The following is a 55,372-nucleotide window of genomic DNA, read 5'->3' on the forward strand; positions in this document are numbered from 1 at the left end:
TGATCTTGCCCCCGAAAAACGTACTCCATAGCTGATGGTCAAATTCAGACATTGGAGATTACGAAATGAGCAAGAGAAAAGACGGACAAGCCCGGGGCAAATACACCCTGGAATTCAAACTGGAGGCGGTGCGCCTGGTCAAGGGTGGGCAGGCGGCGGCTGTAACCGCCAAGATATTGGGCGTGCCGGTGCAGACCCTGGGCAACTGGGTTCGACTCAGTAGCAAAAGCCAACTCAAGGGAGCTGGCGACAAGCCTGTGAGCCCAGAACAAATGGAGCTGGCCCGACTGCGTGCGGAGTGTGCACGACTGAGGATGGAGCGCGATATTTTAAAAAAGGCCACGGCGTACTTCGCGCGGGAAGCCCTGTGAAGTACGCCTGGATAGCCAGGCACAAGGCCCTGTGGCCCGTCACGCTGGCCTGCGAGGTGCTGGGCGTCAGCGCCAGTGGCTACTTTGAACACTGGAGGCGCAAAGACTGCACCAAGCCCAGCAGGCCAGGGGTGAACAAACGCATCAGTGACGAGGCCCTGCTGGTCCCCATCAAGGCCATTCATGCCGAGGGCAAGGAGGAATACGGCTGGCCCAAGATGTGGAAGGAACTGCTGGCTCGGGGCATTCGGGTGGGCAAGGAGCGTGTGCGAAAGCTGACGCAGCGCCACGGTATAAAGGCCAGGGGCAAGAGAAAGTTCGTCGTCACCACCGACAGTAAACACAGCCTGCCGATTGCGCCAAACCTGCTGGATCGCAACTTCACACCTGAGGCGCCCAACCAGGCGTGGGGCAGCGACATCACCTACATCGCCACGGATGAAGGCTGGCTGTATCTGACCGGCGTGATCGACCTGTTCAGCCGCCAGGTGGTGGGCTGGAGCATGAGGCCGCATATGCAAACCAACGCTGTGACGGATGCTTTGCGCATGGCGTGGTTTCGCCGCCGGCCCGCGCCGGGTTTGATCTTTCACTCGGATCGTGGCAGTCAATATTGCAGCCATGAGTTTCAGACGGCGCTCGCGGGCTACGAGATGAAATCGTCAATGAGCCGCAAGGGCGACTGCTGGGACAATGCACCCACCGAGAGCCTGTGGGGCCGCTTGAAGGTCGGCAGGCTGTACGGAAGGCGGTTTGCCACTCGGCGCGAGGCCAGGGACGAAGTGATGGACTGGCTCAATTTCTACAACCACAAGAGATTGCACTCGACGTTGGGCTATGTCAGTCCCATGACGTTTGAGCAACGCTGGATCGCGGCCCAGCAGCAAGACAGGAAGTCCGCATAATGGTGGCTTAAGGAGTACGGAAAACAGGGGCAAGATCAAGTCCAGCCCCAAGTCCTCTTCGCGGTAGAGCTTGCGGGCTCGTCGAATGAGCAAGGCCGCGAGGTCGGACCAAATGCGCCAATCCCGCGAGTCGTTGGCATCGGCCACAGTGGATCGATGAACGCTGTGGCGCAAACCCATCGAGTAGAGCTTGCCGGCGTTCGCTCCCAACGTCACCTCGATGTCGCGCAAAGACTCGCGCCAGGTCAACTGCGCAAACGCCATGACGCGGAACTGTTCGGCGCAGTTCATGCGGCGTACCCCGGCATCGCCGCCGTGGCGCTGCACGATACGCGAAAAACTCGTCCATGGAACAAACTCCATGACCTGCGCAAACAGCGTCTTGCCGACATTCATGGCCAATCTCCCAGGACATCAATCCCAGGAAATTACACAAAAATGAGAAATCGAGTTTCAAATCGGCACCAAATAAAATCGGCCGCTAGGCCGCGCCAGTACTGGCTTTCACATGAATTTCGACTGATTTAACCGGACACTACTGGACAGACATGGCGACGAATCCTCAATACAGCTACCAGCAGAACGGGTAACAAGGCTATCTTGAGGCCATTTGTGCGGCGCCGCAACAAAGCGCCCGGTCACTCCTTTGTGTCGTCTGGATTTATAGTAAAAAAAGCCTCTAGCCCATATCTGGCGGACGTGAACAGCTATCAATAACAGAGCATATTTCAAGCCGCAGCGTGGGTTGGACCCAGAAATCGGCGCTCCTGGGCAAACCACGTCAGCACCGGCAGCGTGCCCGGCAGCACTGGCTCAACCGCCACCGGCAGACGCTGCCAGGCAAACGACTGACCCTCGTGCATGTGCAGCTCACCAGTCCAGTCAAACACCTTGCAAAAATTGAGCCGCACCAGCGCGTGCGGGTAGTCCACCAGCTCCACCTTCCAGGGGTGGGCCGCGCCAATCATGATGCCGATTTCTTCGTGCAACTCGCGGCGCAGCGCCTGCTCCACCGTCTCGCCAGCCTCCAGCTTGCCGCCGGGAAACTCCCAATAACCTTCGTAGACCTTGCCGGGCGGCCGCGAGGTCAGCAGGAAGTCGCCGTCCGGCCGCAGCAACACACCCACCGCGACATCCACCACCTTGCGATCCACGCCGCCCTCGCGCGGGCGCTCGCCGTCGGCGACCAGCACGCTCATGTCGCGTGATCAGCCGCCTGGTCGCCGGGGTCGGACGCAGCACTCGGACGTTCATACGCGGCGATAGGCGCTGCGGTGACCGGCCGCTGGTCGCTGTCACGACCGGCGTAGTCGCGCGCGAACTGGTAGGCCACGCGACCACTGCGTGAGCCGCGCTCCAGCGCCCAGACCAGCGAGGCCGGTTTGGCGGCGGTTATGGCTTCAGGCGTCACGCCGAAAGACGACAGCCATTGGGCGACGATGGTCAGGTACTCGTCCTGGCTGAACGGGTAGAAGCTGACCCACAGGCCGAAGCGCTCGGACAGCGAAATCTTTTCTTCCACCACCTCGCCCGGATGCACCTCGCCGTCCTCGCTGCGGGAGTAGGTCAGGTTTTCGGTCATGTACTCCGGCAGCAGGTGGCGCCGGTTGCTGGTCGCGTAGATCAGCACATTGGGTGTGGCCGCCGCGACCGAGCCGTCAAGGATGGACTTGAGCGTCTTGTAGCCCGGTTCACCCTCCTCAAAACTGAGGTCATCGCAAAACACGATGAATTTTTCGCTCAGGCCGGAGACCACATCGACGATGTCGTGCAGGTCGGTCAGGTCAGCCTTGTCGACCTCGATCAGCCGCAGGCCGCGCGCTGAATATTCATTGAGGCAGGCCTTGATCAGCGAGGACTTGCCCGTGCCGCGCGCGCCAGTCAGCAACACATTGTTGGCGGGCTTGCCGCGCACGAACTGTTCGGTGTTGCGCCGGATTTTTTCCTTCTGGTCCTCGATTTCCTTGAGGTCGGTGAGGCTCATGTGGCCGATGTGACGCACCGGCTCCAGCGAGCCATGGCCGGAACTGCGCTTGCGGTAGCGGTAGGCGACCGAGGCGCTCCAGTCCGGCGCCGACAGCGGCTGCGGCAGCACCGATTCAATGCGCGCCAGCAGGGACTCTGCGCGGTCTATCAATCGCTCAAATTTCTCGTTCACAGGCGACTCCCTGCGCGGGCCACTGCGGACCCGGCTTTGCCGGGCCGCGCTCCTTGAGGGGCCGAGGAGCGCGGCTCCAAGCCTGCCTGCGCAGGCTTGGACGCTCCGAAGGGCCCCTGCCTCTGGCGGGGGTGCGGGGCGCCGTAGGCACTTCGGAGGTGGTTCATGATCTGTAGTCGGCGTTGATCTTGACGTAGTCGTAAGACAGGTCGCAGGTCCAGACGGTATCGACAGCCTCGCCGCGGCCCAGCCGCACGCGCACGGTGATTTCGCTTTGTTTCATCACGCGCTGTCCGTCGGCCTCGACATAGTCAATATGCCGCCCGCCGTTTTTGGCCACCAGCACATCGTCGAGGTAGAGGTCAATTTTTGTCTGATCGAGATCGCCGATGCCGGCATAACCGACCGCCGCCAGAATGCGGCCGAGGTTGGGGTCGCTGGCAAAAAAAGCCGTCTTGACCAGTGGCGAATGCGCAATCGCATAGGCCACCAGGCGGCATTCCGCAGTGGTCTTGCCGCCTTCAACCTGGACGGTGATGAACTTGGTGGCGCCTTCGCCGTCGCGCACGATGGCCTGGGCGAGCTGACGCGCAACACCAAGCATGGCAGCCTTCAGGGCCTGGCCATCGTGACTGTCCAAAGAGGTGATGGGCGCATGTTTCGCACGGTGGGTGGCCATCACGACGAAGGAATCATTGGTCGAGGTGTCACCGTCCACCGTGACGCGGTTGAAGGAAGCTTCGGCCAGTTCGGTGGCCAGTTGCGCCATCAGCCCCTGCGCCACGCAGGCATCGGTCGCCAGGAAACCCAGCATGGTCGCCATGTTGGGCCGGATCATGCCGGCGCCCTTGGCTATGCCGGTGATGGTGACGCTCGCGCCGCCCAGAGTGATGCGACTGGAGAAGGCCTTGGCCACGGTGTCCGTGGTCATGATGGCTTCGGCCGCCTTGCCCCAGTGGGCCGCGTGCGCATCCGCCACGGCCGCAGGCAGGCCGGCGGCAATGCGGTCATGCGGCAAGGGCTCCATGATCACGCCGGTTGAAAACGGCAGGATTTGCTCGGGCGCCAGGTTCAGTTCGCGCGCCAGCGCGATGCAACTGGCCCGCGCGCGGTTCAGGCCGTCGGCGCCGGTGCCGGCATTGGCGTTGCCGGTGTTGATCAACATGGCGCGTATGCCCAGGCTTTTGCCGCCGTTTTTGGCCAGATGTTCGCGGCAAAGCTGGACCGGCGCGGCGCAGAAGCGGTTTTGCGTGAAAACTGCGCCGACCGAAGCGCCTTCATCGAGCAGCAGCACTGACAGATCCTTGCGGCCGACCTTGCGTATGCCGGCTTCGGTGATGCCCCAGCGCACGCCGGGCACGGGATACAGGTCGGAAACGGGCGTGGCGAGCAGATTGACAGCCATGTTTTTTGACTCCAGATGACGGGCCGCAGACCGGATTCAGCTCAGCTTGCCATGGCAAAATTTGTATTTTTTTCCGGAGCCGCAGGGGCAGGGGTCGTTGCGGCCGACACGCGGCACCGCACCGGCCGGCAAGGCCTGCTTATAGCGCAGCGACTCCTCGTCCACCCTGGTTTCTACTTCGCCAGTTTCTGTCGGCGCCGTGTAGGTCACATTGGCAATGCGTTCTGCGCGGTCTTCCATTTCTTCGGCGGCCTGGCCAAGCTGCTCGCCCGACTGCACCTGGACCGTCATGAGGATTTTGGTGACTTCATTCTTGACGCTGTCGAGCAGTTGACCGAACAGCTCGAAGGCTTCGCGTTTGTACTCCTGCTTGGGTTGCTTCTGGGCGTAGCCGCGCAGATGAATACCCTGGCGCAGGTGGTCGAGCGCGCTCAGGTGGTCGCGCCAGTGCTTGTCTATGCTTTGCAGCAGCACAATCCGCTCGAACTGGGTAAAGCTTTCTTCGCCAATTTTCTCGACCTTGTCGGCAAAGGCGGCGTTTGCGGCCGCGATAATTTTTTCCAGCAAATCTTCATCGGTAATCGCGCTGGCCGCTTCCACATCCTGCTGCAGTGACAGCTCGAGCTGCCAATCATCGCGCAGCACTTTTTCCAGGCCCGGAATATCCCATTGCTCCTCGACACTTTCCACCGGAATGTATTGCCGGGTCAGGTCGGTGAAGCAGCCTGCGCGCAGCGAGGCAATCTGCTCGGCCAGGCTGGTCGCGTCCATGATGTCGTTGCGCTGTTGATAAATCACCTTGCGCTGGTCATTGGACACATCGTCGTATTCAAGCAACTGCTTGCGGATGTCGAAGTTGCGCGCCTCCACCTTGCGCTGCGCCGACTCAATACTGCGCGTCACGATGCCCGCCTCGATCGCTTCGCCATCCGGCATCTTGAGCCGCTCCATGATGGCGCGGACCCGGTCACCGGCAAAAATGCGCATCAGCGGGTCGTCCAGGCTCAGGTAAAACCGCGACGAGCCAGGGTCGCCCTGGCGGCCGGAGCGGCCACGCAACTGGTTGTCGATGCGGCGCGATTCATGGCGTTCCGTCGCAATAATGCGCAGACCACCGAGGCCTTTGACCTTTTCATGCTCCTGCGCCCAGTCGGCGCGCAGGCGCGTGATTTCGACGTCTTTGCCCTCTCTGGGCGTACCCTCCATCGCCTCGACCGCTTCGATGCGTTTTTCCACGTTGCCGCCCAGTACGATGTCGGTGCCGCGGCCGGCCATGTTGGTCGCAATCGTGATCATGCCGGGACGGCCGGCCTGGGCCACGATATCGGCCTCGCGCGCGTGCTGCTTGGCGTTGAGCACCTGGTGCGGCAGCTTCTCCGTCTCCAGCAGCTTGTCGATGATCTCGGAATTTTCAATCGAGGTCGTACCCACCAGTACCGGCTGGCCACGCTCGTGGCATTCGCGGATGTCCTTGATGGCAGCTTCGTATTTTTCGCGCGTGGTTTTGTAGACGCGGTCGAGCTGGTCGTCGCGCCGGCTCGGCCGGTTCGGCGGGATCACCGTGGTCTCCAGCCCGTAGATTTCCTGGAACTCGTAGGCCTCGGTATCGGCGGTGCCGGTCATGCCGGACAACTTGCCGTAGAGGCGAAAGTAGTTCTGGAAGGTGATCGACGCCATGGTCTGGTTTTCAGCCTGGATTTGCACGCCTTCCTTGGCCTCCACCGCCTGGTGCAGACCTTCGCTCCAGCGCCGGCCCGACATCAGTCGGCCGGTGAATTCGTCAACGATGACAATTTCACCTTCCTGCACCACATAGTGCTGGTCGCGGTGGTAGAGGTTGTTGGCCCGCAATGCGGCGTACAGATGATGCATCAGCGAAATGTTCGCCGGGTCGTACAGGGTGGAGTTCTCCGGAATCATGCCCATGCTGGACAAAATGCGTTCGGCATTCTCGTGGCCCTGCTCGGTCAGGAACACCTGCTGCGTCTTCTCATCAAGCGTGAAGTCGCCAGGCTTGATGACACCTTCACCGGTGCGCGGGTCGGCCTCACCTTCCTGGCGGGTCAGCAAGGGCACCACCTTGTTCATCGCCAGGTACATCTCGGTATGGTCTTCGGCCTGGCCACTGATGATCAGCGGTGTGCGGGCTTCATCAATCAGGATGGAGTCCACCTCATCGACGATGGCAAAGTTCAGGCCGCGCTGCACCCGGTCGGCCACTTCATAGACCATGTTGTCGCGCAGGTAGTCAAAGCCATATTCGTTGTTGGTGCCGTAGGTGATGTCGCAGCGGTAGGCTTCCTGCTTTTCCTCGCGCGGCATGTTGGGCAGGTTGATGCCGACGGTCAGGCCCAGGAAGTTGTAAAGCCGGCCCATCCAGCGCGCATCGCGGCTGGCCAGGTAATCGTTGACGGTCACCACATGCACACCCTTGCCGGTCAGCGCGTTCAGGTAAACCGGCAGGGTCGCGGTCAGGGTCTTGCCCTCGCCCGTGCCCATCTCCGAGATCTTGCCGTTGTGCAAGGCCATGCCGCCCAGCATCTGGACGTCGAAGTGGCGCATCTTCATCACCCGTTTGCTGCCTTCACGGACCACGGCAAACGCCTCGGGGAGGATCGCATCCAGGGTTTCGCCGGCGGCCACGCGGTCTATGAATTCACGGGTTTTGGCGCGCAGCTCGGTGTCGTCGAGCTTTTCAAGCGGGGCTTCCAGCGCATTGATGCGCTCTATGGATTTGCGATAGGTTTTGAGCAGCCTGTCGTTGCGGCTACCGAAGAGTTTGGTCAGGATATTGGAAGCCATAAATGCGAGGCCGCGCTGGCAGCCCCGATGAGCTGACAGTGCGGCCGAAATCCCTTATTGAGTATCGACGTAAATGTGGGCGTTCGCCGTTTGTTCAACTACGCGCCAAACGAAGATTTTACCTCTGCCGCGCTGCTACTTCGGACGAGGCATCGGGGCGGGCTGTGCGGCCGTCGGCTGGGCGATCGCCACTGTCGGGGCCTGAGGCAGTTTCTGGCCGGCGGTCAGAAACTTCTGCGGATCCTGGTACACGCCCTGCACCAGCACCTCAAAGTGCAGATGCGGCCCGGTCGAACGTCCGGTGGTGCCTACCTCGGCTATTTTCTGGCCACGCTTGATCAGGTCGCCCTTCTTGACCAGCACCCGAGAGGCATGGGCGTAGCGTGTGACAAGGTCGTTGCCGTGATCGACCTCGACCATGTTGCCGTAGGCGGAGTGGTATTCCTGAGCGACCACCACGCCGCCCGCAGCCGCCAGGATCGAGGTGCCGGGCTCGGCCGGAAAGTCCAGCCCGGTGTGCAGTGCCGAACGGCCGTTCAGAGGGTCAATTCGCCAGCCAAACGACGAGCCGAGAATGCCAGTCTGTACCGGCTGCTGGGTGGGCACCATCATTTTTTTGATCTTCTGGTCGAAAAGACGCGACTCCATCACCGTCATCAGGTCCACGCGCTGATCGGTCAACCTGTCCAGGTCGGCCAGCGTGGCCTGCAGCTCTTCCATCGTGAGGGAGCGGCCCGTCACGAGCACACCGCCGCGACCGGGTTGCGTCTTGATGTCATTGGGATTGACGCCCGCCAGGCCTGATACCCGTTCGCCCAGCGCCTCAAGCTGCATCATCTTGGCCTGCATTTCGCCCAGGCGTTTGGCCATGACGTCGATGTTTTCCCGCATGAAGCGGTCACGCTGCTCGACCTCGTCCTTGACCACGAGTTTGACCAGCGAGCCGATCACCGGCCAGCCTTCACGCGCGCCTTTGAGAAAAACCCAGTGGTACATGCCGGCGGCCACCAACATCAATGCCAATGCCGCGACAAAACCCACAACCACAAGCCGGGTACCACTTAGGTAAACGGCACGGCTTTTGGCAAGCCACGCATCCGTGATAATCAAATGCACGTATCCAACTCCTTGAACTGAGCCCACCTGCCGTGAATTCCACACCCCGCCCCCATGGGGCTGTCACTTTCAGCCAGGCTGTCGAGAACTCGCCCTCATTGGCGCGGCTGACCGGGCTTGTCCAGGAATCCAATGACCGGCTCAAGGCCATCGAGTCGCTGATCCCGGAAGCCCTGCGCCCTGCGGTTCAGGCCGGTCCGATTGATGAGGGCATCTGGTGCCTGCTGGTCAGCAGCAATGCCGCCGCCGCGAAAGTCCGCCAGTTGTTGCCGCTGATCCAGTCCCGCCTGATCGGCAAAGGTTGGAAGATTACCTCAATTCGGCTGAAGATACTAATAGCCAAAAAGTAGTATTTACCAGCAGCACCCCGCGCTGAAAGCTTGCGCTGTCTGAAGTAGTTGCAGTTGCTGTGAAGTGATGGTTCTGCGTGCTGGCAGCAAGGGCCGGGCCGAATGCAGGGAAATGGTGCCGCTTGTCGGATTCGAACTGACGACCTACCGCTTACAAGGCGGTTGCTCTACCAACTGAGCTAAAGCGGCACAAACTCTATTTTACGTGACCTGTTTATTTCACCCGTTTGAGCGAAGGTCGTTTGCCTTGCGGTGGTTTGGGTGGATCGGGCGGCGCCGGATCGTCTTCACGCGCCGACGCGGTGGGGTTTGCCGGAACCAATTGTACGATCTTCGCCTCTGGCCCTGACCCCACTGCGGGCTCTGCAGCCACTGGGTCGGGCGGCGGTAGCACCTGAGGCGAATGCCCGGCAGCCTCAAGCCTGGGCTGCGCAATGGGCGACGTCGGCGTGGCCAGTGGAAACGCCATGCCCTGGCCGTTTTCGCGCGCATAAATAGCGATCACGCGAGCGATAGGCACCATGATTTCGCGGGCACTGCCAGCGAACCGCGCCTTGAACTCAATGAAGTCATTGCCCAGCTTCAGCGAACTGGTGGCGTCAAAACTGATATTGAGCACGATCTCGTTGTTCTTGACGTATTCGCGCGGTACCTGAACGGTCTCGTCCACGGCCACCGCCACATACGGCGTCAGCCCGTTGTCGGTACACCAGTCGTACAGCGCCCGTATCAAGTAGGGGCGTGTCGATGTGGAGTCGAGCGCGTTCATCAAATCAGCCAACGCTTGCAATCATTACGCTATTGTCACGCGTAATTATTTACGCATCACTTTCTCGGACGGGGTCAGCGCCTCGATGTAGGCCGGGCGCGAGAAGATGCGCTCGGCGTATTTGAGCAGCGGCGCGGCATTTTTCGACAGGTCGATGTCGTAGTAGTCCAGGCGCCACAGCAGGGGCGCAATCGCCACGTCGAGCATGGAGAAATTGTCGCCCAGCATGAACTTGTTCTTCAGGAACACCGGGGCCAACTGCGTGAGGCGGTCGCGGATGTGCGAACGGGCTTTTTCCAGCGCCTTTTCATTGCCCTTGGAGGCGCGGGCTTCCAGGATGTTGACGTGGACGAACAGTTCTTTTTCGAAGTTCAGCAGAAACAGCCGCACGCGCGCCCGGTCCACCGGGTCGCCGGGCATCAGCTGTGGGTGCGGAAACCGCTCGTCGATGTACTCATTGATGATGTTCGACTCATACAGGATCAGGTCACGCTCGACCAGGATGGGTACCTGGCCATAGGGGTTCATGACGTTGATGTCTTCGGGCTTGTTGTACAAGTCCACATCGCGGATTTCGAAGTCCATGCCTTTTTCAAACAGCACAAAACGGCAGCGGTGCGAGAACGGGCAGGTCGTGCCTGAATAAAGGACCATCATGGGTGCGAACTCCTAAATGCAAAAGAGTGGAAGCGTTGAAGGCGTCCACTCCAGAAGATGCCGGGAACGGCGTCCCGACGAAAAATTACTTGACGTTTTTCCAGAAGGCCGCGTTCAGGCGCCAGGCAGCAAACGTCAGGACAAGAAGAAACATCAACACCCAGACGCCAACCTGGATGCGGGTATTTTGTGCGGGCTCGCCCATCCACTGCATGTAGCCGACCAGATCAGCCATGGCCTGGTCATACTGCAGCGGGCTCATGGTGCCGGGCGTAACCTGTTGCCAGCCCTTGAAGACCTGCACCTTGTGGCCACGTTCTTCTTTTTCATCGAACAGTGGTTTGCGCTCACCCGACAGCTCCCACAAAACGTGCGGCATGCCGACGTTGGGGAACGCCAGGTTGTTCCAGCCGGTGGCCGTGGTCTCGTCGCGGTAATAACTGCGCAGGAAGGTGTAGAGATAGTCGGCACCGGCACCACCTGCGCCAGAGCGCGAACGGGCGACCAGCGTCAGATCGGGCGGGTTGCCGCCAAACCATTCCTTGGCCTGTTTCGGGTCCATCGCCACCTTCATGGTTTCACCAACCTTGTCGCTGGCAAACAGCAGGTTGTCCTTGATCTGCTGCTCGGTCAGACCAATGTCCTGCAGACGGTTGTAACGCATGAAAGCAGCCGAGTGGCAGTTCAGGCAGTAGTTGACAAACAGCTTGGCACCGTTTTGCAGCGCGCCCAGGTCGTTGGTCTTGTTGGGCGCCTTGTCCCAGGCAATGCCCTCGCTGGCCGCATGCGCCACGTTGCCGGCCAGTGCCAGCACGGCCACCAGACCCAGCGCCAGTTGTTTGAATGTTTTCATCATGGTCAGGATCTCCGGCTCAGTGGGCAGCGAACGTCACGCGATCAGGCGGTGTCTTGAAGGTTCCCAGGCGGCTCCACCACGGCATCAGCAGGAAGAAGCCGAAATAAAACAGGGTTCCGACCTGCGACACACGCTCATTGATCAGCGAAGGCGGTTTGATGCCCAGGTAACCCAGCACCACAAAATTGAGGACAAAAATGGCGTACATGTATTTGTGCCAGTCGGGGCGGTAGCGAATCGATTTGACTTCGCTGTTGTCCAGCCAGGGCAGAAAAAACAGGATGATGACCGCGCCACCCATGACCACCACACCCCAGAACTTGGCGTCGATCATCAGCATGGCGGCAACCAGCACCACGGCAGCGCCAACGATGATGGCTTTGAACAGGCCGGCAATTTTGGCCTTGAGCACGCCCAGCACTGCGCCCAGCAGCACACAGGCAATCAGCGCATACATCATCTGGCTGGTGATGGCACGCAGCATGGAGTAATACGGCGTGAAGTACCAGACCGGGGCGATGTGCAGCGGCGTCTTCAGCGGGTCGGCTGGAATGAAGTTGTTGTACTCCAGGAAATAACCACCAGCTTCCGGCGCAAAAAAGATGATGGCCGAGAAAATCATCAGGAACACGCTGACCGCAAATATGTCGTGCACCGTGTAGTAGGGGTGGAAAGGAATCCCGTCCAACGGTTTACCGCTTGCATCTTTGTGTTTTTTGATTTCCACGCCATCGGGGTTGTTCGAGCCGACTTCATGCAGCGCGATGATATGTGCCACCACCAGGCCCAGCAGCACCAGCGGCACGGCGATCACGTGAAAGGCAAAAAAGCGGTTCAGTGTGGCGTCACCCACCACATAGTCACCACGGATCAGTAGCGCGAGGTCGGGGCCAATAAAAGGAATCGCCGCAAACAGGTTGACGATCACCTGGGCGCCCCAGTAGCTCATCTGGCCCCAGGGCAGCAGGTAACCCATGAAGGCTTCGGCCATCATCACCAGGAAAATCGCGCAGCCGAAAATCCAGATCAGTTCGCGCGGCTTGCGGTAGCTGCCGTAGATCAGGCCGCGGAACATGTGCAGATAGACCACCACAAAAAAAGCCGAAGCGCCGGTCGAGTGCATGTAGCGCACCAGCCAGCCCCAGGGCACGTCGCGCATGATGTATTCGACCGAGCCGAAGGCGAGCGCGGCATCGGGCTTGTAATGCATGGTCAGGAAAATACCGGTGACGATCTGGATCACCAACACCAGCAAGGCGAGCGAGCCAAACACATACCAGAAGTTGAAATTCTTCGGCGCGTAGTACTCGCTCATGTGCTCTTTGAAGAGCTTGCTTGCAGGGAATCGGTTATCGACCCAGTTCATCAGCCGGGTTGCAGCCGGTGCATCGGGGGAAATTTCTTTGAATTCAGCCATAAGGGGTCCTATTTGCTAGTCGATGGGGGACGGGGAGGACGCCACACGGCACCAGCGACCTGTCCAGCAAAGCTTCAGGCTTTTTTGTCCTCACCAATCAGCAGCTTGGCATCTGACAGGTACATGTGGGGCGGCACTTCCAGGTTGTCCGGCGCCGGTTTGTTTTTGTACACACGACCGGCAAAGTCGAAGGTCGAGCCGTGGCAGGCGCACAGAAAGCCGCCAGCCCAGTCATCGGGCAGCGAGGGCTGGGCGCCCGTGGCGAACCTGTCGCTGGGCGAGCAGCCCAGGTGGGTGCAGATGCCGACCGCCACAAAATATTCGGGCTTGATGGAGCGGTTTTCGTTGCGCGCGTACTCGGGTGTGAATTCGCCGGGTTTGCGCTCGGACTTGGGGTCGGCCAGTTGCGGGTCCAGCTTGGCCAGGCCGGCCAGCTGTTCCGGCGTGCGCCTGACAATCCAGACCGGTTTACCACGCCATTCAACCGTGAGCTTTTCGCCCGGTTTAATGGCTGAAATATCAACTTCTACCGAAGCGCCGGCGGCCTTGGCCCGCTCGGAGGGCTGAAAGGTGCTGACAAACGGCACCGCTGCAGCGGCCACGCCGGCACCGCCGATCACGCTGGTGGTCACGATCCAGTTTCTTTTGTCTTTGTCAATCGGAGCGCCGGGCGGCACGTTGATACTTGCTTGCGTCATGGATGTCCTACAAGAACGGGGCTTGAAAAACTTGAAAAGGGGCCTATTGGGGTCAACCTTGGATTGTAACGGAGCGCGCAAAGCAATTTCAAGCCAGAGTCCACCTTTGGACAGCCTGACTGCGGCTTGACGCGAAAGCCGCCGCGCTAAAACAGCAGGCAACACCAGCGCAAAGGGCTGGCGCGAAAGCCAGGGCAGCGAAGATAATCCGGCTGCCGGCCCGCCTGCGGCGTGGCAGTCAAAAAATATTCATCAGGCAACAACAAAGGAGCACGCCATGGGCATGATGCAGGAATTCAAGGAGTTTGCGATCAAGGGTAGCGTCGTTGACCTGGCGGTCGGCGTGATCATCGGTGCGGCTTTCGGCAAGATTGTCGATTCCGTCGTCAGCGACCTGATCTTGCCGCTGGTCGGCGCGGTCATTGGCAAGCTTGATTTCTCCAACCTGTACATCGTGCTGGGCAATGTACCGGCGGGAACCGCCACCACGCTCGATGCGCTGAAAAAAGCTGGTGTGCCGGTGTGGGCTTATGGCAACTTCATCACCGTTGCCGTCAACTTCGCCATCCTGGCTTTCATCATTTTCCTGATGATCAAGCAAATCAACCGCCTGAAGAAAGAAACCCCGGTCGCCGCGCCCGCTGCCACGCCCGAAGACGTGGTGCTGCTGCGCGAAATTCGCGACAGCCTGAGGAAATAAGCTCCCCCCGTGGTCCGCTCACTTCGTGTAGCGGCCCTGCCCCTCAGGGGCGGCGCCTGCCGGCTGGCGAAGACATGGTGTTTGCTATTGATTTCATAGCTTGCTGTGCGCCCTGACCATGGGCTGCAGGCCTTTTTGATCCCTTTTTAGGGCGGTGATAGCTGTCGAGCCATGCGAACGGCCGCGATCAGGCTGGACGCGTCCGCCTTGCCGGTGCCCGCAATGTCAAAAGCCGTGCCATGGTCCGGGCTGGTGCGCACCAGCGGCAAACCCAGGGTGACATTGACGCCCTGCTCCACACCAAGGTATTTGACCGGAATCAGGCCTTGGTCGTGGTACATCGCCACCACCACGTCAAACTCGCTCGCTTGACCGACAGGCGCACGCGCCCGCATAAACACGGTGTCGGGCGCGAAGGGGCCGCTCACGTTCAGGCCCTGCGCGCAGGCTGCGGCAATCGCTGGCGCAATGATGTCGATTTCTTCGCGCCCGAATCGGCCGCCCTCGCCGGCATGGGGGTTCAGGCCGGCCACCGCGATGCGCGGCGCAGCGCCGCCGGCGCCGCGAACCGAGCGGTGTGCAATCTGCAGGGTCTGCAGCACATTGCCGAAAGTCACTGCGTCCAGCGCATCACGCAATGACATGTGGATGCTGACCAGCACGGTCTTGAGCTCGTCATTGGCCAGCATCATACGCACCGGCATCTCGGCCACGGTTTTGCCGGCAAATGCTGCGGCTTCGGTCTGCAGCAGTTCGGTGTGGCCAGGAAAGCGTGCGAAGCCTGGACCGGCCAAGGCCAGCGCCTCCTTGTGAATCGGCGCGGTGACCATGGCGACAAGCTCGCCCGCCAGCGCTGCGCGGGCGGCCCAGACAATACAGTGGGCCGCCGCCTTGCCGGCCGCCGCACTGACCTGCCCGTAAGTGGCGAGCGCGGGCAGTTCACAGGTCTGCAGCACCGGAATACACCGCGGCGGTAGCGCCCGCCAACCGGCGATGCCCGCAAGCTGCACCACCGGCAGCGCCAGCGCGCTGTCACCAGCGATCAACTGCGATGCGCGGCGCAGCGTGGCCACATCGCCCGCGACCAGGCAGCCAGCCAGCTCGGCAGGCGCATCGCGAAAGGCTTTGGCGATGATTTCCGGGCCGATGCCCGCCGGATCGCCCATGGTGATGGCCAGCGGCCGGGTCATGGCCATGGAAAACCCACGACTTGAGCCGGCAGGAACTTGGTGTATTTCATAACTTCCCCTGGCCATCTGAACGGCCCATAATGGTTTGATCGCCTGCCTGCCCCAGCCCCGCGACCACGGGACAAGGCAGGCCACAGGCAGCCGGATGGAAGGAAGCAGCAACATGCATTCTGTCGGTATTTTCGCGCAAATGGCAGCGCTGGCGGGCGGTCTGGCCGCAGCGCCATGAACACGGCCGAAACCATCATCTGGAGCGCCGCCGCAGGCTCCATGGGCCTGATTGTCTTGCTGGCCGCCGCCGAAGCCACCTACACCCGCAGCCGCGCCAGCGTGCAAAGCCTGATCTACCTCGGCATGTACTGGCTGTTTTTTGCCCTGCTTTGCGGTTTGCCGGAGACCCTGCTGCCGCTGGCCAGCGCACCATGGATTCACGTCGCCCAGGTGCTGATCGGGCCCCTGCGCAGTGCCATGGGCATTTATGGAGGCAGGCAATGGTTGGGGTCGGCCAGGCGCGACCGGCTGACGGACATCAGTTTGCGCGCTATGGCCTGGCTGTGCCTGGCCGGCGGGCCCTTGTTCCTATTGTTGCCGTCCCCCCAGCAACTGCCGGCGTCGGCCGCATTGACCATGGTGACGGTGAGCGTCATGCTGTGGCTGACCGCGCGTGCGGCCCGGCACGGCGACCGGCTGGCCTGGGGGCTGGCTTTTGCAAGCCTGCTCACCTTGCCCTTGCAACTCGGTTTGTACTGGCTGGCGCTGGACCTCGGCCCCCTGTCCACAGCCAGTCAAGCCGGTGTGGGACTGCTGGGCGTGGTGAGTATGTCCGTGATCGCCGCCGTTTTATGGCTGCGCAACCACCATGGTCGCCAGATACACCCTCCCTCCCGTTCGCGGCGCGACCCGGTCACCCAGCTCTTCAGCAGCATCGTGATCGTGCGCAAAATTGTGCGTGCCCAGCGCCGTCTGGCGCGTACCCGGCGCGACGGGGCGCTGATGGCGGTGCAACTGTTCGACCCCGAGCGCTTGCTGGCCCAGGTCGGCCACTATGGGCTCAATGACATTTACAACCGGCTCGCGCGGCGCATGCAGCGCCATACCGGCGTGCTCAACCCCGCCGGGCGCTACTACGACCGCTGCTTCATCGTGCTGATCGAGCCCCTGCACTCGCCACGCTGGATACGCACCATGGGGCTGCGCGTGGCCTCCAGCCTGCGCAAGCCACTGGAGGTGACCGCCCTCAATGGCGAGCGCATCAAGCTCAGCGCCGACATCGGCGTCGGCCTGGTGCACCTGTGGGGCGCGGGCAAAGACGTGGACGAACTGCTGCATGAAGTTCAGGGCGTGGCAACGGCCGCGCGTGCCATGCGCTCACGCGCAGCGCTGCTCGACGAAATCAGTTATTTGGCGGTGCCGGTGGAAAATGCCGAACTCGGCGCAAGCTGGCACGCCATGCGCACGGCCCGCTCGCACCCGGCACGCGCGCTGCAGCCGGAAAGGCAGCGGCGCACCGCCATCTGACAGCGCACCTCCCCGGCGCCGGGTTCGGGCCAGGCTCAGGTCGAATTCAAGCCGGGTTGTCGATGTCGATGAACTGGTGCGCCAGGCCGAACTGCGCCGCCACATGCGCCGCCACCGCCGGCGCGCCGTAACGCTCGGACGCGTGATGGCCGCAGGCGATAAAGGCCACACCCATCTCCCGCGCACAGTGCGCCTGCGGCTCCGAAATCTCGCCGGTGATGAAGGCGTCGGCCCCGGCGGCAATCGCGTCCTCGAAGTAGCCCTGCGCGCCACCGCTGCACCACGCTATGTTTTCAATAGCTGTATGCGCCCGCCCGACAAGGGTTACAGGCCGATTTAATGCATTTTTGACGTGCTCGGCGAGTTGCTCAGCGCTGTCAAACCCTGCCGCACCGCCGCTGCGTCCGCCGAGGAATCCCAGCTGGTTGTCGCCAAACCAGCGATCTGCCTTCAGCCCGAGCCGTAGGCCCAGCTGCGCGTTGTTGCCGAGCTCGGGGTGCGCGTCCAGCGGCAAATGATAGGCGTAGAGGTTGATGTCGTGCGCCAGCAGCAGCGCCAGGCGCTTCTTCATCCAGCCCGTGACCCTGCCGTCCTGGCCGCGCCAGAACAGGCCGTGGTGCACAAAAATCGCATCCGCCTGCGCGACGACGGCCGCCTCGATCAGCGCCAGGCTGGCGGTGACGCCCGAGACGATCTTGCGCACCTCGGCCTTGCCCTCGACCTGCAGGCCGTTGGGCCCGTAGTCCTTGAAAGCCTCGGGCTGCAGCAACTGATCAAACGCGCCCAGCAACAAGGCGCGCGGCGCAACCACCGCATCCTGAACGGTCACGGTAAAAAACCTTCGACCGACAGGTAACGCTCGCCGGTGTCGTAGTTAAAACCCAGCACCGTGCTGCCTGCAGCAATCCCGGGCAGCTTCTGTGCAATCGCCGCCAGCGTTGCGCCTGAGGAAATGCCCACCAGCAAGCCCTCTTCGGCGGCGCAGCGGCGCGCATAGTCTTTGGCGGCATCTCCCTCGACTTGGATCACGCCGTCGAGCAAAGCCGTCCGCAGGTTGGCCGGAATGAAACCCGCGCCTATGCCCTGAATGGGGTGCGGCGACGGTTTGCCGCCGCTGATGACGGGCGAGGCTGCGGGTTCCACCGCAAACACTTTCGTGGCCGGGAATTTGGCTTTCAGCACCTGCCCCACGCCGCTCAGGTGACCGCCGGTGCCGACGCCGGTGATCAAGTAGTCCACACCCTGCGGGAAGTCGGCGATGATTTCCTGCGCCGTGGTGCGCACATGCACCTCGATGTTGGCCGGGTTGTCGAACTGCTGCGGCATCCAGGCGCCCGGCGTTTTAGCGACCAACTCTTTGGCATGGGCAATCGCGCCGTTCATGCCCTTTTCACGCGGCGTCAACTCAAAGCTCGCGCCGTAGGCCAGCATCAGGCGGCGCCGCTCAATGCTCATGCTGTCGGGCATCACCAGCACCAGTTTGTAACCCTTGACGGCGGCCACCATCGCCAGGCCGACACCCGTGTTGCCAGAGGTCGGCTCGATGATGGTTCCGCCGGGTATCAGCGCGCCCGACTGCTCGGCGGCTTCGACCATGCTGAGCGCGATGCGGTCCTTGATCGAGCCGCCGGGATTGCTGCGCTCGGACTTGATATAAATCTGGTGCGTCTGGCTGGCCGGCCCGAACAGGCGGTTGATGCGGATGTGCGGCGTGTTGCCGATGATGGCGAGAACGCTGGAGGCTTTCATGGCAAATCCTTGAGGTTGTGCTGCAAATTATGGCCGTTCCCATGTCCATGGCTGGTGGAAAGACCCGTAAATTGGGCGAAAATTGCGGTTACCGCCCTGCCTTCAAGCCTGAACTCCCAGGCCCCGGCCGCTTTATCTTCTGGACCCACCATGCGCAAATTCTGGCTTCTGTTTTCCCAAACCGTGACGGTGCTGCTGGCCGCCTACTTTGTGGTCGCCACCCTGCAGCCGCAATGGGTCAACCGGCAGGCGCTGGGCAATGCTATTTCGGTGATTGAAGCGCCTGCAGGCCCGGACGGCAGCGCCGCGCCCGCCGGCAGTTTTGCCGCTGCCGCCAAAGCCGCCTCTGCCGCCGTCGTCAGCATCAACACCAGCAAGGCCGCAGCACGCAACCCCAACATGAACGACCCCTGGTTCAGGTTTTTCTTTGGCGACCAGGGCGGTCAAAACGAGCCCCAGGTGGGCCTGGGCAGTGGCGTCATCGTCAGCCCGAGCGGCTACATCCTGACCAACAACCATGTGGTCGAGGGAGCGGACGACATCGAGGTCATCCTCAACGACACCCGCAGGGCAAAAGCCAAAGTCATAGGCACCGACCCCGAGACCGACCTGGCCATCCTGAAGATCGAACTCGACAAATTGCCGGTCATTGTGCTGGGCAGCTCGGACACGCTGCAGGTGGGCGACCCGGTGCTGGCCATCGGCAACCCGTTTGGCGTGGGTCAGACGGTGACCAGTGGCATCGTCAGCGCCCTGGGGCGCAACCAGCTGGGTATCAATACCTTCGAGAATTTCATCCAGACCGATGCCGCCATCAACCCCGGCAATTCAGGCGGCGCGCTGGTGGACACACAGGGCCGCTTGCTGGGCATCAACACCGCGATTTATTCGCGCTCGGGCGGCTCCATGGGGATTGGTTTTGCCATTCCGGTGTCCACCGGCAAACAGGTACTCGAAAGCATTGTGAAAGATGGCCAGGTCACGCGTGGCTGGATTGGGGTAGAGCCCCAGGATCTGAGCCCGGAAGTGGCCGAGGCCTTCGGCATCAAACCCGAGGCGGTGAAGGCTGGCGGCGTGATCCTCACCGGGGTGCTGCAAAACGGCCCGGCCGCGCAAGCCGGAATTTTGCCGGGCGACGTGATCACCGATGTGGCCGGTAAACCGGTGCGCACTGTGACCGAGCTGCTGAGCGCGGTGGCCGGCCTCAAGCCAGGTACATCGGCGCCGCTGGGTGTACTGCGCAAGGACAAAAAGACCGACATCGCGGTGGTACCGGGCACCCGGCAGCGGCCGAAAATCCAGCGCTGAAACCCCAGAAGATCCGCGAGTCGCTATCTTTTTTATAGCTGCTTTCTCACGCCCGATATGGGCTGCAGGTCAATTTCATCTCAAGGTTTGGCAGCTTCGGGGTCTTCGGGTGCCTGCGTATGTTTGATGAAGAACCGCGCCGCCCAGATGCCCACCTCGTACAAAATGCACATCGGAATCGCCAGTGCCAGTTGCGACACCACGTCCGGCGGCGTGACGATGGCGGCCACCACAAAGGCCAGCACGATGAAATAGCCGCGGAAGTTTTTGAGCTTCTCGATGCTGACGATGTTCATGCGCGCCAGCACCACCACCGCAATCGGCACCTCAAAAGCCATGCCAAAAGCCAAAAACATGCTCAGCACAAAACCGAGGTAAGCCTCGATGTCGGGCGCCGCCACAATCGATTTGGGCGCAAAGCTCTGGATGAACTTGAACACCTGGCCAAAAACGAAGAAGTAGCAAAACGCCACGCCGACAAAAAACAACAGCGTGCTGGACACCACCAGCGGCATCACCAGTTTTTTCTCGTGCGTGTACAGGCCTGGCGCCACAAAGGCCCAGACCTGGTACAGCACCACTGGCAGGGCCAGCATGAAAGCGGCCATCAACAAAATCTTCAAGGGCACCAAAAACGGCGAGATCACCGAGGTGGCGATCAGCGAGGCGCCCGCCGGCAGGGTGGCCACCAGTGGTGCGGCCAGCAGGTCAAACAACACAGCGGGGCCTGGCCAGATGGCCAGCAGGCCGGCGGCGACACCGATGGCGATCACCACCCGAATCATCCGGTCGCGCAGCTCCATCAGGTGCTGCACAAAAGGCTGCTCGGTGCCCGCGAGTTCGTCGGGCTTGTCGGTGTGGGGGTCGCTCATGGAGTTTTTGCGCTGGAAGAAAAAGACGCGGGGCTGCGCGCGGGTGGCAGTTTAGGAGAAGTCAGCCCTTGTGGCTGGAGGACACGCCGGGACGGGGGCGATAACGCGCCACACGGGCCGCGCCCGACAGCGCCTTGGTCCGCACGCCGGAGCGGGCCTTGTACCACTGCGGCGTGGCACCCGCCTTGAGCCGCCAGTTTTTCTTCGGGTGTTTGTATTCGGGCAGTGTGATCATGCCGGGCAACTCTTCGCTGGAGGCGGTGCCGGTGGTTTCTGCCCAGGATTTTTCAAAGTCGCTGGTATTGGTCTGGATGGAGTTTTCGACATCGCGCGCAGCACCCTCCATGGACTCCTTCATCTTCTTGAGCTCGTCGAGCTCCATTGAGCGGCTGACCTCTTGCTTGACGTCAGACACATAACGCTGTGCCTTGCCGAGCAACATACCCACGGTACGCGCGACACGCGGCAGCTTTTCAGGGCCAATCACGATCAGCGCCACCGCGCCTATCAGCGCGATCTTGGACAGGCCGATGTCGATCATGCGAGGTCAGGCGAGTGCAAGACGAACCACGGCTCGGGGAGCAGCGCAGCACACGCAGTGGCAAGCGTGGGAGCGAACATCCTCAAGACTTTTGCTTGGCTTCCACGTCGATCGTGGTTTTGTCGGCGGTCTGCGCATGGCTGACCTGACCGGCAGGCGCGGCGGCGGCTTTTTCGTCAGCGGTCTGACCACCTTCTTTCATGCCGTCCTTGAAGCCCTTGACGGCGCCGCCCAGGTCGCCACCCATGTTTCTGAGTTTTTTGGTGCCGAACACCATCACGACGATCAGCAGCACGATCAGCCAGTGCCAAATGGAAAATGAGCCCATGTTTCTCTCCTAAGCTTTAATTGCAATGTTGCACAAGGTTAGGGCCATTCTAAAGGCCTTGCGCCCCGCTGCGCCTGAATAGCCCTGCACGACCACCCCTGTAACCAAGGGTTCATCTGGGGCGCAACGGCGGCCCCGCAAGTGGGGATTTACCCTTCCACGAACGGAGGACTCTTTAACTCAACCGGGGCTGCGGGTCCGGCTTCGCCGGCCCGCAGGCGCAGCGCCCCCTCGGGGCTGGCGCCTGCGGCTCCGAACCTGCTTGAGCAGGTTTGGACAGGGGGCAGAAGCGAAGCCTCTGGCGAGCGGCGGCCTGCAAGGTGCAGCGACCCGCGCAGCGGCGGAGCGTGGGGGCTAACCTTTTGCCCAGGGCCGCGGGCCGCCCATCACATGAATGTGCAGGTGATGCACTTCCTGGCCGCCCTCCGCGCCGGTGTTGGTAACAATGCGAAAGCCACCTTCGGGGTAGGGTTTGCAGCCTTTTTCAACAGCCAGCCGGGGCGCCAGCGCCATCATGCGGCCCAGCAGCGCCTCATGCGCCGGCCCGACCTGCGCCATCGACGCGATATGCGCCTTCGGGATCATCAAAAAATGCACCGGCGCCCACGGGTTGATGTCGTCAAAGACAAAGATGTCGGCGTCTTCGTAGACCTTGCGGCTGGGGATTTTTCCGGCAGCGATTTTGCAGAAAATGCAATTGTCGTCGTGGGCGGGGCTGGGCTGGCTCATGGTCGGCTGGGGTGGGGTTGACTCAAAGTTCAGGCTGCGAGGTGGCCGGGCGCAGGCTGTTGAAACGCAGCCAGCCGCGAATGCAGCGGTACAGGTACCAGAGCCAGACGATGCCGTAGGCGATCATGCCGGGCAGCACAAACAACAGCCACAGCGGCGACAGCAGCACCAGCCACATCAGCGTCCACCAGAAGGTCTGGATCATGTAGTTGTGGTGGTCGATGTACAGCACATCCGTCTCCTCGCTGCGGCGCACGTAGTTGACGATCAGCGCGACCACCGCGAAGATGCCGCCACTGAACCAGGCCAGCGTGTGCAGACCGTACAGCACATGCATGACGATACGGTCATTCGGGCTTTTAGTGTCGAACTCGGCCAGGTTGGTCTCGCTCATGGTCTCTCCTCTGGTTGGCTGCGTATAGCTGATCTATTTTTCGGCGTCTTCGCGGTCCTGCGCCTTGCGCAGGGCTTTTTCCTCGATGCCGCTGATGCCCTCGCGGCGCTCCAGCTCGGCCATCACGTCGGCCGGCGACAGGCCGTAGTGGGCCAGCGCAATCAGGCTGTGAAACCACAGGTCGGCGACTTCGCCGACCAGTTTGGCATGGAGTTCAGGTGTCGCGCCACCGTGGTCGATGTCTTTGGCCGCCATCACGGTTTCAGTGGCTTCCTCGCCAATTTTTTTCAGGATGGCGTCCGGGCCCTTGTGCAGCAGGCGCGCGACGTAGCTGGTGTCGGGGTCGCCGCCCTGGGCCGGTTTGCGGCTTTCGATGATGCGCGCCAGGCGCTGCAGGGAGTCGTTGGAAGTCATGGCTTGTTCTTGTCTATTTGTAGATGCTTGTCGGGTCTTTCAAGACCGGCTCGGTCACCACCCACTGACCGTCTTTGTAAAGACTGAAAAAGCAGCTGTGGCGGCCGGTGTGGCAGGCAATGCTCGGTTCGTGGCCGAGCTGGGTCACCTTCAGCAGGATCACGTCGTTGTCGCAGTCCAGGCGGATCTCGTGCACCGTCTGCAGGTGGCCGGATTCCTCGCCCTTGTGCCACAGGCGCCCGCGTGAACGGCTGTAATACACGGCCTGGCCAAGTTCGGCAGTTTTTTGCAGCGCCTCGCGGTTCATCCAGGCAAACATCAGCACGTCGCCGCTGCCAGCTTCCTGCGCAATCACCGGGATCAGGCCCTTGTTGTCCCACTGGATGTCGTCTAGCCACTTCATCGTTCTATTGTCCGTGAAATGCGGGGCCCACACGCAGCAGCGCTGACTGCAGGCATTCACTATCAAATTTATAGCTGCTTGCGCCCGCCAGACGGGGGCTGGAGACCGAAAAGACTTGGAACTACAGACGGACCGGGATGCCGCGTGCCGCCATGTGGACTTTTGCCTGTTGCACCGTGTATTCGCCGTAATGAAAAATGCTGGCGGCCAGTACCGCGTCGGCACCGCCCAGCTGGATGCCGTCGGCCAGGTGGTCCAGGTTGCCGACGCCGCCCGAGGCGATCACCGGCACGCTGACGGCGTCGCTGACAGCGCGGGTCAACGCCAAGTCGAAGCCGGACTTGGTGCCGTCACGGTCCATGCTGGTAAGCAAAATCTCGCCGGCGCCACGGGCTGCCATTTCGGTGGCCCAGGCGACGGCGTCCAGGCCGGTGTTCTTGCGGCCACCGTGGCTGTAAACGTCCCAGCCCGGCCCGCGCGTCAGCGCTTGCTCGTCGGAGCGACGTTTGGCGTCGATGGCCACCACGATGCACTGGGCGCCGTATCTGGCTGAGGCGTCTTCAATCACCTGCGGATTGGCCAGCGCGGCCGAGTTGAAACTGGTCTTGTCGGCGCCGGCATTGAGCAGGCGGCGCACGTCGTCGACGGTGCGCACACCACCGCCCACCGTCAGTGGAATGAAGACCTGGGAGGCCACCGCTTCAATGATGTGCAGGATCAGGTCGCGCCCATCGCTGGTGGCGGTGATGTCGAGAAAGGTCAGCTCATCGGCACCCTGCTCGTGGTAACGCGCGGCAATCTCGACCGGGTCCCCGGCATCGCGCAACTCGACGAAATTCACGCCCTTGACCACGCGGCCACCGGTCACATCCAGACAGGGAATGATTCGTTTAGCTAACATTTAGCCCCCACCCTCACCCACTGCGAGCCTGCGGCGGTTCCCTGCCCCTTGCACCGGGAAAGGGACCGCTGCGCCTGCGGCCCGGCAAAGCCGGTTCTGCGGCTCCTGCTGGCATGAAGAGCTGCCCCTCCTGGCCGCTTCGGGGAGTTATCCATTCAATTCGTCGGCGCGGGCCTGGGCAAGGGCAAAGTCCAGGTCGCCGCTGTAAATCGAGCGGCCGCAGATCACGCCTTCAACGCCCTCATCCTCCACCGCGCACAGGGCGTCAATGTCGGCCATGTTGGACAGGCCGCCGGAGGCGATCACCGGGATCGTCAGCGCCTGCGCCAGCTTGACGGTGGCTTCGATGTTGATGCCGCTGAGCATGCCGTCGCGGCCGATGTCGGTGTAGATGATGCCTTCGACGCCGTAGTCCTGGAATTTCTTGCCGAGGTCAACCACCTCGTGGCCGGTCATCTTGCTCCAGCCGTCGGTGGCGACCTTGCCGTCCTTGGCATCGAGGCCGACGATGATGTGACCACCGAAGGCAGTGCAGGCGTCCTGCAGAAAACCGGGGTTTTTCACTGCGGCCGTGCCGATGATGACGTAGCGCAAGCCGGAGTCGAGGTAACGCTCGATGGTGTCCAGGTCGCGAATGCCGCCGCCGAGCTGCACATCGATCTCGCTGCCGACCTCGGCCAGGATCTTCCTGATCGCAGCCTCGTTTTTCGGCTTGCCGGCAAATGCCCCGTTCAGGTCCACCAGGTGCAGGCGGCGTGCGCCCTTGTCGACCCAGCTGCGCGCCATGGCCGCCGGGTCTTCGCTGAAAATAGTGGACTGGTCCATGTCGCCCTGTTTGAGGCGCACACAATGGCCGTCTTTCAAGTCAATCGCGGGGATGAGTAGCATGGGCAGTGAGGCTGGCGGTGGATGGGAGGGGGAACGCGAAGGGAGAAAAAAGGCGTGCAGCGGCTGGCGGAAGGACTTCAGGGGTTCCAGTGCAGGAAGTTGCGGTACAGGGCCAGGCCGTGGTCTGCGCTTTTTTCGGGGTGAAATTGGGTCGCAAAAATATTATCGCGTGCCAGTGCCGCCGTAAAGCGGGCGCCATAGTCGGCAAAACCCGCAGTGTGGCGCGCATCCGACGGCTTGGCGTAAAAGCTGTGGACGAAATAGAAGTAGGCGCCGTCGGGCACGCCGTCCCACACCGGGTGCGGCGCTGCGCCATCGGCAACGGTCTGGTAGACCTGATTCCAGCCCATCTGCGGCACCTTGTAGCGGCTGCCGTCGGGCTGGGTACGACCCGCCAGGTCAAATTTGACCACCTCGCCGGGGATCAGGTTCAGGCCGGCGGTGCCCGCGCCGCCGTCCCCGGGCTGGCCTTCCTGGCTGTGCGTGAGCAGCATTTGCATGCCGACGCAGACGCCGAACAGCGGTTTGTTCGCCGCGGCATGCTGCACGGCTGGCAGCATGCCGGAGTCGGCCAGCTCGCGCATGCAGTCGGCAATCGCGCCCTGCCCCGGCAGCACCACACGTCCGGCCTTCATGACCTCGTCAGCGCGCGAGGTGACGATGACCTCGACGCCGCTGCCTTGCGCCACGTGCTGAACTGCCTGCGACACCGAGCGCAGATTGCCCATGCCGTAATCGACCACGGCGACTGTTTTGAGAGTTGCCATCAGGATGGAAATTTGCTATTGTTTTTATAGCTGATTGCGCCCGTGCAGCAAGGGCTAGAGGCCAAAAACATATCTGAGTTTGCTACAGCGAGCCCTTGGTCGAAGGAATCACGCCGGCGGCGCGGGGGTCGATCTCCAGCGCCATGCGCAGGGCCCTGGCAAAGGCTTTGAACACGGTTTCGGCCTGGTGATGCGCGTTGTCGCCCTTGAGGTTGTCGATGTGCAGGGTGACAAAGGCGTGGTTCACAAAGCCCTGGAAGAACTCGTAGGCTAGCTGGCTGTCGAAGCTGCCAATCATGCCGCTCTTGAAAGGCACATGCATGTCCAGCCCGGGCCGGCCCGAGAAATCAACCACCACGCGCGACAGCGCCTCGTCCAGCGGCACATAGGCATGGCCATAGCGGCGCAGGCCTTTTTTGTCGCCCACTGCCTGCGCCACCGCCTGCCCGAAGGTGATGCCCACGTCTTCCACCGTGTGGTGGCCGTCAATGTGCAGGTCACCTTTGGCCTGGATGTCCAGATCGATCAGACCGTGCCTGGCAATCTGGTCCAGCATGTGGTCGAAAAAGCCGATGCCGGTGGACAGGCTGGCCTTGCCGGTGCCGTCAAGGTTGAGCTTGACGGTGATCTGGGTCTCGGCGGTGTTGCGCGAAACCTCGGCGGTTCTCGGAGCAAGGGAAGCCATGGCGGTAGGGGTGGTCATAGTGATTCTTTAAGGGCGGCCAGCATCTGCGCGTTTTCGTCAGCGGTGCCGACGGTCAGGCGCAAACAATTGACCAGCAATGGGTGCATTTTAGAAACGTTTTTGACCAGAACACCGCGCGCGCGCATGCCTTCGAAGGTTTTGGCAGCGTCGGGTACGCGAAGCAAGATCATGTTGGCGTCGCTTTTCCAGACCTTGGTACCCGGCAGGGCCTGCAAAGCTGCAAAAACAATAGCGCGCTGTGCCCGCAGGGCCAAGGCTTGCTCTGCAAAAACATCCGCATGTTCGAGCGCAAACAGCGCGCATTCGTAGTTCAGCACACTGATGTTGTAGGGCGGGCGCACCTTGTCCACCTCGGCAATCAACGCCTTGGGGCCCATCATGTAGCCGATACGCACGCCGGCCAGGCCGAACTTGCTCATGGTGCGCATCAGCAGCACATGGCTGTGCCGGGCGATGCGGTCGACGTAGCTCTTGCTGGAAAACGGCTGATAAGCCTCATCCATCACCACAAGACCGGGCGCGGCCTGAATGATTTTTTCAATCACTGCGTCGTCCCACAGATTGGCGGTCGGATTGTTTGGGTAGGCGATGTAAATGATGGAGGGCTGGTGTTCGGCAATCGCGGCCAACATGGCGGTTTCGTCGAGTTCAAAATCCGGCGTGAGTGGCACACCGATGAACTTCAGGCCCTGCAACTGCGCGCTCATGCCATACATGACAAAACCGGGCAGCGGCGCAAGAATCGCGCCGCCATCTACGTCGCAGGCCATGGCCAGCAGCGAGATCAGCTCGTCCGAGCCATTGCCCAGCATGATGTCAAAGCCTTCAGGCATGTGCGCGTGCTCGGCCAGCGCCTTGCGCAGGTCGCTGATACGGCCGTCCGGGTAGCGGTTCAACGCCAATGCACCCAGGCGCTGTCCCAGGTGTGCCTGCAGCGCGGCGGGAAGGCGGTGCGGGTTTTCCATCGCGTCGAGCTTGACCATGCCGACCGAGTCCTGGATGGCATAGGCGTGCATGGACTGCACGTCTTTGCGAATACGCGCCAGTGCGCCTGAGCTTGCGGGGAGCGACATCAAATCAAACCAATCTCGGACGGGACCATGCGAAAAGGATTGATGATTTTCACCGCATCCATTTGCTGGTTGTGTTGCAAATCTTCGGTCAGCACAAACGCGCAACCTGATTGAGAGGCTGCAGCAATGATGAGTGAATCCCAGTAGCTGGTGCCGAATCTTGCCTCAAAGCCCCAGGCGGTCTCAACGGTCTGGTGGTCAATCTGCCAAGGTTGCCAGAGTTGAAAGCGGCGCACCTTGGCTCGGGCATCGCCTTGTGGCATACCGAGCTTGCGGGTGACGTTGGCGTAATACTCATTGAGAACCTGGGTACTCAAGCGACCCAACCTCTGCTGCCACAGCGCCAACAACCATTGCCTGGCCAGCACCTGTTTGTCCAGATCACGCCCATCGTCGGCGTACAACAACACGTTGGTGTCAACGAAAACGGTCAAGCCGCTCGGCATAAATCTCTTCACGATTGGGGTAGGGTTGCCCGTTGGAGACAAAGCCGGATGTGTCGGCCATCCACTCGCGCATGGCGCGCTCATAGGCGTCGTCATGGCGCATTTTTTCCGCCAACATTTCACCCACCAGCCTTGAAACGCTGGTATTGCGCCGGGCCGCCTCGATACGCGCCCAGTCTGCCACTGGGTCATTCATGGTGATGGTCACGTTTTTCATGCATCAATAATACACTATTTTCGTGTAACACGGAGTTAGTGTATTAAACTACTTCAGACGCATCTCAGCCGCACGCGCATGTGCCTGCAGGCCCTCACCATAAGCCAACTCGGCGGCGATTTTCCCCAGGCTCTGCGCGCCGGCTTCGCTGACCTCGATCAGGCTGGAGCGTTTCTGGAAGTCGTAGACACCCAGCGGGCTGGAAAAACGTGCGGTGCCACTCGTGGGTAAGACGTGATTCGGGCCGGCGCAGTAGTCGCCCAGGCTTTCACTGGTGTAGGCACCAAGAAAAATCGCGCCAGCGTGTTTGAGCAGCGGTTCCCAGCGGTGCGGGTCGCGGCTGGAAACTTCCAGGTGTTCGGGCGCAATCCGGTTGCTGATCGCGCAGGCTTCTTCCATGCTGCGCGTCTGGATCAGCGCGCCACGGCCATTGAGTGATTTGGCGATGATTTCTGCACGCGGCATGCCGGGCAGCAGGCGATTGATCGCAGCCTGCACCGCGTCAAGGTAGTCCGCGTCAGGGCACAGCAGAATGCTTTGCGCCAGCTCGTCGTGTTCGGCCTGGCTGAACAGGTCCATGGCCACCCAGTCGGCCGGTGTGCTGCCGTCGGCGAGCACCAGGATTTCACTGGGGCCGGCAATCATGTCGATGCCGACGGTGCCGAAGACACGCTTTTTGGCGCTGGCCACGTAGGCATTGCCGGGACCGGTGATCTTGTCGACCTTGGGAACCGTCTGCGTGCCGTAGGCCAGAGCCGCCACGGCCTGCGCGCCACCAATCGTGAAGGCGCGCGTGACACCAGCCACGTAGGCGGCGGCCAGCACCAGCGCGTTTTTTTCGCCGCGCGGCGTGGGCACCACCATGATGATCTCGCCGACACCGGCCACATGGGCAGGAATCGCATTCATCAGCACCGACGACGGATAGGCCGCCCTGCCGCCCGGCACATAAATGCCGGCGCGGTCCAGCGGCGTGACCTTCTGGCCCAGCAGTGTGCCGTCGGTATCGCGGTACTGCCAGCTTTCACCGCTGGCCTTTTTCTGGGCCTCGTGGTAGCTGCGCACGCGGACCGCCGCAGCCTGCAGCGCCTCGCGCTGGGCGTTTGGTATCGCATCGAACGCGGCCTTGAGTTCGGCCTGCGTCAGTTCCAGCGCCTGCAGCGAAGCCACATCGAGGTGGTCGAAGCGCCGGGTGTACTCCAGCACGGCGGTGTCACCGCGCCGCTGCACGTCTACCAGGATGTCAGCGACAACTTTTTCGATGGCCGCATCGGTGTCAGCCGACCAATGCAGACGCGCCGTGAGTTGGGCATCAAATGTGGCGTCAGCCGTTGACAGGCGGGCGGGAGCAGCTATCAATTTCATAGTAAATCCAGAATGGATTGAACAAGGAGTTAAAGGAGGTCAAGGAGAACCCCAAAAATCTCATTTTTTTTGATCTCCTTTAACTCCTTCTTCAACGGGTATTGATGGCACCCGCAAAGGCGTCGATGATGTCCCGAAGCGGCGCCTGCTTGAGCTTGAGCGCCACCTGGTTGACCACCAGGTGCGAGCTGATGTCCATGATGCGCTCAACCTCCACCAGGTGGTTGGCCTTGAGCGTGTTGCCGCTGCTGATCAGGTCGACAATCGCGTCGGCCAGGCCAGTCAGCGGCGCCAGCTCCATGCTGCCGTAGAGCTTGATCAGGTCGACGTGCACGCCCTTGGTCGCGAAAAAATCGCGCGCGATGCTGACGAACTTGGTGGCCACCTTCAGGCGCGAGCCCTGTTTGACCGCGGCTTCGTAATCGAAACCGTCGCGCACAGCGACGCTCATACGGCATTTGGCGATCTGCAGGTCCAGCGGCTGGTACAGGCCCTGGCCGCCGTGTTCGATCAGTGTGTCCTTGCCGGTCACGCCGATGTCGGCACCACCGTACTGCACATAAGTCGGCACATCGGTGGCCCGCACCAGCACCACGCGCACATCGGCGCGACTGGTGCCAAGGATCAGCTTGCGGGATTTTTCCGGGTCTTCCAGAACCTTGATGCCCGCCGCTTCGAGCAGCGGGAGGGTTTCGTCGAAGATGCGGCCTTTGGAAAGTGCGAGCGTGATCATGACTTGAGCCTCTCGATGTCCGCGCCTATGCCGCGCAGCTTGGCTTCCATCTGGTCGTAACCGCGGTCCAGGTGGTAAATGCGGTCAATCAGCGTCTCGCCCTCAGCCACCAAACCGGCGATCACCAGGCTGGCGGACGCGCGCAGGTCGGTCGCCATCACGGTGGCGCCCGAGAGTTTTTCCACACCTTCGATGATCGCAAATTTGCCATCAATCTGGATATTTGCACCCAGGCGCACCATCTCGTTGACGTGCATGAAGCGGTTTTCGAATATCGTTTCAGTGACCTTGCTGGGGCCTTCGGCAATCGCGTTGAGCGCCATGAACTGGGCCTGCATGTCGGTCGGGAAGCCCGGGTATTCGGTGGTGCGGAAGGATTGCGCCTGCATGCGCCCCGAGGCCTGGACCCGAATGAAGCCGTCGCCGGTGGTGATCACGGCACCGGCGTCGCGCAGCTTGTCGATCACGGCTTCCAGGTGGTCGGCGCGGCCATGGCGCAGCACCACATCGCCGCCTGCGGCTGCCACGGCACACAGAAAGGTACCGGTCTCGATGCGGTCGGCCACCACCTGGTGCGTGCAGCCGTGCAGGCGCTCCACGCCCTCAATGCGGATGCGGCTGGTCCCATGGCCTTCGATCTTGGCGCCCATCTTGATCAGCATCTCGGCCAGATCGCCGATCTCCGGCTCCTGCGCCGCGTTTTCGAGAATGGTTTCGCCCTCGGCCAGGCTGGCCGCCATCATGAAATTCTCGGTGCCGGTGACAGTGACCATGTCGGTCGTGATGCTGCAGCCCTTGAGGCGCCCGCGCCGGCCAGTGGGCCCGGCCGGCAGTTTGGCAATCATGTAGCCGTGTTCGACCACGATGTCAGCGCCCATGGCTTGCATGCCCTTGATGTGCTGGTCCACCGGCCGCGAGCCGATGGCGCAGCCGCCGGGCAGCGAGACCGTCGCTTCGCCGAAACGCGCCAGCAGCGGACCCAGTGCCAGCACCGACGCGCGCATGGTCTTAACCAGCTCATACGGAGCCTCGGGCGAGCTCAGGCCGCCGGCATTGATCAGCACCGCGCCCGCACTGCCCTCGACACGTTCGGCGCTCACGCCCATGTTGCGTACCAGCTTGAGCATGGTGGCTACGTCCTGCAGGCGCGGTACGTTTTCCAGCGTCACCGGCTCGGCCGTCAGCAGGGCCGCGCAGAGCTCGGGCAGGGCGGCGTTTTTGGCGCCGGAGATATCGACGGTGCCGGCCAGCGCCCTGCCGCCCTTGATCAGTAGTTTGTCCATGAGCTTATTCTGCGGGGTGGTTGGCCCATTCGGAGGGCGTGTAGGTTTTCATCGACAGCGCATGTACCTCGTCGGTCTGCATGCGCCCACCCAGCGTGGCATACACCCGCTGGTGGCGCTGGATCAGGCGCTGGCCCTCAAAAGCGCTGGAGACCACGGTGGCATACCAGTGCCTGCCGTCGCCGGTCAGGGCAATGTGTTCGCAAGGCAGGCCTGCGGCAATGAGGGCTTGAAGTTCTTCGCTGGTCATGGTGTTCCGTGGATCTGGTCAGTGTCTGATTTTGTAGCCGATGCGCAGCAAATTTACCGCGATGCCGCTGACCACCAGCAAGGCAGTGCCTACGATGACCAGACTCAACCAGGGCGAGACATCGCTGACACCGAAAAAGCCGTAACGAAAACCGTCGATCATGTAGAAAAACGGGTTCAGGTGGCTGATGGTCTGCCAGAACGGCGGCAGGGAATGGATGGAGTAAAACACGCCGCTCAGAAAGGTCATGGGCATGATGACAAAGTTCTGGAAAACCGCCATCTGGTCGAACTTCTCCGACCACAAACCTGCGATCAGCCCCAAGGCGCCCAGCAAGCCGGCACCCAGCAGGGCAAAAACCACAATCCACAGCGGCGCCACAAAACCCGGCTGGCCGAAATAAACGGTGACGGCAAACACCCCCAGCCCAACCGCCACCCCGCGCACGATGGACGATCCCACATAGGCACAAAACCAGGCCCAGTGCGACAGCGGCGTGAGCAGCACAAACACCAGACTGCCCATGATTTTGCTCTGGACCAGCGAGGAAGAGGTGTTGGCAAAGGCGTTTTGCAGCACGCTCATCATCACCAGACCGGGCACCAGGAAGGCGGTGTAGCTGACCGTGCCATACACCTTGACCTGGTCCTGCAGCACATGGCCAAAAATCAGCATGTACATGACGGCCGTGAGAATCGGCGCACCGACGGTCTGGAAACCAACTTTCCAGAAGCGCAACACTTCCTTGTAAAAGAGCGTCTGCCAGCCGATCATGAAAAGATGGCCTCCACGCCGGTCACTTCGTGTACTGCGCTACCCCCCGAGGGGGCGCATTTTTCCTGGGAGCGGCCCGGCGGAAAAACATCCCCCGCGCATGGCCTGACGCAACGCTTGTTGATAGTCATGCGCTCACCCCGATTTTTTTCGCCATTACTTCTAGAAACACATCTTCGAGGTCGGCCTTGCGGATCTCGACATCCTCGGCCACCAGCCCAGCCTCGCGGATGGCGCTGAGGTAGTGCTCGATCTCGTTGGCATTGTGCGCGGGCAGTTGCACGATGCGGCCGGTGATGCGCGCCTTGTCGGCAATCGTCTTTGGCAGTTCACTGTCAATCTTGAACCGGAGCACATTCGAGGAAGCGGTCTTGAGCAGCTCCGACGTTGTAGCCAGCGCCACTATGCGGCCCTGCTTGAGCATGGCAATGCGACTGCACAAGGCCTCGGCCTCTTCCAGGTAATGCGTCGTTAGCAACACGGTACTGCCTTGCTTGTTGAGTTTGGCGATGAATTGCCACAGGGTCTGGCGCAGCTCCACGTCCACGCCGGCGGTCGGCTCGTCGAGCACAATGACCTGCGGTTTGTGCACCAGCGCCTGCGCCACCAGCACCCGGCGCTTCATGCCCCCAGATAGTTGGCGCATGTTGGCGCTGGCTTTGTCCGACAGGCCCAGGCTGGCCAGCAGTTCGTCGATCCAGTCGTCATTGTTCCTGACACCGAAATAGCCGGACTGGATACGCAGCGCCTCGCGCACCGTGAAAAAGGGGTCAAACACCAGCTCCTGCGGCACCACGCCCAGCTTGCGGCGCGCCGCAGCATAGTCGGTGACCACATCGCTGCCATGCACCGTGACGGAGCCACTGGTGGCGCGCGACAGGCCCGCCAAAATGCTGATCAGTGAAGTTTTACCGGCCCCGTTCGGCCCGAGCAGGCCAAAAAACTCACCCGGCTGGATGTCGAAGCTGACATCGTCCAGCGCCCTGAGCCCAGGGCCGGAGCGGAAGTTTGTGTTGGGGTAATTCTTGGAGACAGACTGAAAGGAGATGGCGGGCATGAGCCCGCTATTTTAAGGCGCAAGCCGACGGCTTCACCGCGCCTTGCCCGGAAAAGGGCATTGGCGCAACCTGAAAAAGCCCCTCAGGCAGCAGGAAGCAGCGCTTCGACGCCGTACAGACCCGCCAGGCGGCGCAGGCGCTCGGGCAGCCCCTGCACCGAAAACGTCTTGCCGTCCGCCAGCGCCTGGCGACGGCAAGCCAGCAAGACGGCCAGCGCGGAAGAGTCAAACTCTTGCAGCGCACTGGCGTCCGCGACTACCTCGGCACTGGTCACGCCCGCCTGCATAGCGCTTAGCGCGCGCACCGACGACGCGGCAAGGTCGTGTCTGAGATAGGCAGGAAGGGTCAGCACCGCAGCCGCCAGATCAGGACTTTTTACCCGTGTTGGACTTGTTTCGCTCGGCCAGCGCAGCTATCAGGCCATCGACGCCCTTGGCGGAGATTTCCTGCGCAAACTGGGTACGGTAGGTCTCCACCAGCCAGATGCCGAGCACGTTGAGGTCATAAATCTTCCAGCCGGAGGCGGTCTTTTCCATGCGGTAGTCGAGCTGGATCGGGTCGCCGCGGCCGATGACCTCGGTACGCACCTGCACCTCGGTGTCTGCCGCCGCAGCGCGCAACGGTTTAACGCTGACCGTCTGGTCTTTGACTTGGATCAATGCGCCGGAATAGGTGCGTACCAGCAGGGTCTTGAACTCATCTTGCAGGCGCTTTTGCTGCTCAGGCGTCGCCTGGCGCCAATTCCGACCCACAGCCGAAGCGGTCATGCGCGTGAAATTGACGTGAGGCATGACCTTGCCGTCCACCAGCGCGATGATTTTCCCGACATCGCCGCCCTGGATCGCCTTGTCGGACTTGATAGCGTCAAGCACCTCGGTGGACGTGCGCTTGATCAGGGCATCGGGCGCTTCGTCGGCGGCGCGCACCGCAGGGCCTGCAGCCAGCAGGGCCGATGCGAGGGAAACGCCAACAACATAGCTAAAAATTCGACGGTTCATGGTTTTCTTTCAGGTCGGAACAAATGTTGGCTCGATCAGCCGCGCAGACAGCGAATGCTAGCTATAGCTGAATGGCGAACAAAAGTTGGACTGGGATTATTCTGTGGAATTCGGGCCATCAGGTGAAGTTATGGCTCTGTCTTGTAAATGTTCTTTACTTCGCAGGCGCTTTTTCAGGCAGGTCGTAGCGCTCTTCGGCGTCGCCGTTGGATTCCAGAACGGCGCCACGCCGCTGCAGGTAGGCATCACGCGTGAAGCTGTATTTGTCCAGCGCGGCCTGGTCCAGCACCTCACCAGCGCGCAGCAGGCTGGCGCGCAGGTCCACTGCGCGCAGCAGATACAGCGAGTTGCGGGCGGAAACATCATGCACATGGTTCACCAGATCTCCCTTGGTGTCGACCACCAGGGCAGCCGTGTCACGCACGGTCGAGGGGCCGAGGATGGGCAGCACAAGATAAGGGCCGGTACCCACGCCCCAGCGTCCCAGCGTCTTGCCGAAATCTTCGCGGTGGCGCTCGATGCCCATCTCGGTTGCCCAATCCAGCAAACCGCCCAGACCGATGGTGGTGTTGACGCTGAAACGCATCAGGCTGTCGCCGGCCGCCTGGGGACGCCCCTGCAGCAGGTTGTTGACCATGGACCAGACCTCGGTGAGGTTGCTGAAGAAGTTGTTGACGCCAGTGCGGACCGGCGACGGCAGCACATCCTGGTAAACCTGCGCGACCGGCTTGACGATGGCCTCGTCCAGGCCTTCGTTGAAACGGCTCACGCTGCGGTTGAAGGGTTCAAACGGGTCCCGTGGGTTGGGTCCAGTGGCGCAACCCTGCAGCAATGCAAGAGCGAGCAGGCCAGCCCACAGGTTGGCAAGTTTCATTGGGGTTCGTGTTTTCATTTTTTATCGTTGGTCCCTGTCGGCGCCGCAGTCGTCGAAGTGGCGCTGCTGTCTGCCGCCTTGCTGTACAAAAACTGACTGATCAAATTTTCCAGCACCACGGCCGACTGGGTCTGCTTGACTACGTCGCCCGCCGCCAGATTTTTCTCGTCAGCACCCGCCTCAATCCCGATATATTGCTCCCCCAACAGGCCACTGGTGAGTATTTTCAGTGAGCTGTCCTTGGGAAAAACATAGCGGCTCTCCATCGCCAGATTAACACTCGCTTGATAGGATTTGTCATCAAACGTAATATTTTCAACGCGTCCCACGATGACGCCCGCACTTTTTACGGCGGCGCGTGGTTTTAAACCACCAATATTGTCAAATTTCGCCACCACCGCATACGATTTGTCGAAGCTAAAGGTCAGCAGATTGGCAGACTTCAGTGCAAGAAACAACAAGGCCGCCGCGCCAGCCAACACAAACAGACCGACCCACAGATCATTTTTGGAGTGTTGCATCAGGGTTCCTTAAAAAGACCGCCGGTGGCGTACACCGGACAGTGGGGATAGGTGGAATTTTCGCATTGGAAGGACTGTTTTCCGGAGTGACAAAAGTCACACACTGAACATCAGGGCCGTCAGGATGAAGTCAAGTCCAAGCACTGCCAGCGAGGCCAGCACCACGGTGCGGGTCGTCGCGCGCGCCACCCCTTCCGGCGTGGCCTGGGCTTCAAACCCCTGGAACAGGGCGATGAAGGTCACCGTCACGCCAAACACAACACTTTTGACAACCCCATTGCCGACATCGCGCCAGACATCGATACCGGACTGCATTTGGCTCCAGAAAGCGCCTGCATCCACGCCGATCATCACCACGCCAACCACCCAGCCGCCAAGAATGCCGACGGCGCTGAATACCGCGGCCAGCAACGGCATGGCGATCACGCCACCCCAAAAACGCGGCGCAAGAATCCGGCGTATCGGGTCCACCGCCATCATCTCCATCGCCGAGAGTTGCTCGCCGGCCTTCATCAATCCAATTTCGGCCGTCAGCGCCGTGCCGGCGCGTCCGGCAAACAGCAGCGCCGTCACCACCGGACCGAGTTCGCGAACCAGGCTCAGGGCCACCAGCAAACCAAGCGCCTCTGAGGAGCCATAACGCTGCAGCGCGTAATAACTCTGCAGCCCAAGCACAAACCCGACAAACAGCCCTGACACCGTGATGATGGCCAGCGAGTAGTTGCCGAGGAAAAAGACTTGGTCGCGGATCAAGCCAAACCGCGCAAACACTGGCCCGGTCAGCGCAAGCAGGCGCGCCATCATGCGGGCGCCGTAGCCAAGCTCCCGCAGCTTGCTGCGCGTGGCAAAACCCAAGTCGGCGATCAGGTTGACGATGCTCATGGCCGATTTCCCTTGCCCAGCGCAGCCTGCGACCCAAAATCGTCAGCCTCACTCGGTCCCGGATAATGAAACTGCACCGGCCCCTCGGCCAGCGCATTGACAAACTGGTGCACCAGCGGATCCGTGGAGTGACGCACTTCTTCGGGTGTGCCCTGGGCCGCAATGCCGCCGTTGGCCAGAATGATGACCTTGTCAGCGATGCGAAATGTTTCCTCCAGGTCATGCGACACCACGATGCTGGTGATGCCCAGTGTGTCATTGAGCTGGCGTATCAGTTTCGCAGCGGTGCCGAGCGAGATCGGGTCCAGGCCGGCGAAGGGCTCGTCGTACATGATCAACTCCGGATCCAGCACGATCGCACGCGCCAGCGCCACCCGCCTGGCCATGCCGCCGGAGACTTCGCTGGGCATCAGGTCGCGCGCACCGCGCAGGCCAACCGCGTTGAGCTTCATCAGCACGATGTCGCGAATCAGTTCTTCCGTGAGGGAGGTGTGTTCGCGCAGCGGAAAGGCCACGTTGTCGAACACGCTCAGGTCGGTGAACAGTGCGCCGAACTGGAACAACATGCCCATGCGCCGGCGCGCGGCATAGAGCTCGGTCTGGCTCAGACGTCCCACGTCGCGGCCGTCAAACAGGACCTCGCCGCGATTGGCTTTTTGCTGGCCGCCGATCAGGCGCAACACGGTTGTTTTCCCGCCGCCCGAAGCGCCCATCAGCGCGGTGACCTTGCCGCGCGGCACGGACAGCGTGACATCGTTCAGGATCACACGATCACCTGTGGCCCCTGGGTAGGCGAAGGTCACGTGTTTGAATTCAACAAGGGGAAGAGCGAGATTAGACATGAGGAGAGAAAAAAGCCGGCCCGCGGTGCCGCCTTTAATTGCAATTATCCAATGATAAGGGGTTTGCTCAAGTCGGATCGACTCAGGTCTGGACCTCTTACATCGGCCACCTGCGCTGGGCAAGCGCTGCGGCTGACCGTCAAGCGGCCCGATGCAAGCACCGCACAGGCCCGGGTGCTCACGCCGCAGCACCAGCAAGTTCCTGTCTTTCCCGGACGGCGCGACGCCCCGCCCGACCTCGTTGAAAAAATATTCATTTGTCAGACTTCCAAAAGAAGCCTGAAGTGTCTGGTCGATGTGGCGGCGCCGTCTTGAAGAATTGCGCCACTGTAAACAGACGGACCTGTCACCTGCATGAGAAAAATGCCCGATTGCCCACTTATCATGCGGACTACTGCCTCCATTTTTATGGCAAATAAGCTACGCGCGCTGACCGCTTCTGCTTTTAGCGCGGCAAGTCGCTGTAACCCATGAGAAACTCATCAACGGATCGCGCGGCCTGGCGGCCTTCCCTGATCGCCCACACCACCAGGCTCTGTCCGCGGCGGATATCGCCGGCCGCAAACACCTTGGGCACGTTGGTCGCATAGCCGCCGCTGAAGTCGGTGCTGGCCTTGGCGTTGCCACGCGCGTCCTTCTCCACACCAAAGGCCTCCAGCACGGCGGACACCGGGGCCACAAAGCCCATGGCCAGCAGCACCAGGTCAGCCTTGAGCGTCTGCTCCGAGCCAGCCACTTCCTGCATCTTCCCGTCTTTCCACTCGACGCGCACCGTCTTCAGGCTGGTGACCTGGCCCTTGTCGCCGATCAGTTCCTTGGTGGAGATGGCAAATTCACGATCGCAACCCTCTTCATGGGACGAGGAGGTGCGCAGCTTGATCGGCCAGTACGGCCAGGTCATGGGGCGGTTTTCCTCCTCGGGCGGCTGGGGCATCAGCTCGAACTGGGTGACGCTGGCCGCACCATGGCGATTGCTGGTACCGACGCAATCGGAGCCGGTGTCTCCGCCGCCGATGACGATCACGTGTTTGCCATCAGCACGCAAGGGGTCCTTGACCTCGTCGCCCGCATTGACCTTGTTTTGCTGTGGCAAAAACTCCATCGCGAAGTGAATGCCCGCCAGATCGCGGCCGGGAACCGGCAAGTCGCGCGATTGCTCGGCGCCACCGGTCAGCAGCACGGCGTCAAAATCACTCTGCAACTGCTCGGGGGTGATGGTTTCCTTGGCCCAGTTGGTGACTTTGGAGTCCTTGCCCAGCGGGTCTTTGGCGTTGCCGACCAAAACGCCAGTGCGAAAAGCCACGCCTTCGGCCTGCATCTGCGCCACGCGCCGGTCGATGTGGATTTTTTCCATCTTGAAGTCGGGGATGCCGTAACGCAGCAAGCCGCCGACCCGGTCATTTTTCTCAAACAGCGTCACGTCATGGCCAACGCGCGCCAGTTGCTGCGCGGCAGCCATGCCAGCCGGGCCGGAACCCACCACCGCCACTTTTTTGCCGGTCTTGTGCTGCGGGGGCTGCGGCTCAACCCAGCCCTCGGCCCAGGCGCGGTCGATGATGGCGTGTTCGATCGACTTGATGCCCACCGCGTCGTCATTGACATTGAGCGTGCAGGCGGCCTCGCAGGGCGCCGGGCAGATGCGGCCGGTGAACTCCGGAAAGTTGTTGGTGCTGTGCAAGGTGTCGATCGCGCTTTTCCAGTCGGCGCGGAACACCATGTCGTTGAAATCGGGAATGATGTTGTTGACCGGGCAGCCACTGTTGCAAAACGGCGTGCCGCAGTCCATGCAGCGCGCCGCCTGCTGGTTGGCCTGCGCATCGTCGAGGCCAATCACGAACTCTTTGTAGTTTTTCAGGCGCTCGGGAACCGGCTTGTAGCCCTCCTCGATGCGTTCGTATTCCATGAAACCGGTGACTTTTCCCATGTGGCTACTCCAGATACTGCTTGTTCAGGCTGCGGTTTTGGCGGCTTTTGACGCCGGCTTGCCGGCTGCTTTGACGGGGACGGCTGCCGCTTTTTTGGCAGCCATCTCGCCCAGCGCGCGTTTGTATTCCAGCGGGAACACCTTGACGAACTTGCCTCGCGCCTCCGCCCAGTTGTCCAGCAACTCGCGCGCTCGCTTGCTGCCGGTCCAGCGGTTGTGGTCTTCCAGCAGCCTGCGCAACTGGGCTTCATCGGTCTGGCCGCCATGCCAAAGCGCCTGTTCGCCGCCGGCTTCCTGTTGCGCTGAGGGCTGGACTTTTTCCAGCGACACCATGGCGGTGTTGCAGCGCTTGGCAAACTGGCCGTCTTCGTCGTACACGTAGGCGATGCCGCCGCTCATGCCGGCCGCGAAGTTGCGCCCGGTTTTGCCCAGCACGGCGACGGTGCCACCCGTCATGTATTCGCAGCCATGATCACCCGTACCCTCGACGACCGCCGTGGCACCCGACAGGCGCACCGCAAAACGCTCGCCGGCCACGCCACTGAAGAAGGCCTCGCCGGTGGTCGCACCGTAGAGCACGGTGTTGCCGACGATGGTGTTCTTGACCGCGTCACCCCGGAAGTCAATGCTCGGGCGCACCACAATGCGCCCGCCCGACAGGCCCTTGCCGGTGTAGTCGTTGGCGTCACCGATCAGGTACAGGGTGATGCCCTTGGCCAGAAAGGCGCCAAAAGACTGACCGCCCGTGCCTTCGAGCTGGATGCGCAGGGTATCGTCCGGCAGCCCTTCCGGATGGCGCCGCGTCAGCTCACCCGACAGCATGGCGCCCACGGTGCGGTTGACGTTGCGCGCCACTTCGATGAACTGGACTTTCTCTCCCTTCTCCAGCGCTGCTTTCGATTTTTCGATCAGGCGCACGTCCAGGGCTCTTTCCAGCCCATGGTCCTGCGTCATCACATGCAGGCGCGGCACGTCGGCCGGTACGTTGGGCTGGTAGAACAGGCGCGAGAAATCCAGGCCGCCGGCTTTCCAGTGTTCAATGCCCTTCTGCGTGTCGAGCAGGTCGGCGCGGCCGATCAGCTCGTCAAACGTACGGATGCCGAGTTGCGCCATCAACTGGCGCGCTTCTTCGGCGACAAAGAAGAAGTAGTTGACGACATGTTCGGGCTTGCCGCTGAACTTCTGGCGCAGCACCGGGTCCTGCGTGGCCACGCCCACCGGGCAGGTGTTCAGGTGGCATTTGCGCATCATGATGCAGCCCTCGACCACCAGTGGCGCAGTGGCAAAGCCGAACTCGTCGGCGCCCAACAGCGCACCGATCACAACGTCGCGGCCGGTTTTCATCTGGCCGTCGGCCTGCACCCGGATGCGGCCGCGCAGGCGATTCAGCACCAGCGTCTGCTGGGTTTCGGCCAGGCCGATTTCCCAGGGCGAGCCCGCATGTTTGATCGACGACCAGGGCGATGCGCCGGTGCCGCCGTCATGCCCGGCAATCACCACATGGTCGGCCTTGGCCTTGGCCACACCGGCGGCAATCGTGCCGACGCCGACCTCACTGACCAGCTTGACGCTGATGCTGGCGCGCGGGTTGACATTTTTCAGGTCGTGAATCAGTTGCGCCAGGTCTTCGATGGAATAAATGTCGTGGTGCGGCGGCGGCGAAATCAGGCCTACACCAGGCACGGAGTAGCGCAGCGCGCCTATGTACTCGCTGACCTTGCCGCCGGGCAACTGGCCGCCCTCACCGGGTTTGGCACCCTGCGCCATCTTGATCTGGATCTGATCTGCCGACACCAGGTATTCAGCGGTCACGCCAAACCGGCCCGAAGCCACCTGCTTGATGCGCGAACGCAGGGAATCGCCGTCCTGCAGCGGCAGATCGACTTCGACCACACCTTCGCCGATGACACTTTTCAGCGTTTCGCCCCGCTTGATCGGGATGCCCTTGAGCTCCTGCCGGTAACGGTTCGGGTCCTCGCCGCCTTCGCCGGTGTTGCTCTTGCCGCCGATGCGGTTCATGGCTACTGCCAGCGTGGCATGTGCCTCGGTGCTGATCGAGCCCAGCGACATGGCGCCGGTGGCAAAGCGCTTGACAATTTCCCTGGCCGGCTCGACCTCATCAATCGGGATGGCTTTGGTCGGATCGATGCGGAACTCGAACAGGCCGCGCAGGGTCATGTGGCGGCGGTTCTGGTCGTTGATCAGCTGGGCGTATTCCTTGTAGGTGTTCCAGTTGTTGGCGCGCGTCGCGTGTTGCAGCTTGGCAATCGCGTCGGGCGTCCACATGTGGTCTTCGCCACGCACACGCCAGGCGTATTCGCCGCCGGCATCCAGCATGTTGGCCAGCACCGGGTCGTTGCCGAAAGCTGCCTTGTGCATGCGCAGCGCCTCTTCGGCAATCTCGAACACACCCATGCCTTCGACCTGGCTGGCGGTGCCGGTGAAAAACTTGTCGATGGTCACCCGGTTCAGGCCGATGGCCTCGAACAGCTGCGCCCCGCAGTAGCTCATGTAGGTGGACACACCCATCTTGGACATGATCTTGGACAGGCCCTTGCCCACCGCCTTGATGTAGTTGTAGACCGCCTTGTCGGTGCTCAGGTCACCTGGCAGGTTTTTCGACAGCTCCGCCAGTGTTTCCATCGCCAGGTAGGGATGGACCGCTTCCGCGCCGTAACCGGCCAGCACGGCGAAGTGATGCACTTCGCGGGCCGAGCCGGTTTCAACCACCAGGCCTGCCGTGGTACGCAGGCCCTCCTTGACCAGGTGCTGGTGGATGGCCGACAGCGCCAGCAGCGCTGGAATCGCCACCTGCGCGGGGCTGATGGCCCGGTCGCTGATGATCAGGATGTTCTTGCCGCTCTTGATCGCATCAACCGCTTCCGCGCACAGCGACGCCAGCTTGGCCTCCACACCTTCGCGGCCCCAGGCCAGTGGGTAGGTGATGTCCAGCGTGTAGCTGCGGAACTTGCCCTGGGTGTAGGTCTCGATGTCGCGCAGCTTGCGCATGTCGGCGACATTGAGCACTGGCTGGCTGACCTCAAGCCGCATCGGTGGGTTGACCTGGTTGATGTCCAGCAAATTCGGTTTGGGGCCGACAAAGGACACCAGCGACATCACAATGGCTTCGCGAATCGGGTCAATCGGCGGGTTGGTGACCTGCGCAAACAGCTGCTTGAAGTAGTTGTAGAGCGGCTTGTTCCTGTTGGACAGCACGGCCAGCGGACTGTCGTTGCCCATGGAGCCGGTGCCCTCCTCGCCGTTGACGGCCATCGGCGACATCAGGAACTTGATGTCTTCCTGGGTGTAGCCAAACGCCTGCTGGCGGTCCAGCAACGCGTGCGACTCGGTCAGGCCAGAGCTCGACGCCGAGGTCGCGCTGGCTTCGTCGGCGCCCATCTTCATGCCGTCGGTCGGTGCGGGCACGGTGGTGGCCTGCACGTCGTCGAGTCGGATGCGCAGGTTTTCAATCCATTGCTTGTAGGGCTTGCTGTGCGCCAGGGTGGCTTTGATCTCTTCGTCGTCGATCATGCGACCCTGCTCCAGATCAATCAGGAACATTTTGCCGGGCTGCAGCCGCCACTTGCGAACGATCTTGTTTTCAGGAATCGGCAGAACGCCGGACTCGGAAGCCATGATGACCAGGTCGTCGTCGGTCACGCAGTAGCGCGACGGCCGCAGGCCATTGCGGTCCAGCGTGGCGCCGATCTGGCGGCCATCTGTAAAGACGATGGAGGCCGGGCCGTCCCAGGGCTCCAGCATCGCGGCATGGTATTCGTAGAAGGCCCTGCGGCGTTCGTCCATGGTGGTGTGCTGTTCCCAGGGCTCGGGAATCATCATCATCACCGCCTGGCTGATCGGGTAACCGGCCATGGTCAGCAACTCAAGGCAGTTGTCGAAGGTCGCGGTGTCGGACTGGTCGGCAAAACTGATGGGATAGAGTTTTTGCAGGTCGGCGCCCAGCACCGGTGAGGACATCACGCCTTCGCGCGCCTTCATCCAGTTATAGTTGCCTTTGACGGTGTTGATCTCGCCGTTGTGGGCGACATAACGGTAGGGGTGGGCCAGCGGCCACTCGGGGAAGGTATTGGTCGAAAAGCGCTGATGCACCAGGCCGAGGGCCGAGACGCAGCGCGGATCGGTCAGGTCCATGTAGTAGGTACCGACCTGGTCGGCCAGCAGCAGGCCCTTGTAGACCACCGTGCGGCTGGACATGCTGGGAACGTAGTATTCCTTGCTGTGCGTGAGTTTCAGACGCTGGATGGCGGCGCTGGCGGTTTTGCGGATCACATACAGCTTGCGCTCCAGCGCGTCCTGCACAATCACATCATTGCCGCGGCCGATAAAGATCTGGCGCAGGATGGGTTCCTTCTTGCGCACCGTCGGCGACATCGGCATGTCACGGTTGACCGGCACATCACGCCAGCCCAGCAAGACCTGGCCTTCGACGCGCACCGCGCGTTCCAGCGCCTGCTCGCAGGCCAGGCGCGAGGCGTGCTCCTTGGGCAGGAACACCATGCCCACGCCGTATTCGCCGGGCGGCGGCAGCATGACGCCCTGTTTGGCCATTTCTTCACGGTACAGCGCATCGGGCAACTGGATCAGGATGCCCGCGCCGTCACCCATGAGTTTGTCCGCACCGACTGCACCCCGGTGATCGAGGTTCTCCAGAATCTTCAGCCCCTGCTGAACAATGGCATGGCTTTTGATGCCTTTGATGTGTGCGACAAAACCAACCCCGCAGGCGTCGCGCTCGTTGGCCGGGCTGTAAAGGCCGTTTTGTTCAAAATGCTTGATTTCAGCAGCCGTGGTCATGGCGCACTCCTGGTCGATGGGAAAACAGCAGCGGCGGCAAAAAATGCAGCCACCCCGTCCTGCCTGGTTTCGTAATATGTCGCGGGGATAAATAGCTTAGTGCAGTGCAACAACAATGCCAAGCCAAATAATTAGGGTCAGATTCCGATTAATTTCGAAAAATTACCGTCAAGAATTAATTAGGGACACGATAGAGTGAATCGGTTTATCAATCAAATCGAGCAACTATTTTTTGGAGTTCGGTTCGCCCGGTGGACGACCCGCCGACATCCTGCTGACTCGCCGTTCTGTACGGGTTTGCAAATCGGCGACAAAAGCCGCATCCCCGAGCGCCCAGCCACTGAGCGTGGATTGCGTCAGTGCCAGTTGCCGATCAGCCGCCACGCCCCCCTGCACCCTCTCTGCGTAAACGGCTTCGCGTGCAAAAGGCGTGTTGCCGAGTGTCCAGAACAGCGGATGCGGCGTCACCAGCCTGTCCACCCGCAGGCCGGCGTAATGGCCATGGCTGGACCAAGGATAATCTCGCGCCTGCGCCACCAGGCCGTGCCGCACCGGATTGAGGTCGATGTAGGACATGCAGGCCAGCAGGTAAGGTTCGGGCTGGATGACGGTGGAGCGGTAGCGCCCCTCCCACAAGGTGCCGGAGCGGCCCTGGCTGTCGTTGAAGTAGCGCACATAACGCCGGCCCACGGCCTGCATCATCTGCGGCATGCCCTCTGCCGTTTCCGGCGTCGCCAGCAGATGGAAGTGGTTGTCCATCAGCACATAAGCGTGGATGGCGACAGAAAACTTTCTAGCGTTCTCGTCGATCAGGGCCAGCAAAGTCTGGTAATCCGCCACAGACGTGGCAATAACTTGCCGGTTGTTGCCGCGCTGGATGATGTGCTGCGGGAATCCCGGAAGACTGAGACGGGGAAGACGGGCCATGCTGTGATGTGCTGAGGTTCAACGCATCATAAAGCCGACCTGTCCCCGATTAAATTCGGTTAACCAACCACCTTGCCATCGGGTGGGATGGTGACCAGATCGACCAGGCGCACGGATTCGGGTTCTGATCGGTCTGGCTGAGCACCTCCAGGTACTCCTTGATGATGGGCGTTCCTGCGCTGCGCGGCGACGGCACCGCCTGGGAGATGACCACCCCGCCGATTTCCTTGCCGAGCGCCGTGACCCCCATGACCTGCTGCAACACCGGCAGCGCCGGGGGCAACTTGGCGACATGCAGCGCAGCCACCACGCCCGCAACAATCACACAGCCAGCGGGATGGGTCAGCTTCAAGCGGGGAAGGCCACGCGGCCGATCAGGCGTTCATGTTCTTTGGCGGCAAAACGATCGGTCATGCCGGCAATGTAGTCGGCCACTACCCGCTCGGGCTTGGCCGGCGATCCGGCGCCGGCCAGCGGGCTGCTCTCCAGCCGGTCAAAGCGGTCGGTATGCGCCTGCGGCATTTCGGCCGGATCGGCCATGTAGGCGGCAAACAGCTCGCGCACCACCTGCTGCGCGGTCTGTGTGGTTTCAACCACCTGCGGATGGCGGTACAGGTTTTGCAGCAGGAATCGTTTAAGCGACGAGGACTTCAGCGCCATCTCCGTGCTGAAACACACCAGCGGCGGGCTCAGCCGCACTGCCTGCACGCTGTCCACCGCCGCCGCCGCCAACGCCGCCCGTGTGGCGTCCATCACGTCGTAGACCTGCGCGCTGAGCATGCGGCGTATGGTTTCGAACAGCAGGCGGCGCCCCTGCAGCCCCGGATGCTGCAGCAGCGTCTCGCCGCTGTACTGCTCGAACAACTCCACCTGCGCCAATTGTTCAAGACTCAGCAGGCCGGAGCGCACGCCGTCGTCGATGTCATGCGCGTTGTAGGCAATCTCGTCGGCCAGATTAGCCAACTGCGCTTCCAGGCCGGGCTGCTGCGCAGGCTGTCCCTCTGCGGTGGCCAGAAAGCGCTGCGCCACGCCGCCGGGCTCGCGCGCCTCGATGCGCCTGGCGTTGCGGCGCGAGCAGTGTTTGAGAATGCCTTCGCGGGTCTCAAACGACAGGTTCAAACCGTCGTAGTTGGGGTAACGCTCTTCCAGCGTGTCCACCACGCGCAGGCTCTGCAGGTTGTGCTCAAAGCCGGCACTGTCGGGATGGTGGCTTTTCAGGCAGGCGTTGAGCGCATCCTGTCCGGCATGGCCAAACGGCGTATGGCCCAGGTCATGGGCCAGCGCGATGGCCTCAACCAGATCCTCGTTCAGGCGCAGCGTGCGCGCGATGGAGCGGCCAAGCTGGGCAACCTCCAGCGAATGCGTCAGGCGGGTGCGGAACAGGTCACCCTCGTGGTTCAAAAACACCTGGGTCTTGTAGACCAGCCGGCGGAAAGCGGTGGAATGCACGATGCGGTCGCGGTCGCGCTGAAAGGCGGACCGCGTGGGCGCGGCCGGCTCCGGATAGCGGCGACCGCGGGACGCGGCGGGGTCGCATGCGCAGGGGGCCAACAAGGTCATGATTTATGCATCAAATCGGCCTACAGCCCATGCCAATCATGGGCGAACAGCTACTTTTTTTATAGCAAGTTGAGACTCGGCTCAGTCGCAGCTGGCATCAATCACTTCGCGCACCAGGGCATCGGGTGCGCTGCGTACCACGGCCCTGCCCGGTGCGACGATCAGGACGAATTTAATTTCGCCAGCTTCCGCTTTTTTGTCCACACGCATCAACTCCAGGTAACGCCCGGCACTGTCGGCTGGCGACAGGCGCGGACCGGTGACCGGCAGCCCGGCGCGCTGGATCAGCGTACGCAAGCGGTCCACAAATGCGCCATCGACCAGGCCCAGACGCTGGGACAGGCGCGCCGCCATCACCATGCCGCAGCCGACGCCCTCGCCGTGCAGCCACCGGCCATACCCGAGTCCCGACTCGATGGCATGGCCAAAGGTGTGTCCAAAATTGAGGATGGCACGCAAGCCGTTTTCACGTTCGTCCTGGCCCACCACCTCGGCCTTGATTTCACAGCTGCGCCGTATTGCATGCGCCAGCGCCGCCGGCTCGCGCGCCAGCAAGGCGTCGATGTTGTCCTCGATCCAGTCCAGGAAAGCCATGTCGGCAATCGGCCCGTACTTGATGATTTCGGCCAGGCCGGCGCTGAGCTCACGCGGGGGAAGTGTCTGGAGCACATCGAGGTCGCAAAGCACGCGCTCGGGTTGGTAAAAAGCGCCCACCATGTTTTTACCCAAGGGGTGGTTGATGGCGGTCTTGCCGCCGACGGAAGAGTCCACCTGTGCCAGCAGCGTGGTCGGCATCTGCACAAACGGCACGCCACGCATGTAGCAGGCCGCGGCAAACCCCGTCATGTCCCCGACCACGCCGCCACCGAGTGCAAACAGCACGGTCTTGCGGTCACAGCCGTTTCCAAGCAGCGCGTCAAAAATCAGTTGCAGCGTGGGCCAGTCCTTGTGGACCTCGCCATCGGGCAAAGCCACCAGCAAAACGCGCTTGTAGTGCGGCTGCAATGCGGTCCGCAACAACTCGGCATACAGCGGCGCCACAGTGTCGTTCGACACGATCAGGGCTGTGCTGGCAGCCGGCAGGTTCTGGTAAGTCGCCGGATCGCCAAGCAGGCCGGAACCAATGCTGATGGGGTAGCTGCGATCGCCCAGGTCAATCCGTACCTGCTGCGTCGCCGGAGAAGAATTTGCATGCATGCCTCAAGTGTAGAGGCTTCGCCTTGAAGCTTGTCGGGCGTCACCCATCCTCGCGCCCGTGGCTCAGTTACGCGCAGCCGGCATCAGACCCGATGTTTCGAGCTGGCTCGCGATCAGGTGGACCAGGGCCGGCACGGAGGGCCTCCCGGTCTCGACAACCAAGCGCGCGCTCTCGCGGTACAGCGGGTCACGCAAGGCGTACAGCTCACGCAAACGAGCCAGCGGATCGGCCACCTGGAGCAGCGGCCGATTCTGGTCATGGCGCAAGCGACGAAAAACGTCTTCCGGAGACGAATGCAGGTAGATCGTATGGCTGCGCTGCTTGAGGTGCTCGCGGTTGGCTGGCCGGAGCACCGCGCCGCCGCCGGTGGACAACACACAGGGCTCTCCCCCAGTCAACTCATCAATGACGGCCTGCTCCAGGTCGCGAAAGGGCTCCTCGCCTTCGCGTTCAAAAAACGCGCGGATGGACAGACCGATGCGCTTTTCGATGACATGGTCGGTATCCAGAAAGGGCCAGCCCAGGCGCCGCGCGAGCTGGCGACCGACGGTGGACTTGCCTGAGCCGGGAAGGCCGACAAAGGCGACATGGGCAACTAAGTTCGAGGGAGCACCCATGTCAGTTCTAATCTGGTCGTCGAAGAAAAGATGAGATCGATAATTGGCGACGGCGGGGCAACAAAAGCTTCAAGGCGGCCGTCCGCCGCCCACCGGCGCGGGTCACGACTGCGCCATCCTCAGCCACTCGACAAACGTCAGCGTAAAGCAGCGCCGTTGCTGATCATTTTGGGCGAAATAAAAACCAGCAGTTCAGACTTGTTGGCGGTGCGTGTTTTGGTTTTGAACAAGTTGCCGATTCCCGGCAAATCACCCAGAAAGGGAACCTTGGTTTCATCCTCACGCTCGTTCTGTTCGAAAATGCCACCTATCACCACCGTGCCGCCGTTTTCCACCAAAACCTGGGTTTGGATGTGTTTCGTGTCAATCGCAAAACCATTGGCAGTGGCGCGGCCCACGCTGTCCTTGTTCACGTCGACATTCAAAATAATGTTGCCTTCCGGCGTGATCTGAGGTGTGACCTCAAGCTTCAGGTTGGCCTTGCGAAAAGCAATCGAGGTGGCGCCGCTGGACGTCGCCTGCTGGTAAGGCAATTCCGTACCCTGCTCGATCAGCGCCTTGACCTGGTCGGCCGTCACGATTCGAGGACTGGACACAATCTTGCCCTTGCCATCGGCTTCCATCGCGGAAATTTCAAGGTTCAACAATCTGGTCAGCGATGAGTTGAAGAGAGCGACAGCAAAAGTTGCAGCGGGAAAGCCGTTTTGACCAACCCCGGGCAAGTTGACGAAGTTCCCTGCCGTGGTTCCGAAATTGGCTCCCAATTGGGCGGCTGTACCGGCCGGAATATTCGGCGTGATGTAGGTCGGGCCAAACTGCGTATTCTGGCTGCCGTTCAAGGTGAAGGGACGCCCCCCCAGCCTCACACCTAGAGATTTTCCAAAAGTATCGGAAGCCTCGACAATGCGCGCCTCGATCAGCACCTGGCGCACCGGGATATCCAGCTTGGCAATCAGGCTTTGGACCTGTTCCAACTTGGAGGGGATGTCGGTCACGAACAACTGGTTGGTGCGGGTTTCCGAAATCACGCTGCCGCGAACCGACAATATCTTGGTCGCGCCCGGCGCTCCGGTACCTAACAATCCCTTGGCAATCTCATCCGCCTTTGCATAGTTCAGTTTGAAGTCCTGGGTGCGAACCTGCTCCAGGCTTTGAATCGCATTGCGCGACTCCAGATCAAGCTTGTCCTTCGCAGCCAACTCATCCTTGGGCGCAATCAGCAACACATTGCCGGTTTTCCGCATGCCCAAGCCCTTGGCCTGCAAGATGATGTCCAGTGCCTGGTCCCACGGTACATCCTTCAGGCGCAGTGTCACAGCGCCCGTGACACTGTCCGATGTCACGATGTTGAAGTTGGTGAAGTCGGCAATGACCTGCAGCAAGGAGCGGGTTTCGATGTTCTGGAAATTGAGTGACAGCTTTTCGCCGGTGTAACCCGGCCCCCGCGACAACTTGGATTCGTCCACCTTCTGCTGGCGCACCTCCAGCACAAACTGGTTGTCGCTCTGGTAAGCGCTGTGTTCCCACAACCCTTTGGGCTCCACCACCATGCGAACCTTGTCACCGAACTGGGAAGTTGTCACGCTTTGAACTGGCGTACCGAAGTCCGACACGTCCAGGCGGCGGCGCAAGCCCTCGGGCAAGGCGGTTTTCAAAAAATCCACGACCAGGGTCTGACCCTGCTGCCGAATGTCGACGCCAACCTGGTTGTTCGCCAGATCAACCACGATCCGGCCCGAAGCGTCGGTGCCGCGACGAAAATCAATGTCTTTGAGCGGCAAGGTATCGCGGTTGCGGTTCTCTGCAAAAACCGGCGCAGCAACCGCCGACGGCGCGGCCAGAGCAACCGGAGCCAGGATGATCAGCAAGGACTTGCCCTGGATTTGTGTGCTGTAGGCCGTGGACGCCTTGAGATTGAGCACCACACGGGTTCTCTCACCGGCCTGCACCACATTGGCAGAGCGCAAATTACCCAAATTCAGTTCCACCGCCGAACGACCCATGGAATTGCTGATCCCCGGAAAATCCAGTGCGATACGAGCCGGCGACTGGATCGTGAAGCCCGTCGGCACGGCAGTCAAGGCTTCCGTCAGGTCGATGCGAATCACTTCCGTACCGCCCTGAACAGAACCCGTCACAGACTCTATGGCATTGGGTTTTTGCGCCCACAACGCGGCCGGCAAAGAAGCGGTCAACAGGGCCACGCCGATCACTGCCCGTGCGGACAGTTGCGCGCACGCGCGGTGCAACGTCCCAGCCCCGGTGGTGCATGCGTTCTTGTTCATTTTGATCCCTCTTGAAGCTGTATGTTCGCCATCCGCTCGGTCCACTCCCCTGCGGCGTCCTGCACAATTTCACGCAGGGCCAGCTCGGTTTCAGAAATTTTCATGACGCGGCCGTAGTTTTGACCGAGGTAGTTGCCAACCCGCACCTGGTACAGCAAATTGTCCACACGCAGCAGGGCCACGGGCTGCCCTTGTTTGATGAGGCTGCCCACCATGGCCACCGCGTCCAGCGGCAAGGCCTCAAGCGGCTCCTTGCGACGGTTCAATTCTGGCGCGATGAGTGCCGCATTGGAGCTCGCCTGGCTGGAGTCGCGTTTGAGCGCCTGCAACAGTTTCTGGTTGCTGAAGGGCTCGATGGCGCCTTCCTGGGTGTAGGCTTGCGGCGAAAACTTGGTGGGCTCGGGCAGCGGTTGGATCCTGGGCCGGGTTTGGCTGCGTTGCTCACCCATCCACTGCTGCAACTCTTCGTGATCTGAGGAGCTGCAAGAGACCAATCCCAAACAGCCACCCAGGGCGAGCAGCAAAAACATTATCTTCTTGATACGAAGCTGTTTCATTTGTTCGGACCTTTCGCAGCAGAAGCGGTTTTTCGCTGCGACGAAATCTCTTCAGGATCAAGATAGCGAAAGGTTTTGGCCGTGCTGTCCATGCTCATCGTGCCGTCTTTGAGGGGCGCAATTGCGATATTGTTCAGCGTCACGATGCGCGACAGATTCGCGATGTCGGCCGCAAATGCCCCGATGTCGTGATACCGGCCGGTGACTTTGATCGCAATAGGCAATTCGGCGTAGTAATCCTTGACACTCACTTGCCCCGGCCGGAACAACTCGAACTGCAGGCTGCGGCCCAGACCCGCCTGGTTGATATCCGAAAGCAGCGCATCCATTTCGGCCTTGCTCGGCAGCTGTTTTTCAAGCTGTGTGACGTACTGCTGGACCTGCTCGCGCTGTTTCTTCAAACCTTCCAGATTGGCCGCAAGGGCCAGTTTTTTCTTGAAGTCTTCTCTTAGCAGCAGTTCCTTGGCTTGTTCAGCCTTGAGCTCTTCATCGGAAGTGCTGAGCCAGACAAACCACAGTGCAGCGACAACCGCCACGGTCACGAAAACGCACAAAAGATAACGCGGAAACGCCGGCCACGATGGGGGGTCGTTCGGATTGAGCCCGACGAACTGCGCTTTCACGCCATTCTGAATCGCAGCAAAATTGATATTGACTTTAGCCATGTTCAGTGCCTGTTGCCGACCACGCCGTCAACCCTTGGCGGCCGCAGGAGCGGCCGGTGCTGGCTTGCCCGCCGCAGGGTTGGCGGAGGTCCCTGCTTTTTGCGCGTCAGTCGCGCGCTTAAGAGCCACCCGCATCGAAAAATTAGACACACGGCGCTGATCCCGTGCGCTGAGCGCAAGCGCCTTGCCGGTAATCTCGATCAGTTCGGGCCGGGTCAGCCACGGGCTGTTGTTGCTCAAGTTTCGCAACAGCTCAGACACCCGCTCGTTGGACTGCGCAACCCCCGTCAACAAAACCACCTGGTTGTCCTGCTTCATGCTGGTCAGGTACACCCCATCAGGCAATTGCCGCACCAACTCATCGAGCAGGTAGACCGGCAAATTCCGGTTACCCTGCAGATCTTCCACGGCATTCTGGCGTGCGCGCAACGCGGCAATTTCCTGCTGCAGCCCAGCGATTTCCTTGATCTGGTTTTCAAGACGCGTGATCTCCGACTTGAGGAACGTGTTTTGAGCCTGCTGCCCGGAAATCTGGGCCTGGTACCAGGAATACACCGCCCCACAAATCAGACCGCCCATCAGGGCCGCAATCCCCAAGGCCACAAAAAAGGCCTCGCGCCTGCGTTTGCGCGCCGCTTCACGGTGGGGAAGTAAATTAACCAGAATCACTGGAAAAACCTCCGCAAGGCCAGGCCGCACGATGTCAGGTAAGACGCTGCTTCGCGCTTCATCTTGTTTTCACGGATGTTGCCGCTGAGTGTCATGCCCTCAAAAGGATTGGCCACCATGCAGGCAAATGAGGTTTGCTGCGTCACGGCATCGGTCAAACCCGGCAGGGCTGACGAGCCGCCGGCCAGCATCACGTGGTCCACCTTGTTGTGCGGCGTGCTGGTAAAAAAGAACTGGAGCGCCCGCCCAATTTCCTGCGCCATGCTGTCGACAAAGGGCTTGAGCACGCTGACGCCATAGTCATCAGGCAGGTCGCCGCTGCGTTTTTTGCTCTCGGCTTCTTCAGGAGAAAAGCCATACTGGCGCACGATCAACTGGGTCAGCTGGGCACCGCCAAACGCCTGGTCGCGCTCATACAGTACTTCATCATTCTTGATGACCTGCATGCTGGTCGTGAGGGCGCCCACTTCAAACAGGGCCACCATGGTGTCCAGCCCCTTGTTCGGCAGGTTCTCAATCAAGCGCGCCGTCGCCAGGCGCGATGCGTAGGATTCGACATCAACCACTACCGGCTTCAAACCCGCCGCTTCGGCCAGCCCCTGTCTGTCGTTGACTTTTTCCTTGCGCGACGCTGCGATCAGCACCTCCACATCGCCTGCCGAGGTCGCGCTGGGGCCAACCACACAGAAGTCCAGGCTGACTTCATCGAGCGAAAACGGAATGTACTGGTTGGCCTCGGCTTCGACCTGGATTTCGAGCTCCTGCTCGCTCAAGCCACCGGGAAGAATGATTTTCTTGGTGATCACCGCCGACGCCGGCAGGGCCATGGCCACATTTTTAGTCCGGGTCCCGCTTTTTTTAACGACCCGGCGCACCGCCTCGGCCACCTCGTCGAACTTTTCGACGTTGCCGTCGGTGATCCAACCCCTCTCCAAGGGCTCAATCGCACAGTGATCAAGCACCAGGTTGCCTGCCTTGTCACGGCTCAATTCCACCAACTTGACGCTTGACGAGCTGATGTCCAAGCCCAGCAAGGCGGACGATTGGCGGTTAAATAAGGATCCCAAAGAGATCAAGACAGTCCCCAAATGATGGCTAACAGGTAGCGCTACAAACTTAAGAAATCACTTGAATGCTATCAGTAAGGTCCTTGTACAACAAAGGATTTTTCGTTTTTGACTTACTATCACCGTTGTCAAAAGTAGACGCTTTTCGCTGGTTTGCCAATTGGGTGCCAGAACAGCGATTGATCAATAAATGCAAAATGTGAACTACCTCACATACGCCGGGTCTTCCAGCACAGTCAATTTTTATAATGTTGGCGCGAACTTACGGTAAACCCTTATGCCCCCACATTCCTCGCCCGCCGAATCCCGCACTGCTTCGGGTCCCAAGCTGCCATGGCTGCCTGCCGTGTTGAAAGTCGCAGCCTGGAGCCTGGGGGGGGTGCTGGCCGGGCTTGCGGCGGTCCTGATGGTCGTGGCGATTGCCCTGGCTGTGGCTTACCCGAACCTGCCGGACGTGTCCGATTTGCTCGACTACCGGCCCAAACTGCCTTTGCGGGTGTATTCGTCGGATGGCGTGTTGCTGGGCGAATTCGGCGAGGAGCGCCGCAACCTGACACCGATTGCCGACATCCCCAAGGTGATGAAGGACGCCGTGCTGGCCATCGAAGATGCGCGCTTCTTCTCGCACGGCGGTGTGGACTACATCGGCGTGATCCGTGCCGGTCTGGCCAACATGGGCCGCGCCAAAAGCCAGGGCGCCTCGACCATCACGATGCAAGTGGCGCGCAATGTCTACCTCTCCACGGAGAAGAGCTACACCCGCAAAATTTACGAGATACTGCTCACCTTCAAGCTGGAGCATCTGCTGAGCAAGGACCAGATCCTCGAAATCTATATGAACCAGATTTTCCTGGGGCAAC

58 protein-coding genes, 1 tRNA gene and 1 pseudogene (1 of these 60 cut by a window edge) are annotated in these 55,372 nt (G+C 61.2%); 6 read left to right on the forward strand and 54 right to left on the reverse strand.

From position 1 onward, the window contains the following. Window positions 1–65: 65 nt before the first annotated feature. Window positions 66–1,276 (forward strand): IS3 family transposase gene (locus tag Q8O29_RS07850; protein ID WP_371134177.1). Its coding sequence is split into 2 segments (ribosomal slippage): window positions 66–342 and window positions 342–1,276, totalling 1,212 coding nucleotides; the frame shifts between segments, so codons are not numbered across the junction. A gap of 15 nt (window positions 1,277–1,291) precedes the next feature. Here Q8O29_RS07850 and Q8O29_RS07855 read toward each other — a convergent pair. The 6 genes and pseudogenes from Q8O29_RS07855 to Q8O29_RS07880 all read right to left on the reverse strand — a co-directional run. Further along, a pseudogene (locus Q8O29_RS07855) lies at window positions 1,292–1,672 on the reverse strand (DUF4372 domain-containing protein); the annotation flags it as partial. 332 nt (window positions 1,673–2,004) lie between these two features. Next, window positions 2,005–2,475: an NUDIX domain-containing protein gene (locus Q8O29_RS07860; protein ID WP_305561557.1), complete on the reverse strand. Its 471-nt coding sequence runs from the start codon at window positions 2,473–2,475 to the stop codon at window positions 2,005–2,007. Further along, entirely contained in the window at window positions 2,472–3,434 is a 963-nt protein-coding gene (locus Q8O29_RS07865) for an ATP-binding protein (protein WP_305561559.1), read from the reverse strand. Before Q8O29_RS07865 ends, Q8O29_RS07860 begins: the two co-directional genes overlap by 4 nt. 163 nt (window positions 3,435–3,597) lie before the next feature. Further along, window positions 3,598–4,839: a bifunctional glutamate N-acetyltransferase/amino-acid acetyltransferase ArgJ gene (argJ, locus tag Q8O29_RS07870; protein WP_305561561.1), complete on the reverse strand. Its 1,242-nt coding sequence runs from the start codon at window positions 4,837–4,839 to the stop codon at window positions 3,598–3,600. 36 nt (window positions 4,840–4,875) lie between these two features. Beyond that, window positions 4,876–7,641: a preprotein translocase subunit SecA gene (gene secA, locus Q8O29_RS07875; RefSeq protein WP_305561563.1), complete on the reverse strand. Its 2,766-nt coding sequence runs from the start codon at window positions 7,639–7,641 to the stop codon at window positions 4,876–4,878. Between the two features lie 135 nt (window positions 7,642–7,776). Beyond that, window positions 7,777–8,757, reverse strand: a complete 981-nt coding sequence (locus Q8O29_RS07880) for a M23 family metallopeptidase (protein WP_305561565.1) — start codon at window positions 8,755–8,757, stop codon at window positions 7,777–7,779. Between the two features lie 32 nt (window positions 8,758–8,789). Here Q8O29_RS07880 and Q8O29_RS07885 point away from each other — a divergent pair, with 32 nt between their 5' ends. Next, window positions 8,790–9,107, forward strand: coding sequence for a hypothetical protein (locus Q8O29_RS07885; RefSeq protein ID WP_305561567.1), 318 nt, complete (start codon window positions 8,790–8,792; stop codon window positions 9,105–9,107). Between the two features lie 113 nt (window positions 9,108–9,220). Here Q8O29_RS07885 and Q8O29_RS07890 read toward each other — a convergent pair. The 6 genes from Q8O29_RS07890 to petA form a co-directional block, all read right to left on the reverse strand. Continuing rightward, window positions 9,221–9,296, reverse strand: a tRNA-Thr gene (locus Q8O29_RS07890). A 25-nt stretch (window positions 9,297–9,321) separates the two neighbouring features. After that, the gene (locus Q8O29_RS07895; RefSeq protein ID WP_305561569.1) at window positions 9,322–9,876 is read right to left on the reverse strand and encodes a ClpXP protease specificity-enhancing factor; all 555 of its coding nucleotides are present in this window, start codon (window positions 9,874–9,876) and stop codon (window positions 9,322–9,324) included. 45 nt (window positions 9,877–9,921) lie between these two features. Next, complete coding sequence (locus Q8O29_RS07900; protein WP_188707409.1) at window positions 9,922–10,533, reverse strand: glutathione S-transferase N-terminal domain-containing protein; 612 nt, start codon at window positions 10,531–10,533, stop codon at window positions 9,922–9,924. An 85-nt stretch (window positions 10,534–10,618) separates the two neighbouring features. Beyond that, the gene (locus Q8O29_RS07905) at window positions 10,619–11,386 is read right to left on the reverse strand and encodes a cytochrome c1 (protein WP_305561732.1); all 768 of its coding nucleotides are present in this window, start codon (window positions 11,384–11,386) and stop codon (window positions 10,619–10,621) included. Between the two features lie 19 nt (window positions 11,387–11,405). Then, window positions 11,406–12,806, reverse strand: a complete 1,401-nt coding sequence (locus Q8O29_RS07910; RefSeq protein ID WP_305561572.1) for a cytochrome bc complex cytochrome b subunit — start codon at window positions 12,804–12,806, stop codon at window positions 11,406–11,408. Window positions 12,807–12,880: 74 nt separating this feature from the next. Then, on the reverse strand, window positions 12,881–13,504 hold the full coding sequence (gene petA, locus Q8O29_RS07915; protein WP_305561574.1) for a ubiquinol-cytochrome c reductase iron-sulfur subunit: 624 nt from the start codon (window positions 13,502–13,504) through the stop codon (window positions 12,881–12,883). A 277-nt stretch (window positions 13,505–13,781) separates the two neighbouring features. On the opposite strand from petA, the gene mscL reads away from it, so the two are divergent. Next, window positions 13,782–14,204 (forward strand): large conductance mechanosensitive channel protein MscL, encoded by a 423-nt coding sequence (mscL, locus tag Q8O29_RS07920; RefSeq protein ID WP_305561576.1) that lies wholly within the window; start codon window positions 13,782–13,784, stop codon window positions 14,202–14,204. Window positions 14,205–14,350: 146 nt separating this feature from the next. Here mscL and pdxA read toward each other — a convergent pair whose 3' ends face one another. After that, window positions 14,351–15,394 carry a 4-hydroxythreonine-4-phosphate dehydrogenase PdxA gene (gene pdxA, locus Q8O29_RS07925; RefSeq protein ID WP_305561734.1) on the reverse strand — a complete coding sequence of 348 codons (1,044 nt, stop codon included), beginning with the start codon at window positions 15,392–15,394 and terminating at the stop codon, window positions 14,351–14,353. A 225-nt stretch (window positions 15,395–15,619) separates the two neighbouring features. Here pdxA and Q8O29_RS07930 point away from each other — a divergent pair, with 225 nt between their 5' ends. Beyond that, entirely contained in the window at window positions 15,620–16,912 is a 1,293-nt protein-coding gene (locus tag Q8O29_RS07930) for a hypothetical protein (protein ID WP_305561577.1), read from the forward strand. 46 nt (window positions 16,913–16,958) lie between these two features. Here the strand turns inward: Q8O29_RS07930 and Q8O29_RS07935 are convergent, their stop codons facing one another. Genes Q8O29_RS07935 through Q8O29_RS07945 form a run of 3 tightly spaced genes read right to left on the reverse strand, consistent with a single transcriptional unit; the run spans window position 16,959 to window position 18,813 of the window. Beyond that, the gene (locus tag Q8O29_RS07935) at window positions 16,959–17,741 is read right to left on the reverse strand and encodes a Nif3-like dinuclear metal center hexameric protein (protein ID WP_305561579.1); all 783 of its coding nucleotides are present in this window, start codon (window positions 17,739–17,741) and stop codon (window positions 16,959–16,961) included. After that, window positions 17,738–18,661, reverse strand: coding sequence for a cysteine synthase A (cysK, locus tag Q8O29_RS07940; RefSeq protein ID WP_305561581.1), 924 nt, complete (start codon window positions 18,659–18,661; stop codon window positions 17,738–17,740). Before cysK ends, Q8O29_RS07935 begins: the two co-directional genes overlap by 4 nt. Then, window positions 18,658–18,813: a hypothetical protein gene (locus tag Q8O29_RS07945; protein WP_305561583.1), complete on the reverse strand. Its 156-nt coding sequence runs from the start codon at window positions 18,811–18,813 to the stop codon at window positions 18,658–18,660. Before Q8O29_RS07945 ends, cysK begins: the two co-directional genes overlap by 4 nt. Between Q8O29_RS07945 and Q8O29_RS07950 the strand changes: the two genes are divergently transcribed. Next, complete coding sequence (locus tag Q8O29_RS07950) at window positions 18,812–19,969, forward strand: trypsin-like peptidase domain-containing protein (RefSeq protein WP_305561585.1); 1,158 nt, start codon at window positions 18,812–18,814, stop codon at window positions 19,967–19,969. The genes Q8O29_RS07945 and Q8O29_RS07950 overlap by 2 nt on opposite strands. An 80-nt stretch (window positions 19,970–20,049) precedes the next feature. Here the strand turns inward: Q8O29_RS07950 and tatC are convergent, their stop codons facing one another. The 38 genes from tatC to Q8O29_RS08140 form a co-directional block, all read right to left on the reverse strand. Then, window positions 20,050–20,841: a twin-arginine translocase subunit TatC gene (tatC, locus tag Q8O29_RS07955; protein WP_305561587.1), complete on the reverse strand. Its 792-nt coding sequence runs from the start codon at window positions 20,839–20,841 to the stop codon at window positions 20,050–20,052. Between the two features lie 61 nt (window positions 20,842–20,902). After that, on the reverse strand, window positions 20,903–21,382 hold the full coding sequence (gene tatB / locus Q8O29_RS07960) for a Sec-independent protein translocase protein TatB (RefSeq protein WP_305561589.1): 480 nt from the start codon (window positions 21,380–21,382) through the stop codon (window positions 20,903–20,905). 82 nt (window positions 21,383–21,464) lie between these two features. Next, window positions 21,465–21,710: a Sec-independent protein translocase subunit TatA gene (gene tatA / locus Q8O29_RS07965; RefSeq protein ID WP_305561591.1), complete on the reverse strand. Its 246-nt coding sequence runs from the start codon at window positions 21,708–21,710 to the stop codon at window positions 21,465–21,467. A 354-nt stretch (window positions 21,711–22,064) separates the two neighbouring features. Next, window positions 22,065–22,439, reverse strand: a complete 375-nt coding sequence (locus Q8O29_RS07970) for a histidine triad nucleotide-binding protein (RefSeq protein WP_305561593.1) — start codon at window positions 22,437–22,439, stop codon at window positions 22,065–22,067. Between the two features lie 22 nt (window positions 22,440–22,461). Continuing rightward, complete coding sequence (locus Q8O29_RS07975) at window positions 22,462–22,833, reverse strand: hypothetical protein (RefSeq protein ID WP_305561595.1); 372 nt, start codon at window positions 22,831–22,833, stop codon at window positions 22,462–22,464. A 33-nt stretch (window positions 22,834–22,866) separates the two neighbouring features. After that, window positions 22,867–23,247: a phosphoribosyl-ATP diphosphatase gene (locus tag Q8O29_RS07980; RefSeq protein ID WP_305561597.1), complete on the reverse strand. Its 381-nt coding sequence runs from the start codon at window positions 23,245–23,247 to the stop codon at window positions 22,867–22,869. A gap of 13 nt (window positions 23,248–23,260) precedes the next feature. Further along, window positions 23,261–23,650 carry a phosphoribosyl-AMP cyclohydrolase gene (gene hisI, locus Q8O29_RS07985; protein WP_305561599.1) on the reverse strand — a complete coding sequence of 130 codons (390 nt, stop codon included), beginning with the start codon at window positions 23,648–23,650 and terminating at the stop codon, window positions 23,261–23,263. Between the two features lie 121 nt (window positions 23,651–23,771). After that, window positions 23,772–24,551 (reverse strand): imidazole glycerol phosphate synthase subunit HisF, encoded by a 780-nt coding sequence (gene hisF, locus Q8O29_RS07990; protein ID WP_305561601.1) that lies wholly within the window; start codon window positions 24,549–24,551, stop codon window positions 23,772–23,774. 147 nt (window positions 24,552–24,698) lie between these two features. After that, window positions 24,699–25,439 carry a 1-(5-phosphoribosyl)-5-[(5-phosphoribosylamino)methylideneamino]imidazole-4-carboxamide isomerase gene (hisA, locus tag Q8O29_RS07995; protein WP_305561603.1) on the reverse strand — a complete coding sequence of 247 codons (741 nt, stop codon included), beginning with the start codon at window positions 25,437–25,439 and terminating at the stop codon, window positions 24,699–24,701. Between the two features lie 77 nt (window positions 25,440–25,516). After that, window positions 25,517–26,206, reverse strand: a complete 690-nt coding sequence (hisH, locus tag Q8O29_RS08000) for an imidazole glycerol phosphate synthase subunit HisH (protein WP_305561605.1) — start codon at window positions 26,204–26,206, stop codon at window positions 25,517–25,519. Between the two features lie 82 nt (window positions 26,207–26,288). Continuing rightward, entirely contained in the window at window positions 26,289–26,909 is a 621-nt protein-coding gene (gene hisB / locus Q8O29_RS08005; RefSeq protein WP_305561607.1) for an imidazoleglycerol-phosphate dehydratase HisB, read from the reverse strand. Further along, window positions 26,906–27,985 carry a histidinol-phosphate transaminase gene (gene hisC, locus Q8O29_RS08010; RefSeq protein ID WP_305561609.1) on the reverse strand — a complete coding sequence of 360 codons (1,080 nt, stop codon included), beginning with the start codon at window positions 27,983–27,985 and terminating at the stop codon, window positions 26,906–26,908. Before hisC ends, hisB begins: the two co-directional genes overlap by 4 nt. Continuing rightward, window positions 27,985–28,419 carry a PIN domain-containing protein gene (locus Q8O29_RS08015; protein ID WP_305561611.1) on the reverse strand — a complete coding sequence of 145 codons (435 nt, stop codon included), beginning with the start codon at window positions 28,417–28,419 and terminating at the stop codon, window positions 27,985–27,987. The genes hisC and Q8O29_RS08015 overlap by 1 nt, the downstream gene beginning before the upstream one ends. Then, the gene (locus Q8O29_RS08020) at window positions 28,403–28,648 is read right to left on the reverse strand and encodes a CopG family transcriptional regulator (RefSeq protein WP_305561613.1); all 246 of its coding nucleotides are present in this window, start codon (window positions 28,646–28,648) and stop codon (window positions 28,403–28,405) included. The genes Q8O29_RS08015 and Q8O29_RS08020 overlap by 17 nt, the downstream gene beginning before the upstream one ends. 48 nt (window positions 28,649–28,696) lie before the next feature. After that, the gene (hisD, locus tag Q8O29_RS08025) at window positions 28,697–30,013 is read right to left on the reverse strand and encodes a histidinol dehydrogenase (RefSeq protein ID WP_305561615.1); all 1,317 of its coding nucleotides are present in this window, start codon (window positions 30,011–30,013) and stop codon (window positions 28,697–28,699) included. Window positions 30,014–30,104: 91 nt separating this feature from the next. Further along, window positions 30,105–30,746, reverse strand: coding sequence for an ATP phosphoribosyltransferase (gene hisG / locus Q8O29_RS08030; RefSeq protein ID WP_305561617.1), 642 nt, complete (start codon window positions 30,744–30,746; stop codon window positions 30,105–30,107). After that, window positions 30,743–32,029, reverse strand: coding sequence for a UDP-N-acetylglucosamine 1-carboxyvinyltransferase (gene murA, locus Q8O29_RS08035; protein ID WP_305561619.1), 1,287 nt, complete (start codon window positions 32,027–32,029; stop codon window positions 30,743–30,745). Before murA ends, hisG begins: the two co-directional genes overlap by 4 nt. A gap of 4 nt (window positions 32,030–32,033) precedes the next feature. Then, window positions 32,034–32,279, reverse strand: a complete 246-nt coding sequence (locus Q8O29_RS08040) for a BolA family protein (RefSeq protein WP_305561621.1) — start codon at window positions 32,277–32,279, stop codon at window positions 32,034–32,036. An 18-nt stretch (window positions 32,280–32,297) separates the two neighbouring features. Next, entirely contained in the window at window positions 32,298–33,053 is a 756-nt protein-coding gene (locus tag Q8O29_RS08045) for an ABC transporter permease (protein ID WP_305561623.1), read from the reverse strand. Between the two features lie 127 nt (window positions 33,054–33,180). Then, window positions 33,181–34,110, reverse strand: a complete 930-nt coding sequence (locus Q8O29_RS08050; RefSeq protein ID WP_305561625.1) for an ABC transporter ATP-binding protein — start codon at window positions 34,108–34,110, stop codon at window positions 33,181–33,183. An 83-nt stretch (window positions 34,111–34,193) separates the two neighbouring features. Next, on the reverse strand, window positions 34,194–34,463 hold the full coding sequence (locus tag Q8O29_RS08055; RefSeq protein WP_305561627.1) for a lipid asymmetry maintenance protein MlaB: 270 nt from the start codon (window positions 34,461–34,463) through the stop codon (window positions 34,194–34,196). A 13-nt stretch (window positions 34,464–34,476) separates the two neighbouring features. Then, window positions 34,477–35,109: a phospholipid-binding protein MlaC gene (locus Q8O29_RS08060; protein WP_305561629.1), complete on the reverse strand. Its 633-nt coding sequence runs from the start codon at window positions 35,107–35,109 to the stop codon at window positions 34,477–34,479. A 154-nt stretch (window positions 35,110–35,263) separates the two neighbouring features. Beyond that, window positions 35,264–35,983, reverse strand: a complete 720-nt coding sequence (locus Q8O29_RS08065; RefSeq protein ID WP_305561631.1) for a VacJ family lipoprotein — start codon at window positions 35,981–35,983, stop codon at window positions 35,264–35,266. A 14-nt stretch (window positions 35,984–35,997) separates the two neighbouring features. Beyond that, window positions 35,998–36,504, reverse strand: a complete 507-nt coding sequence (mlaD, locus tag Q8O29_RS08070; RefSeq protein WP_305561633.1) for an outer membrane lipid asymmetry maintenance protein MlaD — start codon at window positions 36,502–36,504, stop codon at window positions 35,998–36,000. Between the two features lie 96 nt (window positions 36,505–36,600). Then, a complete protein-coding gene (mlaE, locus tag Q8O29_RS08075) occupies window positions 36,601–37,386 on the reverse strand; it encodes a lipid asymmetry maintenance ABC transporter permease subunit MlaE (protein WP_305561635.1) in 786 nt (261 codons plus the stop codon). Then, the gene (locus tag Q8O29_RS08080; RefSeq protein ID WP_305561637.1) at window positions 37,383–38,228 is read right to left on the reverse strand and encodes an ABC transporter ATP-binding protein; all 846 of its coding nucleotides are present in this window, start codon (window positions 38,226–38,228) and stop codon (window positions 37,383–37,385) included. The genes mlaE and Q8O29_RS08080 overlap by 4 nt, the downstream gene beginning before the upstream one ends. Before the next feature lie 445 nt (window positions 38,229–38,673). After that, a complete protein-coding gene (locus tag Q8O29_RS08085; RefSeq protein ID WP_305561639.1) occupies window positions 38,674–40,152 on the reverse strand; it encodes a glutamate synthase subunit beta in 1,479 nt (492 codons plus the stop codon). A gap of 24 nt (window positions 40,153–40,176) precedes the next feature. Then, window positions 40,177–44,967, reverse strand: coding sequence for a glutamate synthase-related protein (locus Q8O29_RS08090; protein ID WP_305561641.1), 4,791 nt, complete (start codon window positions 44,965–44,967; stop codon window positions 40,177–40,179). Between the two features lie 225 nt (window positions 44,968–45,192). Beyond that, complete coding sequence (locus Q8O29_RS08095; RefSeq protein WP_305561643.1) at window positions 45,193–45,894, reverse strand: transposase; 702 nt, start codon at window positions 45,892–45,894, stop codon at window positions 45,193–45,195. 49 nt (window positions 45,895–45,943) lie between these two features. Then, the gene (locus Q8O29_RS08100; protein ID WP_305561645.1) at window positions 45,944–46,246 is read right to left on the reverse strand and encodes a hypothetical protein; all 303 of its coding nucleotides are present in this window, start codon (window positions 46,244–46,246) and stop codon (window positions 45,944–45,946) included. Then, the gene (locus tag Q8O29_RS08105; RefSeq protein ID WP_305561647.1) at window positions 46,243–47,454 is read right to left on the reverse strand and encodes a deoxyguanosinetriphosphate triphosphohydrolase; all 1,212 of its coding nucleotides are present in this window, start codon (window positions 47,452–47,454) and stop codon (window positions 46,243–46,245) included. The genes Q8O29_RS08100 and Q8O29_RS08105 overlap by 4 nt, the downstream gene beginning before the upstream one ends. 81 nt (window positions 47,455–47,535) lie before the next feature. Beyond that, window positions 47,536–48,651, reverse strand: a complete 1,116-nt coding sequence (aroB, locus tag Q8O29_RS08110; RefSeq protein WP_305561649.1) for a 3-dehydroquinate synthase — start codon at window positions 48,649–48,651, stop codon at window positions 47,536–47,538. 63 nt (window positions 48,652–48,714) lie between these two features. Beyond that, entirely contained in the window at window positions 48,715–49,269 is a 555-nt protein-coding gene (locus Q8O29_RS08115; protein ID WP_305561651.1) for a shikimate kinase, read from the reverse strand. Window positions 49,270–49,406: 137 nt separating this feature from the next. Next, complete coding sequence (pilQ, locus tag Q8O29_RS08120; protein ID WP_305561653.1) at window positions 49,407–51,554, reverse strand: type IV pilus secretin PilQ; 2,148 nt, start codon at window positions 51,552–51,554, stop codon at window positions 49,407–49,409. Then, window positions 51,551–52,084, reverse strand: a complete 534-nt coding sequence (locus tag Q8O29_RS08125) for a pilus assembly protein PilP (protein WP_305561655.1) — start codon at window positions 52,082–52,084, stop codon at window positions 51,551–51,553. The genes pilQ and Q8O29_RS08125 overlap by 4 nt, the downstream gene beginning before the upstream one ends. Window positions 52,085–52,107: 23 nt before the next feature. Next, window positions 52,108–52,776 (reverse strand): type 4a pilus biogenesis protein PilO, encoded by a 669-nt coding sequence (locus tag Q8O29_RS08130; protein WP_305561657.1) that lies wholly within the window; start codon window positions 52,774–52,776, stop codon window positions 52,108–52,110. Window positions 52,777–52,803: 27 nt separating this feature from the next. Beyond that, window positions 52,804–53,445, reverse strand: coding sequence for a PilN domain-containing protein (locus Q8O29_RS08135; RefSeq protein WP_305561659.1), 642 nt, complete (start codon window positions 53,443–53,445; stop codon window positions 52,804–52,806). Continuing rightward, entirely contained in the window at window positions 53,442–54,521 is a 1,080-nt protein-coding gene (locus tag Q8O29_RS08140; RefSeq protein ID WP_305561661.1) for a pilus assembly protein PilM, read from the reverse strand. The genes Q8O29_RS08135 and Q8O29_RS08140 overlap by 4 nt, the downstream gene beginning before the upstream one ends. Before the next feature lie 268 nt (window positions 54,522–54,789). Between Q8O29_RS08140 and Q8O29_RS08145 the strand changes: the two genes are divergently transcribed. Beyond that, a protein-coding gene (locus Q8O29_RS08145) for a penicillin-binding protein 1A (RefSeq protein WP_305561663.1) crosses the window boundary here: on the forward strand, window positions 54,790–55,372 show its 5' end (the start). Its footprint extends 1,844 nt past the window's final position; only the first 583 of its 2,427 coding nucleotides appear in the window; it begins with the start codon at window positions 54,790–54,792; its stop codon lies beyond the right edge, outside the window.

Origin of the sequence: Polaromonas sp. (assembly GCF_030689685.1) — a bacterium.
In the GTDB taxonomy this organism is placed as follows: Bacteria; Pseudomonadota; Gammaproteobacteria; order Burkholderiales; family Burkholderiaceae_C; genus Polaromonas.

What these genes read in the sequence shown, in the direction of transcription:
- Q8O29_RS07860 (WP_305561557.1), bottom strand. Translation starts at nt 2,475, where the DNA reads ATGAGCGTGCTGGTCGCCGACGGCGAGCGCCCGCGCGAGGGCGGCGTG.
- argJ (WP_305561561.1), bottom strand. Translation starts at nt 4,839, where the DNA reads ATGGCTGTCAATCTGCTCGCCACGCCCGTTTCCGACCTGTATCCCGTG.
- secA (WP_305561563.1), bottom strand. Translation starts at nt 7,641, where the DNA reads ATGGCTTCCAATATCCTGACCAAACTCTTCGGTAGCCGCAACGACAGG.
- Q8O29_RS07895 (WP_305561569.1), bottom strand. Translation starts at nt 9,876, where the DNA reads ATGAACGCGCTCGACTCCACATCGACACGCCCCTACTTGATACGGGCG.
- Q8O29_RS07900 (WP_188707409.1), bottom strand. Translation starts at nt 10,533, where the DNA reads ATGATGGTCCTTTATTCAGGCACGACCTGCCCGTTCTCGCACCGCTGC.
- Q8O29_RS07905 (WP_305561732.1), bottom strand. Translation starts at nt 11,386, where the DNA reads ATGAAAACATTCAAACAACTGGCGCTGGGTCTGGTGGCCGTGCTGGCA.
- Q8O29_RS07910 (WP_305561572.1), bottom strand. Translation starts at nt 12,806, where the DNA reads ATGGCTGAATTCAAAGAAATTTCCCCCGATGCACCGGCTGCAACCCGG.
- petA (WP_305561574.1), bottom strand. Translation starts at nt 13,504, where the DNA reads ATGACGCAAGCAAGTATCAACGTGCCGCCCGGCGCTCCGATTGACAAA.
- mscL (WP_305561576.1), top strand. Translation starts at nt 13,782, where the DNA reads ATGGGCATGATGCAGGAATTCAAGGAGTTTGCGATCAAGGGTAGCGTC.
- pdxA (WP_305561734.1), bottom strand. Translation starts at nt 15,394, where the DNA reads ATGACCCGGCCGCTGGCCATCACCATGGGCGATCCGGCGGGCATCGGC.
- Q8O29_RS07930 (WP_305561577.1), top strand. Translation starts at nt 15,620, where the DNA reads ATGAACACGGCCGAAACCATCATCTGGAGCGCCGCCGCAGGCTCCATG.
- cysK (WP_305561581.1), bottom strand. Translation starts at nt 18,661, where the DNA reads ATGAAAGCCTCCAGCGTTCTCGCCATCATCGGCAACACGCCGCACATC.
- Q8O29_RS07950 (WP_305561585.1), top strand. Translation starts at nt 18,812, where the DNA reads ATGCGCAAATTCTGGCTTCTGTTTTCCCAAACCGTGACGGTGCTGCTG.
- Q8O29_RS07945 (WP_305561583.1), bottom strand. Translation starts at nt 18,813, where the DNA reads ATGGTGGGTCCAGAAGATAAAGCGGCCGGGGCCTGGGAGTTCAGGCTT.
- tatC (WP_305561587.1), bottom strand. Translation starts at nt 20,841, where the DNA reads ATGAGCGACCCCCACACCGACAAGCCCGACGAACTCGCGGGCACCGAG.
- tatB (WP_305561589.1), bottom strand. Translation starts at nt 21,382, where the DNA reads ATGATCGACATCGGCCTGTCCAAGATCGCGCTGATAGGCGCGGTGGCG.
- tatA (WP_305561591.1), bottom strand. Translation starts at nt 21,710, where the DNA reads ATGGGCTCATTTTCCATTTGGCACTGGCTGATCGTGCTGCTGATCGTC.
- Q8O29_RS07970 (WP_305561593.1), bottom strand. Translation starts at nt 22,439, where the DNA reads ATGAGCCAGCCCAGCCCCGCCCACGACGACAATTGCATTTTCTGCAAA.
- Q8O29_RS07975 (WP_305561595.1), bottom strand. Translation starts at nt 22,833, where the DNA reads ATGAGCGAGACCAACCTGGCCGAGTTCGACACTAAAAGCCCGAATGAC.
- Q8O29_RS07980 (WP_305561597.1), bottom strand. Translation starts at nt 23,247, where the DNA reads ATGACTTCCAACGACTCCCTGCAGCGCCTGGCGCGCATCATCGAAAGC.
- hisI (WP_305561599.1), bottom strand. Translation starts at nt 23,650, where the DNA reads ATGAAGTGGCTAGACGACATCCAGTGGGACAACAAGGGCCTGATCCCG.
- hisF (WP_305561601.1), bottom strand. Translation starts at nt 24,551, where the DNA reads ATGTTAGCTAAACGAATCATTCCCTGTCTGGATGTGACCGGTGGCCGC.
- hisA (WP_305561603.1), bottom strand. Translation starts at nt 25,439, where the DNA reads ATGCTACTCATCCCCGCGATTGACTTGAAAGACGGCCATTGTGTGCGC.
- hisH (WP_305561605.1), bottom strand. Translation starts at nt 26,206, where the DNA reads ATGGCAACTCTCAAAACAGTCGCCGTGGTCGATTACGGCATGGGCAAT.
- hisB (WP_305561607.1), bottom strand. Translation starts at nt 26,909, where the DNA reads ATGACCACCCCTACCGCCATGGCTTCCCTTGCTCCGAGAACCGCCGAG.
- hisC (WP_305561609.1), bottom strand. Translation starts at nt 27,985, where the DNA reads ATGTCGCTCCCCGCAAGCTCAGGCGCACTGGCGCGTATTCGCAAAGAC.
- Q8O29_RS08020 (WP_305561613.1), bottom strand. Translation starts at nt 28,648, where the DNA reads ATGAAAAACGTGACCATCACCATGAATGACCCAGTGGCAGACTGGGCG.
- hisD (WP_305561615.1), bottom strand. Translation starts at nt 30,013, where the DNA reads ATGAAATTGATAGCTGCTCCCGCCCGCCTGTCAACGGCTGACGCCACA.
- hisG (WP_305561617.1), bottom strand. Translation starts at nt 30,746, where the DNA reads ATGATCACGCTCGCACTTTCCAAAGGCCGCATCTTCGACGAAACCCTC.
- murA (WP_305561619.1), bottom strand. Translation starts at nt 32,029, where the DNA reads ATGGACAAACTACTGATCAAGGGCGGCAGGGCGCTGGCCGGCACCGTC.
- Q8O29_RS08040 (WP_305561621.1), bottom strand. Translation starts at nt 32,279, where the DNA reads ATGACCAGCGAAGAACTTCAAGCCCTCATTGCCGCAGGCCTGCCTTGC.
- Q8O29_RS08045 (WP_305561623.1), bottom strand. Translation starts at nt 33,053, where the DNA reads ATGATCGGCTGGCAGACGCTCTTTTACAAGGAAGTGTTGCGCTTCTGG.
- Q8O29_RS08050 (WP_305561625.1), bottom strand. Translation starts at nt 34,110, where the DNA reads ATGCCCGCCATCTCCTTTCAGTCTGTCTCCAAGAATTACCCCAACACA.
- Q8O29_RS08060 (WP_305561629.1), bottom strand. Translation starts at nt 35,109, where the DNA reads ATGAACCGTCGAATTTTTAGCTATGTTGTTGGCGTTTCCCTCGCATCG.
- Q8O29_RS08065 (WP_305561631.1), bottom strand. Translation starts at nt 35,983, where the DNA reads ATGAAACTTGCCAACCTGTGGGCTGGCCTGCTCGCTCTTGCATTGCTG.
- mlaD (WP_305561633.1), bottom strand. Translation starts at nt 36,504, where the DNA reads ATGCAACACTCCAAAAATGATCTGTGGGTCGGTCTGTTTGTGTTGGCT.
- mlaE (WP_305561635.1), bottom strand. Translation starts at nt 37,386, where the DNA reads ATGAGCATCGTCAACCTGATCGCCGACTTGGGTTTTGCCACGCGCAGC.
- Q8O29_RS08080 (WP_305561637.1), bottom strand. Translation starts at nt 38,228, where the DNA reads ATGTCTAATCTCGCTCTTCCCCTTGTTGAATTCAAACACGTGACCTTC.
- Q8O29_RS08085 (WP_305561639.1), bottom strand. Translation starts at nt 40,152, where the DNA reads ATGGGAAAAGTCACCGGTTTCATGGAATACGAACGCATCGAGGAGGGC.
- Q8O29_RS08090 (WP_305561641.1), bottom strand. Translation starts at nt 44,967, where the DNA reads ATGACCACGGCTGCTGAAATCAAGCATTTTGAACAAAACGGCCTTTAC.
- Q8O29_RS08095 (WP_305561643.1), bottom strand. Translation starts at nt 45,894, where the DNA reads ATGGCCCGTCTTCCCCGTCTCAGTCTTCCGGGATTCCCGCAGCACATC.
- Q8O29_RS08105 (WP_305561647.1), bottom strand. Translation starts at nt 47,454, where the DNA reads ATGACCTTGTTGGCCCCCTGCGCATGCGACCCCGCCGCGTCCCGCGGT.
- aroB (WP_305561649.1), bottom strand. Translation starts at nt 48,651, where the DNA reads ATGCATGCAAATTCTTCTCCGGCGACGCAGCAGGTACGGATTGACCTG.
- Q8O29_RS08115 (WP_305561651.1), bottom strand. Translation starts at nt 49,269, where the DNA reads ATGGGTGCTCCCTCGAACTTAGTTGCCCATGTCGCCTTTGTCGGCCTT.
- pilQ (WP_305561653.1), bottom strand. Translation starts at nt 51,554, where the DNA reads ATGAACAAGAACGCATGCACCACCGGGGCTGGGACGTTGCACCGCGCG.
- Q8O29_RS08125 (WP_305561655.1), bottom strand. Translation starts at nt 52,084, where the DNA reads ATGTTTTTGCTGCTCGCCCTGGGTGGCTGTTTGGGATTGGTCTCTTGC.
- Q8O29_RS08130 (WP_305561657.1), bottom strand. Translation starts at nt 52,776, where the DNA reads ATGGCTAAAGTCAATATCAATTTTGCTGCGATTCAGAATGGCGTGAAA.